Origin of the sequence: Propionibacterium sp. oral taxon 192 str. F0372 (assembly GCF_000413315.1) — a bacterium.
Lineage (GTDB): Bacteria > Actinomycetota > Actinomycetes > Propionibacteriales > Propionibacteriaceae > Brooklawnia.
Genome location: NZ_KE340297.1, coordinates 1,735,924 through 1,793,594, shown reverse-complemented (window position 1 = coordinate 1,793,594; position 57,671 = coordinate 1,735,924). Strand labels below are relative to the sequence as shown.

Here is a 57,671-nt window from a genome sequence, read left to right as displayed (position 1 = left end):
GGCATCGACGCCTGCGCCTGTGGCACCTGCACGGCCACGATCATCGCCAGTCCCGGCACCTCACCTCCCCGGATCGCTGCCGAGACGCTCACCGGAAGGGTGGATGTGATGCTCATCCGACTCACTCCCTGTGGAATGGCCACCGAAGCCACCGCCTTGGAGGAAACCTTCAGATTTGAGGGGGCCTGGCCCTCCCCCCAGTCGATGACGACCAACGCGTCGCCCTCATCAGGGTTGACCACTTGGACGTCTCCGGGACCGGGAATCGCAGCGAGCAGTTGCTGGGTGCTGTTCAGCGACTCCTTGGGCTGACCTGGGACGAAATCGGCATCCGAGTCGGTAACGACCAACGCCGTCACCGCGAACGGATCGCGCCCGGTGAGGGTAAACCCAGCCTGTTGACCGCCCAATGCATCACTCAAGTCCAGCACTGTCGTACGCTGGGCATCGAGAGTGACCTTGTCCTGCTGCAAGGGCAGCGGCCCGGCAGTTCCGTTGGCGGTGATGTTCACTACATTGCGGGTGGTTCCCGGATTGGTCAACAACAGTTCGGTCCGGGTGCCAGTGGGTGCCGCCGGGACCACAAATTCGGTTGTTTGGCTGGTTGCGCCGACGACACCGGCAGTCATGCCCCTACTTACCACAGACCAAGCCGCAATCCGTCCGATGGATGAGCGGATCCTGGCGCCCAGGGCGGTGTCGGTGTTCGCGTAAGCTCCAAGATTGATGGTGATCCTGGAAGAACCGGGGACGGTGATTCCGCGCAGGCCATCGCCAGTGATTTCACCGTCGGGTCCACTGAGGGTGACGTCCAGCAGGGCATCGGCCAGGTCGGGATTCGCCAGTTCGAGCACCGCACCCTGTCCCCCAGGCACCTGCACGTACTGGTCGGTGGCAGCCCGGCGGCAATCGGCCCACGCCGAACGATTGTCTCCGGTGATGAGCGTGCCACCAGCCAAGGAGACCTGCTGGTCCATGGGCGCCACGACGGTGGCAAACACCGACGATGCATCGGACAGTTCCGAGCTGTCGTGTTGTGAACCATCCGAGGAGACCACGTTCAGCGTGCCATCCACCGAGGGACATACCTTGGAAACCGAGGTGACCAGCGGAATGACCCGGTCAGTGGCCGCTTGTTCGGCGGGGAATGCTCCTGCCACAACACCCAGCACCACCCCGATGACCATCAGAACCGGGGCAACCGGGCGATGAACCAGGTCCTTGAACACCACCAGGACCTCAATCCCGGACGCCTTCGCCGAGCGGGGTGCTGTGGCCGGGGCCTCTTTCGGTTCCGGCTGGGGATCGGGAGTTTCCTCCTCAATGAGCCTGGCCCAGGTTCCCTCGTTTGTCGGCGCGAAATCCATCGCGGCAACCTGCTCGACCAAGGCCCGTCGCGGTTTCCTCGGATCGATGTCAAGATCCCAGTCGACCCCACGCCTGATGGCAGAGATCTCAAGGGTGTCGGTGCTCTCGCTCGGTTCCTCAGCCATCGCCCGTCTGGCGCTCATCGTGTACCTCCCAGGGCTCGGCGCGGCGCAGCAACCCGTTGAGCGCTCGGCGCCATCAACACGACCAACCCCATGCTCACCACAATTTCCCAGATGATCCATCCGACGTCCGGGGTGGCCCAGAAACGGATCTCACCACGCGCCGAGCCGGCATCCCAAGCAACCCGCCAGTCGCCCGAATCGACCCGTTCCAGTTTGTTCCCGTCGATCGATGCTTGCCAAGCTGGGTCCACCGGCTCGGCAAGCACCAAACGGTCCCTGTCCCAGTTCCAGCGCGAGGGCTGTGACGTGACGATGAACACCACGGTATTGTCATCGACGACTGCCTGCCCTAACCCAGGGCTGGTCGACAGCTCGGTCACGGCCTGCGGGGAAGCCCCCCGCAGCCAGACATGTCCCACTCCGAGATCGGCCAGCCGATCAGCCAGATCGTCAGCGGGCTGACCCTGTGCGAATTGCTGGGCCACTTGGTCGAGGGCCCCGGAAGCCGATGCGGCCATCATTGGCACCTCGGCAGAGCCCCAGGCAGGCTGGGTGTCCGATGCCACATTGACCGCGGCGATCCCCGAGCTGAGATCCACCATCAAGGTCCTGGTCCGGCGTTCGGAATCCTGTACCCCGGCCACATAGCTGGGCAAGACCTCATCTTGACGTTGCAAGGTGGCCATGGCCCCGGTCATCCACCAGCAGACACCGATGACGGCCACTACCAAGGCAAGTGCCCCAAGAACTATCCGGCTCCGGTTGAACTGGTCGTTGCGGTCGATGTCCTTGTCCGAGTCGTCTATCGTCCGGTCCTTGCGATGCCCCATGCCCGCAGCCACCAGGGAGATCATCGCAAATCCCCAGGTGAGCAGCCATGGGACCGGATCCAGCCGGACCAGGATGCCTGCGACCGGGACCACAAAACGGGTGACACCCACCGCTGCAGCGGGAGCCATCATCGCGAGCAGCACCAGCGTCCACTTCGCCAATCCATCAAGATCCCGACTGCGTACCGCCCCCAAGGCAGCTGCCAGCAGGAGCACGATGACCCCCACGGCGCCCATGATGACCGGGGTTCCTCCGGCCTGTGAAGCCCCGGTGAGTACCCATAGCCCGGAGTGAGCGGCGGACGCGGGCATGGAGACCGGATCAGTTCCGGTGAACAACCGACCAGGGTCCGCAATGAGCCTCGGTAGCCACGGCACCAGTACCACGGGGGGCACGATGATGACCAGCAGACCCTCTAGGAGGGCTGCCGCAGTGCGTCGCCTGATCATCACCACCACCGCAACGATGATGGCGATTGCCCAGGTCCAGGGCATGGCGACGGCCAGCAGCGCGAACCCCCCGGCGAGCTTCGCCGGACGTCGCCACCGCTCTGGGCCGCGGGCCCGCTGCGTCGCCCAGGAGATGATCCACCCGGCGATGACCGGCAGCATGATCCCGAGCATCGACAGATGCAGGGAACCCAGCGCGGTGGCCCCCATGAGTGGCAACCACACTCCGTAGGCGATGGCCAGGACCGGGGTCCACCAGCCCGGACCCGACAATGAGCGCAAAAAACGGAAAGCCGTCCATGACGCCAAGGCCGGGCCTCCGCAGACTAAAAAGGTGGCGAACCAGTCCGGATGTCCCAAGAATAGAGTCGAGAAGACGGCCATGACACCCAACCAAGGGGCGTTGGCGCCGGGCAGGCCATTAGCCGAGGTGGCCCACGCCCCCCAGGCATCCCCGAGGGTTGCAGGTGCGGGCAGCAGGCCTGGGCCGACAAGGAAACCGGTGTGCAGCAGGGAGCGCATGGCGATCAGGGTGCCGATCAGCATGATCACCAACCCGGCGAGGGCGGGCGAGACGATGCGAGACTGCTGCTGAGTGGTTGCGTATTCATCGCCGGTCAGTTCGTCGAGCATCCCGGAGGAATCCTCATCCTCAATGAGGTCGTAGTAGGAATCCGAAATCCGACCAGCCCATCGGTCGGCGAGATGTCTCAGTTCCCAACCGCGTCCCGGTAGCAGGGTGGCGGGGACCGCGGAGTGGGAGGTCTTCGCAGCAGCGGCAATGATCTTCTCCCGGTCGGCGACTAGCCGGGCCGTAGCTCGCAGCTGGCCACGCGCCATGGACGGGGATTTACCAAGCAGGAAACCGATTGCCTGACCGAAGGATTTGCGGCGCATTCGCCGGATGACATGCCCGGGGTTCTCGGAATGCTTTGCCACCACCATCATGCCCATGCGGGCATCCAGGGATCGCGAATCCTTGCACAAAGCCTGGGTCCGCAGACCGACCCGGCCCGCCTCAACGTGCCGCAGGGAAGCCTTCGGCCAGGTACGCACCAATATGCCGGCTTCGTTGGCGCGCCAGCCTAGGTCGACACCGTCGCGGAAGAGCACGATCTGGTCGTCGAATCCACCCAGGGTCCGCCAAGTCCCAGCGGTCACCAACAATCCGGCGGTGGAAGCACCCAGCACCGGGGCGGCCCCGACCTGATGCTGATCGATGTCACCGGGCTCAATGGTGAGAACCCGCGCCCCGGAAGGAGCAATCGATTCACCGACCGCGCTCATCTGGTCGGGGTGGTTACGTCGCCGCGGGTGCAGCAGTTTGGGGACGACGATCCCGGGTTTACGCCCAGCCTCATCGGGAGTCTCCGCGCCATTCAGCAGCTGGGTCAGGGTGGTGGGTTCCGGAGCCGAATCATCGTGCAGGAACCAGTAATGGGTGGGGGTGATCGTCGATGAGGCAGCCTGGATCGCGAGTTTAACGTTCGCACCGAACCCGGCTCTTGCGTCGCCGTCAACGACCAAGTCGATGAGCCCGTCGGCGACGCCCTTGTCCAAGAGGGTACGAGTGTCATCGGTGGAGCCGGCATCGACAACCACGAGCATCCCCGGCTGCGCATCCAGGCGCGCCAAGCCTACCAGCGTGCGCGGCAGCCACTGGGCACCGTTGTGCGCGACGAGGATGGCTAGGACCCCCGAAGAATCGACAACGACCGCAGGCTCGACATGCTGCTCGTGGGCCCATGCCCACATGTCTGCGTTCGGATCGGTCACCAAAACAGCCTACAAGCCTGCACATCGAAGAGCCGAAACATTCAAGACCAAGATGACGGAGTCGTGGGCGCCCCGTCGACGCCCACGACTCGGATGATTATCAGGCCTGCTTCCTCAAACGCCGACGTTCACGTTCGGACAATCCCCCCCAGATGCCGAAGCGCTCGTCATTAGCCAAGGCGTAGTCAAGACAATCCGACCGCACTGGACAGGATTGGCAGACTTTCTTGGCCTCCCTTGTCGAGCCGCCCTTCTCAGGGAAGAACGCCTCGGGATCCGTCTGCGCACACAAAGCCTGTTCCTGCCAACCGAGAGGACCATCCTCCACGGCGTCATCCACGAGCGACTGCACTACGTACATCCCCGTTCGCTCCTTTCGACGGCTGAAACCGGTCTCTTGAATTACAGCGCTGTAGTTCGGTTGAGTCAAATGGATACAGATATTCATCGGTAATTCTCAGAAACTCATTGGTAATTCTCAGAAACGACCGCAGCCTCATCCGGAGCTTCCCCAGTCCGGGCTCGACCGCTTCGGACGGGACCACACCTGCTGGCGTGACGGGTACTGCGCAGCAGTTTCAGGGCCCTCCAACTCGGGGGGTTGCCCGGTCGGCGCGCCGCCCTGGGCGGCCTGCGCGGCGGAGGTCCAATGGTATCCAGTTGTCTGGTCCACCTGCCATGCCGATCGCTGCGATTCGCCGGTCTCAGCAGCCGAATCCTTGGGGTTGGCATCGGTCTGAGCCCCGAGGGCGGCCAAGAGATCGGTGCGGCCCACCCCATGCAAGCGGTGCAGCACCACCGCGCATGCCCCCTTCGCGATGGTCTCCACCAGCCCGCCCAAGGAACCTAGGATGACCCCGGGACTGAATCCTTCCCACAACAGCAGCACCCAGTACACTGCGGCAAGAACTGCAGCGAACCCGATGACCACCGAGGCCACCCGCACCATACGCATCGTGCCCACCGGATGGGGGCGCAACAACACCAGGGCCATTACCAACACCAAAGCGGTCAGGACCCACACCAATGAGGGTGAAGTGCTGGCCCCGATCTGGGCTGCCTGACCCAATGATGTCGCTCCGACCAAGGCCATCACGAACTGGACAACAGAGCTGACTATGAGCACCGCAGTTAGTACGAGAACAAACCCCAGCAATGGCAGACGAAGATTCTTCACATAGTCGATCATCAGGCGAGTTCCTCCGATACCTCGGCGGCGACCTGCTCGACGAGTTGCTTGATCTTCTGAGATGCCGACAACGGCCCGACCAGCGTGGCCTGCGGAGTGCGCACCACCATGGCATCGTTCATCCCCACGACGGCCAACACCGACCCTTCCTGGGTGTTGATCAACAGATTGTCGCGGGAGTCGAGATCAACCACCGTGCCTATGGTGGCCTCGCCGTTGGTATCACAGGACAGCACCTCGAACAACGCCTCGTAGGAGCCGACATCAATCCATTCGACGGGCAGGGCAATCGCTGCAATGCGCGCACTGGCCTCCCCGCGGGAAACCGGCTCCATCACGGCGTAGTCGACCGAGATCTTCAGCAGCCCCGGGTAGATCTCAGCGAGCCGATCCGGACGGGCGGCCAATTCGAGCACCCTGGCATGGGTGACCGGATGCAGCACCTCCAGTTGCTCAAGGAGGGTCCTGGCGCGGAATACAAACATTCCAGCATTCCACCAGTACTCCCCCGAAGCCAGATAGGTCTCGGCGGTCGCCAGATCCGGCTTCTCCTTGAACTCCACTACCTCGGCGGCCATCCCGTAGCCAGAGATCTGCTCCCCGCGGTGCAGATAGCCGTAGCCGGTGTGCGGGCTGGTCGGCACCACACCGAAGGTCACCAGAACGCTGGGATCATCGGCTGCCAGCCTCATCCCGTTACTCAAAGCCTCGGCGAAGGCCTCCTCCGGGGAGATCAACTGATCCGCGGTCACCACCGCCATGACCGCATCTGGGTCGCGGGCTGCGAGCACCGCGGCCGGCCATGCGACTGCATTGAGGGAATCACGTCCCTCCGGCTCTCCCAGTATGTTCTCAGGAAGCAGTCCTTCCAACTGGTCGGCGACGACATCGGCATAAGAGGCACCAGTACACACCAGCACCCGGGAGGCCGGGACCACCTTCAAAACTCTCTGGTAAGCGAGTTGGAGCAGCGACCGGTCATTGAACAGCGGCAAAAGTTGCTTGGGCTCACCCTGCCTCGACAACGGCCACAGACGTTTCCCCGATCCACCCGCCATGATCACCACGTACTCCATGGCCTCAATCTAGCCCGAGCAAGCGGGCACGCCCGGCAGGGTTGCCCCGCTGTTGTGCCCGGCACACATACGATGGAGTAATGCTCGCCTCCCACTCGCCGACCTGCGACGTGGTGGATGCCCTGACCAACCGGGCACGCCGCCATGGCGCCGATCCGCTGGTCACCTGGTACGGCCCATCGAGCGGAGCACGAGCGGAGTTCTCGGCGCGGACCTTCGCGAACTGGGTGGATAAGACCGTCAACCTGCTCGACGAGATGGAGTTGACCTCATCACGGGTGGCGAACACGCTGCTGATCAGCAATCCAGCGCACTGGACCACGCTGGTGTGGACCATGGCGATCTGGCAGGCCGGAGGAATCGTCGAAGCGATCCCGGTCGATGCCGTCGGGGCGGGAACCGCAGCCGCGGTCGTCGGGCCCGGCACACAACCAACCGGCGCAGGTGTGACCATCGCCTGCTCCCTGCATCCCCTGGGAGCTCCGCTGATTAAACCGGCGACTGGCGTCATTGACTTCGCCGAGGTGCTATCCCAACCCGATGCCCACCAGCGCTTCGATGCGACCGACCTAGTCTGCTTCGACGACGGCACCGAGCACACCTGGCAGGATCTGGCTGCGATACCTCCCTTGTCTCACCGAGTGCTGTTGGAAGGGGCCACGCAGCCGTGGGAATTAGTGAGTCTTGGACTCGTCGGACCGCTGCTCGGCGGCGGGTCCGTGGTGCTGGTCGTCGGGGACCGACATACCAATATCGGGGAATTGCTGCGACAGGAGAAGGCACATCGTGCGTGACGAGTCAGAACGCCGGGCGGACATCGACTGGCTGTACCAAAAAGAGCCCGAGTCCACGCCCAAAACACCAAACCCGCCGCCTGCGGCGGCACTGGATCCCACCGCTCTACCCTCCGCGACGCTAGCCCAAGAGAGGTCCCACTCACCCGGGCACCCAGCCCCGGTCGAGGCCCCTGCCTCGCGACGGCCTCGCCCGGTTCCCGCGCCGCACCCTAATCAGGAAAACCAGACACGATCCGTCGAAGAACAGGTACGACGCACCGCACCGACCCCCGTTAGAACCGATCCGTCGCGACGGCCATCGCGTCGCCGACGGCGCGCATCCGGTGCACGACGAACAATCAGATTCATCGGGTTGGTTCTGGCCGCCTGGCTCTTGTTCCTCATTGGTACACCGATCTATTGGATCAATCAGATGAAGGTGGTGGATGACACCCCCGCGGGTGGGCACTTGGCCGACCAATCGGGCACCGCGATCCTGCTCGTCGGTTCGGATGCCCGCGAGGGGCTGGAGTCGGCTCGCACCGACACCATAATGTTGCTGTACCTGCCCCCAAAGGGTCGCTCAGTTCTGGTTTCCTTGCCCCGGGATTCCTACGTACCGATCGCAGGATACGGTCAGGGCAAACTGAACTCCGCCTATGCGATGGGGGGACCGGCGCTGCTGGAACAGACCGTGGAGGCGGTCACCGGGGTTCGCATCGATGGCTACTACGAAATCGGTTTCGACGGCTTCTCCGAACTGGTTGACGTGGTCGGCGGAGTGGAGATCTGCCCCGAGACCCCGATCAATGACGAGCTGAGCGGGCTGAATGTTCCCGCAGGTTGTCAACAGATCAACGGGACCACTGCACTCGCCTATGTCCGGATGCGCTACTCGGATCCAGAAGGCGATATCGGTCGCGCGAAGCGCCAGCGGGAGATCACTAGCAAGGTGATGGCGAAGATCGCCACCCCCACCAGCGTGCTCAACCCATTCCGGTACTGGAACCTGGGCCGCGCCGGATCAGGGATGCTGGCCCGAGGTAAAGATACCGGAGCCGGGGACCTGGCTGCGACCGTGCTGGGACTGGCAAATGTCTCGAACGGTGAGGGTCTGTCCCTAGTGGTTCCGATCAAGACCACCGAAGGATGGACCGATGACGGTCAGTCCGTCGTCATCTGGAACTCCGAGCAAGCAATCCAGTTGTTCGACGAGATCTCCCGTGGCGACACCTCAAATTTGGACAGATTTGCCGCATGACGACGTGGTTCGGAACCGAGGAGGATTACATACGGCCCCGCCCGGAACTCGGGGTGATCGACCTGTGGACGGTCGTCATCTTGTGGTGCTTTGCCGCAGTGCAGTTCGAGTTGAACAGACCCCTGTACTCCATAGAAATCACCAGACCCTGGTGGCAACACCACCTGCTCATCGCACTCGGCGCGATTGTCCTGGCCTGGCGCCGCAGGTTCCCCGTGCCGGTCGCCATTATCGAATTCGCCCTGTTGATCGGGTCTAGCCTTATTCCTGAAGTGGGCGTCCTTCTCGGATTTCAGGCAATGTGTTTCTTCGCCCTCTACTCCTGTGCCGCATGGTCCCGCGACCGGTCGGTGGCCTTGGTAGCACTGGGCGCAATATTGTTGCTCATGTTCGGCTGGCTGGCTTGGGATCTCGCGATAGGGTCGGGACTCGACAGGCTCGTTGACGCGGTGACCGCAAGCAAGCTGCCGAACCGAGGTATCTTGCCCACCATCGTCTCCTCCGTTCTGATGAACTACCTCATCAGCGCTGTCTACATCATCGGTGCGGTCATCCTCGGCCGTAACAACTGGTGGCAGGCTCGCAACAAGGCGCTGCTCGTCAAGCAAGCCACCACGATCACCGCTCAGGCAGATGCCTTGCGCAACCAAGCAGTGACCGATGAACGGCTGCGAATCGCCAGGGAACTGCACGACGTGGTGGCCCACCACGTCTCGGTGATGGGTGTCCAGGCCGGAGCCGCCCGCACTGTGCTGGCCAAGGATCCTGCCCTGGCTGCCGAAGCCTTGGCCAACGTCGAAACCTCCTCCCGGGCCGCGGTCACCGAAATGCGATCACTACTGGGAACACTGAGGGGAGCCAGCGGAGAGGAGGAGAACACCGATCGGGCTCCGGAACCGACACTGGGCGAATTGGATGGGCTGGCCGCTTCCTTCGCGGAGACCGGTCTGCAGGTGGGAATCACCGCCGTCGACACCTCGGATGTGCCGCTCCCGATCCAACTATCGCTGTTCCGGGTTGTCCAGGAATCCCTCAACAACGTTGAGAAACACTCCACCGCCCGATCAGCACGGGTCACCATCCGTCGCGGCTCGAACTGGGTGGAGGCCGAGATCCTGGATGATGGCCGGCCCAAACCCGGCACCTCCGGCTCCGGACTAGGTCAGCTTGGGATCAGGGAGCGAGTGGCCTCCCACTGCGGTACTGCCGAGATCGGCCCCCGCGTCACCGGTGGGTACCGTGTCCGGGTGCGCCTGCCGTTGCGAGGAGGAGCTCTATGAGCGAGATAACCAAGGTGCTTCTGGTCGACGACCAGCAGCTGGTGCGCACCGGTTTCCGGATGATCCTGTCGGTCCTCGACGATGTGGAAGTGGTCGGCGAGGCCTCGGATGGTGCCCAGGCAATCGACCAAGTGGCTTCCTTGTGCCCCGATGTGGTTCTGATGGACGTGCAGATGCCCGGGGTCGATGGCATCACGGCCACCCGGCAGATCGCGGACCGCACCAAGGTGGTGATCCTCACCACCTTTGACCGCGACGATTACCTGTTCGATGCCTTGAATGCGGGAGCCGTGGGTTTCCTACTGAAGAATGCCGGCCCGGAACTGCTCATCGACGCCGTGCGCCAGGTCGCTGCCGGGAACGGTCTGCTGTCTCCCGAGGTCACCACCAGAGTGATCGCCCAGATGCATGCCGGTGCCATATCCCAACCCACAGCAAGCACCGAAAGCCCCATCGGCCTCCCGGTTGATCTCACCGAGCGGGAAACCGATGTGTTGCAAGCCCTGGCTCGGGGTCTGAACAATGCGGAGATCGCGGCCGAGTTGGTCGTCGGCGAGTCGACGGTCAAGACCCACGTGTCAAATCTGCTCGCCAAGCTGGGGCTGCGCGACAGGGTCCAGGCCGTAGCCTGGGCCTACCAGCATCACCTGATGGACTGAGACCATCTCCTCGGCTCAATCCTGCGACGGAGTTTGTCTCCCCCGGATGACGGAGAATATCCAACGCCAGATTTCGATCACGTGGCCGATGTGCTAACCCCAGCATCACCGGCAAGCTGGAGCCATGCTCGAAGTTGACACGCTGAACCGCTCGTTCGGTTCCCATCACGCGGTGCAGGATGTGTCCTTCACCGTCGACGCAGGAAAATTGATCGGTTTCGTCGGCAGCAACGGTGCCGGAAAGACCACCACGATGCGCATGATCATGGGCCTCCTCGCCGCTGATTCCGGCGAGGTCCGTTGGAACGGCGCACCCATCACCGCTAAGGACCGCGCTCGGTTCGGTTACATGCCCGAGGAACGCGGCCTCTACGCCAAGCAGCCGGTCCTCGCCCAGCTGGTCTACCTGGCCGAACTTAAAGGGATGAACCGCTTTGACGCCACCGCCGAGGCCACCACACTGATGGAGCGCTTCGGCTTGGGGGAACGAATCAAGGACAAGCTGGAGAAACTGTCATTGGGTAACCAGCAGCGGGTACAGATCGCCGCTTCGGTGATGGCCTGCCCCACCTGCCTGATCCTCGACGAGCCCTTCTCCGGGCTCGACCCGAAAGCCATCGATGAAATGGCCGGGTTACTCGCCGAGTTTGCCGCAACCGGGGTGCCGGTACTGTTCTCCTCTCACCAGCTCGATCTGATCGACCGGCTGTGTGACGGATTGATCATCTTGTCCAACGGGCAGATCGTCGCCAGTGGCAGCAAGCAGGAACTGGAGAACCGCGGGGCTCACAAGCATCGCTTGGTCACCGACAATGATGTCGCCTGGGTCCGTGAAATCGCCGGTCTCCAAGTAGACGACGTCGACGGGAACACCGCCTTGGTCGAGGTCATCGACCCCGGTGTAGAGAAGATCATTCTGGCTGAAGCCATCAACCGCGGAAATGTCCTGGAATTCTCCCGGATCCGTCCCACCCTGTCCGAGATCTACCGTGAGGTGACAGCATGAACACGTCATGGGCGACGATTGCCCGCCGCGAAATCATGGTCAAGTTGACTGACAAATCCTTCATCATCTCCACGATCGTGTCCTTGGCTGTTACGGCTCTCGCTTTCGCGGGAGTGCAAATCTTCGCCAACCGCTCGACGACCACCGACATCGTGGTCACCGATCAGCAGGCCGCGGCCATCGTTCAGGGCACGGACTCCCTAGTTCGCAAGAAGAACGCGAAATCATCAGTGAACGTCGTGGAAGTTTCCTCCGATGAGGAAGCCGAGCACTTGGTCAGCGCCGGCGACGCCGATGCTTGGCTGCGTCAGGCCGACGGCTCCTGGCAGCTGGTGTGGAAAACCGAGTCAAAGACCAGTCTCGAACAATCCGTAGACACCGTGATCAAGGACTTGACCCTGTCCGACCTGGCTCGGCAGGCGGGTCTGTCCGACGCCGAACTCCAAGCCCGGATGTCGGTCGAATCGGTCACATTAGAAGGTGACTCCAACCCGATGATCGGCTCCCTCACTGGTCTGGCCTTCGCTGCGCTTTTCATGTTCAGTTCGCTGGTCTACGGCATGCAGATCGCCAACTCGGTGGTCGAGGAGAAACAGTCCCGCATCGTCGAGATCCTGGTCTCGGTCGTCCCAGTCCGAGCACTATTGGCCGGGAAGGTCATCGGACAAACGGCCATGGCCGTAGGCCAGATGGTTCTCCTGCTAGGACTCGGGCTGATCGGATTGTCTGCCACGAAGCTGTCCGTCATGCTGCCAAATCTGTCGGGTGCGGTGGCTTGGTTTCTGGTTTTCTTCTTGGCAGGTTTCCTCGCTCTGGCCTGTATCTGGGCCGCCGCTGGTTCCCTCGGTACTCGTACCGAGGACGTCCAGTACTCCGCCCAGCCACTCACTTTCGTCCTGATGGCAGTCTATGTGGCCGGGTTCACGGCCAGCGGCACCGCGAAGGTCGTGCTCAGCTATGTCCCGATCATGTCGGCAGTGCTCATGCCTGCCCGGATCATGGACAACACGGCCCAGTGGTGGGAGCCGGTCATCGCCCTGGTAATCAACCTGCTCTTCGCTGCGCTGATGGTGAGCCTAGGCAGCAGGATCTACCGACGAGCACTAATGCAGACCAGCGGTCGGCTGTCCTACCGAGCGGCACTCAGACTCAGCGACTGATCCACCTCGGTCAACAGTGTGCGTGGTCTCAATGGAGTTATCCATTGAGACCACGTCGTGTCATGAACCACGTGCCACCGATCTCCGGTCGTGTTTGCGTGGGATATCAGCACGCAGGGGCTGGTTCGCCGCGCAATTCCGCAACGAGTGAGGTGATCGTCACCATGATCCGCCGGGTGGCCTCCCGCACCTGTTCGCGATCATCTGGATCGTCGAGGCCACCGAGATCAACCGGATCACCCATTTTAATCTCGACGTGCTTTCGAGGCCACAGCCTAGGTAAAGAGAATCCCTTGGCCGGGAAGATCTCGTGGGTTCCCCAGTGGGCAACCGGCACCACCGGCACTCCGGTCGCCAAGGCCAGCCGGGCCGCTCCGGTGCGTCCCTTCGGGTCGGGCCATCTACCTGGGTCGGTGGTGCGATGTCCCTCCGGGAAGATCGCCACGCACTGACCTTCACGAAGCGCCTGTTTCGCGGGCTGGAGCGAATCTGCCGCCTTGTCGGTTCCGCGGTGCACTGGGATCTGCCCGCACCTGTCACCCAACCAGCCGATCCCCGGTACCTTCCACAACTCGGCCTTGCCCAAATAGCGGGGCCAGCGCCCAGACCAAATCAGATAACGCCCCAGCATGAGGGTGTCGAGATTGGTCACATGGTTGGCGACAACGAGGACCCCACCATTAACCGGGAGTTGGGTGGCGTCGTCCCAGGTCTCCTCGATCGTCGCCCGGAATACCGCACCACAGACCCGCGCCAAGGTACGGTAGACGTTCGTGTCCCCCGGATGGTTAGGGGTGCTCAGTGGTGAATTTGAGCGGGAACCGGCCCGGAAATCAGGAGCGGCGACCACGGAAGGCCTCACCCTTAGCCAAGGCCACATCACGCAGCGACGACTGGAAATCGACCATCCGCTCAATGAGGGAGGAATCACCCACCGATAAGATGCGCGCGGCGAGCAGGCCGGCATTGCGGGCTGCACCGATGGCCACCGTCGCGACGGGAACCCCCGATGGCATCTGGACAATCGACATCAGCGAATCCATGCCATCGAGATACGTCAGCGGAACCGGTACGCCGATGACCGGCAGCGGGGTGAGAGCTGCGAGCATCCCAGGCAGGTGGGCCGCTCCCCCCGCCCCTGCGACGAGCACCTTCAGCCCGCGGGTGTGGGCCGAGCGTCCGTAGCTAACCATCTCCTCGGGCATCCGGTGCGCTGAGACAACATCGATCTCGTGCGCGATCCCGAATTCGTTCAACACCTGGGCCGCGGGTTCCATCGTGGGCCAGTCGGAATCAGAGCCCATCACGATGCCCACCAGTGGATTCATCATTGTTCCTTGGTTCCCTCCATGAAATGACGGGCCGCGTTCTCGGCCCGTTCCCGGACCCGGGCGAGATCATCTCCCCAAGCGTTGACATGGCCCACCTTGCGGCCGGACCGCATCTGTTTACCGTACAACTCGACCCGCACCCCGGGGTCAGCCAGTACCTCGCGCAGTCCCGCAGTGAGGTCGGTCAATTCGCCGCCCAGAATGTTGACCATGACTGTCCACGGCGCCCTGGCGGAGGTGTCGCCCAATGGCAGCCCGGCCACAGCCCGCAGATGGTTCTCGAACTGCGAGGTGACGGCCCCATCAAGCGTCCAGTGACCGGTATTGTGCGGGCGCATCGCCAGTTCGTTGACGACCACGCTGCCATCGCCACGCTGCATCAGTTCGACGGCGAGAACCCCGACCACTCCGAGCTCCGAGGCAATGCGGCACCCCATCGCCACGATTGCATCCGTCTGTTGCGGGGACAGGCCCGGGGCCGGGGTGATCGTCTGACGGCACACCCCACCACGTTGGATGGTTTCCGTCACTGGGTAGGCGAGTACCCGGTCCCCGGCATCCCGGACCACCAACACCGACAACTCCCTGACGAAGTCGACGTATTCCTCGCCGATGATCTCGACCCGTTCTCCCGCAGAATCCGGCAAAGCCCCGGCAAAGGGGATCCCGGCATCCCGGGGCCCATCAAGCTTCCACACACCATGACCGTCGTAGCCACCGCGAGAGGTCTTGGCGACGACGGGCCACCCGATACGCTCGCCGAAATTGACCAGCTGCGCCTCGCTCGAGCAGACCTCCCAGGTGGGAGCAGGGATTCCCATCCCGGTGAGTCGCTGGCGCATCAGTGCCTTGTCTTGAGCGTATTGAAGAGCCTCTGGGCCGGGGCGTACCACCTTGCCGACCTCTTGAAGTCCACGCAGGAGAATGGTCGGGACGTGTTCGTGGTCGAAGGTCAGCACATCAATGCGTGCAACGAATCCCTCGACGACGGTCCGATCGTTATAATCACCCACCTCAACCTGGTGGTAGACCTTAGCCGCCCCGGTATCGGGGCCCTCGGCCAGCAGGTGCATGTCCAAACCCAAGGCAGTGGCCGGTGCATACATCATGCGGGCGAGCTGCCCGCCTCCGACGACTCCGATCGAGATGCTCACCCGGCTAAGTTTAGAGGTGCCCGGCGAGCGGATCGCCTGGGTCGCGGCTCTCGGCCGCGAGTTCATCGACGGCCTCGGCAATCCACTTGGCCCTGGGCAGGTTCCTGACGTTCAGATAGTGCCCTTCCGAGGTCCACATGACGAGGGTTCCTGCACCGATGATGCGTTCCCACCCAGACCTGCGCACGACAGTTTCCACGATCCTCCCCAACAGCATCACCCGGGAATCGCGGCGGATAGCACCGGTCGTCACCACCAGTCGCCGGTCAGTGAGGGTGACAACCGTCGTCGCCCAGCGAACCAGCGGTCGGGCCACCCCGAACAACAGCACCACCCCGAGCACGCCCCACATGATTACCCGCTGGGGACCAGGGCCAAGCAGAGCAAGGCCGACCCCCGCCAAGGCGGCATCCAGAAGCAACCAAGCCACCGCTGGGGCCAGCACCACGACATGGGGGCGGGTGCGGAAGATCAGCTCCTCGTCGCTGGCAAACCTCATCGCAGATGAACCACATCTCCGGCACTGAAGGGACGAATCTCACCGTCGATCTCCACCAAAAGTTCACCGTCATCACCGATCCCGACTGCGGTGCCGACGACCGTTCCCTCATCGGGGTGCTCGGCATCCAGATGTACCCGCACTTGACGTCCGATGGTGGAGCAGGCAGCGATGTAGTCCGGTGAGACATCCTGGCCGTCATCCCAGGCGTCGACGAGTTCGGCGAACCTGCGCAAGATTGCAGCCAAGACGAGGGTCTTGTCGGTGGGCAGTCCCTCCAGCAACAACGAGGTCGCATTGGGAAAGACTAATTCGTCGAGGCCTTGGGAAACATTAATGCCAAATCCGCAGACCACTGCAGCTCCAGCTCCCTCACAGAGGATTCCGCAGATCTTGCGTCCGCCCACCAAGACGTCGTTGGGCCATTTGAGACGGACACGATCACCGGCACCCGCCGCGGCCACCCCATCACGGACGGCGACCCCCACCAACAGGGACAACCATCCCCAGTCGGTCATCGGACGGCTGGGCCGCAACAGCACCGATGTGGACAGGGAGGAGCCCGGAGGGGACAGCCAGCACCGCTCAAAACGCCCTCGCCCCGCGGTCTGATTCTCCGCCACCAGCACCTGTCCGGCCTCAGCGCCCCGTCGTGCCCGGACCAGCAGGTCCGCATTGGTCGAACCCGTCGAGACGACCGTCGTAACCTGCCACCGTCCTTGCAGCATGGGGGTAATCCGGTCGATATCCAGTGGCGGGCAAGAAGGCATATATCCATTGTGCCCACCCGGGCGAACAGTGTCCTTGTCAGATATGCAACCTACGATGGAGGGGTGAACCATCCTGCCCCTGTTCCCCGCCTTGTTCTGGCCTCAAGCTCACCGGCGCGATTGAAGACCCTGCACGCGTCTGGGCTGGATCCCCTGGTCATCGCCCCTAAGGTCGATGAGGCCTCAGTGACCGCCGCCGACCCACGCGAACTGACCCGGGCACGGGCACGGCTCAAGGGCGAATCCGTCCTGGCCGATCTGCTCTCCCAGAGTCCGACAGCGCAAGCCCCGCTGGTGCTGCTCGCCTGCGATTCCATGCTAGAGATTGAGGGGCGGGTACACGGCAAGCCCGGAACCGCCGAGGCCGCGGTGGTCCGCTGGTACCGGATGCGTGGGCGACGGGGTTTATTCCACACAGGGCACTTCGCGGCTGTAGTCACCTCGCCCACCGAAGTCCATTCCCAAGTGCGGTGCGCCACTACCGAGGTCACCTTCGCCGACCTGACCGAGGCAGAGATCGCCGCCTATGCTGCCACCGGGGAACCACAGCGGGTGGCCGGTGCCTTTGCTATCGACGGTTACGGCGGGGCATTTATCACCTCCATCATCGGGGATCCGCACAATGTGGTTGGCATATCGCTACCACTGGTGCGTCAGATGCTTATCGACCTGGGAATCGGTTGGCACCAGCTGTGGCGTCGGTGAACTGGCCAGGTCACGGTGTCCTACAAATCGGCGTGGCCCCCTTGGAGGACTGGGTCCGGGAGCGGAACCGGTTTTATGATCCCGGTTTTGTCTCCAAGGACCCCGGCTTCCACCACGCACACATTACTGTGCTGGCACCATTGCATGAGTGGAACCTGGGCGCGATCTCGGCCATCGCACAGCGCACACCCCCCTTTGATATCGTGCTGAACGAGGTGGACGTCTTCCGCAATGGGATCATTCACTTGATCCCCACCCCCGGCGCCCCGCTGCGGGAACTGACCCGGCAAGTATGGGCGGCTCACCCGTCGGTGGTACCCAATGGAGCTCCTAGCCCGACCCCGCACCTAACCCTGGATGCCGTATCGACGACGGTTGACCTGGCATCAACCCGACGAGCGATCGCTGCACTATTACCGGCGCATCACCACGTCTTTGAGATGCAGCTGGTGTGGTATGAGTCCGGGAACTGTCACGAGATGCACCGCTGGCGCCTGGGCGGGCATGAAACAATGAGCCCATGACCGCGCACATCTTGACCATGGGTGGCGGTGGGTTCTCAATGACCGAGAATGGAGCCCCCACCAACCTCGACCGTTATCTGGTCGAACTCACCGGTAAGCGCACTCCACTGGTGTGTTTTGCTCCCACTGCATCGGCCGACGATGCCTCCTACATCCACCGGTTCCTGACCGCCTACGGTGCAATGGGAATGCGTACCTCCGTGCTCACCCTGTGGAATGATGCCGCGGCCTCAGTCGCCCAGCTCGCAAGGGCAGATTTGCTGGTGGTAGGCGGGGGCAACACAGTCAATCTGCTGGCCTTGTGGCGCGCCCACGGTGTCGACCGGCTGCTCACCGAGCGGATCACGAACGGCGACAATATCGTGTTGGGCGGGCTCTCCGCAGGCGCCGCCTGCTGGTATGACGCCTGTTTGTCGGATGCCTTCGGTGATCTGCGTCCGGTCAAGAATGGCTTGGGAGTGTTGTCGGGTTCTTTCTGCCCACACTGGGACGGCGAATCGGAGCGTCAGCCCGTGTTCACCGATGCGATCGCCAATGGGGCGCTACCTGGCGGCTACGCCGTCGACGACGGGGCCGCGCTGCACTGGATCAACGGAAAACTGGCCAAAGCAGTGACCGAACGCGAGGGTGCACGTGCGTTGCGCATGTCGCCATCAAGTGAGCCGACGACCTCCGGAGTAGCGATCGAAAGGCTGAATCCCGAATTACTGTGACTACCAGCTGGGTCCAGGGACAGATCAAGCGAAGCCGGATGACATCCGTCACAACCACCTCGGATAATCACCCCATCTGGTCCATACGCCAGTAGTTGGGCCCCGAAGTGACGAAACGGTGCCAACGGGAACTATCCTCGGATTCCATGGAGCCCAAGGCGAACACCACAGCTGCGAAGCTGTCCGATCTCAACGACCGGATCGACCAGGCAATCAATGCCGCCGGAGCCCAGAGCGTCGAACGTCAGCATGCCCGGGGCAAGATGACCGCCCGCGAGCGGATAGACATGCTGCTCGATGAGGGCACATTCACCGAAATGGATGAATTTGCCCGGCATCGCGCCACATCCTTCGGCCTGGAGACAAAGCGCCCCTACGGTGACGGGGTGATCATCGGACTGGGGGCCATCCATGGCCGCCCGGTCTGCGTGTTTTCCCAAGACGTCGGGGTCTTCGGCGGCTCTCTGGGGGAGCGCTACGGGGCAAAGATCGCCAAGATCATCGATTTCGCGACGACCACTGGGTGCCCACTCATCGGCATCAACGAGGGCGGTGGCGCCCGTATCCAAGAGGGCGTGGCCTCCTTGGGCGCCTACGGCGACATTTTCCTGCGCAATGTGCAAGCTTCCGGAGTGATCCCACAGATATCGCTCATCATGGGGGCAGCTGCCGGTGGCCACGTCTACTCCCCCGCGCTCACCGATTTCGTCGTCATGGTTGACCAGACTTCCCAGATGTTTATCACTGGCCCGGAGGTCATCAAGACCGTTACCGGCGAGGATGTCTCGATGGAAGAGCTGGGCGGTGGGCGGACTCACAACACCAAAGCGGGCAACGCCCATTACTTGGCCATTGACGAGGCCGATGCCATCGAATACGTCCGGGAGTTGATCACCTACCTACCGCAGAACAACCTGGAGGATGCTCCGGTTTACGACTTCGATACCGACGTCGATCTGGACTTCACTGACCGGGACCGCAGCCTGGATGTCCTCATCCCGGATTCTGCTTCGCAAGCCTATGACATGCGCGATGTGATCCGGACGGTCATCGACGACGACTTCTGCGAGGTGATGGAACTCTACGCACCAAATGTGATCTGCGGTTTCGGCCGAGTGGAGGGTCGCTCGATCGGAATCGTCGCCAACCAACCCCAGGTATTAGCCGGTTGTCTGGACATCAAGGCCTCGGAGAAGGCCGCACGTTTCGTGCGCACTTGTGATGCTTTCAACATCCCAGTGCTCACCTTCGTCGATGTGCCCGGCTTCCTGCCCGGCGTCGAACAGGAACACGACGGGATCATTCGCCGCGGGGCAAAACTGATCTATGCCTATGCCGAGGCCACCGTCCCACTCATGACAGTGATCACCCGCAAGGCCTATGGCGGCGCCTACATCGTGATGGGCTCGAAGCACTTGGGTGCCGACGTGAACCTCGCCTGGCCGACCGCACAGATCGCAGTGATGGGGGCGGAGGGCGCTGTGCAAATCCTGTACCGCAAGGAACTTGCCAATTCCACAGATCCCACTACACGAGCCTCCGAACTCGTGGAGGAGTACAACCGCACCTTGGCAAACCCTTATGTCGCAGCCGAGCGTGGATTCGTCGACCAAGTGATCCACCCTCACCAGACCCGCTCCCAGGTGATCAGGTTCCTGCGGCTGCTACGCACCAAACGCGAGGCCCTACCTCCCAAGAAGCACGGGAATGTTCCATTGTGAACGGCAAGAATGAACCCACCATTCGCTTCCTCGTGGGTCGTGGGAACCCGAGCGACGAGGAACTCGCGGCCCTGACGGTCGTGCTGGCCACGGCATTGGCTGCTCCCCCGCCGGGGCGCAGCAACCGGGACCGGACGATCTCCGGTGGCTGGAACGCCTACTGGCGCAACATCCGGCCCACCTTCCTATACGGTCCCAAGGCATGGCGCGGTTCGCTGCGTTGAGATGATCCGGAGGAAACAGATATGACGATCTACAAGCTGCTCGTCGCCAACCGCGGCGAGATTGCGGTGCGTATCATCCGCGCAGCACGCGACGCTGGCATTACCTCGGTAGCGGTGTATGCCGACACCGATGACCATTCGTTATTCGTCGCCCTCGCCGACGAGGCCTTTGCCCTGGGCGGATCTACCCCCGCGGAGTCCTACTTGGACCAGGACAAGCTCATCGACATCGCTCTGCGCTCAGGGGCTGATGCCGTGCATCCCGGCTACGGTTTTCTGTCCGAGAATGCCCAATTCGCCCAAAAGGTCATTGATGCCGGGCTGATCTGGGTTGGGCCTCCTCCCTCGGCCATTGAGCAGTTGGGAGACAAGGTACAAGCCCGGCACATCGCGCAGAAGGTCGGCGCACCGCTAGTTCCCGGCACCCCCGACCCGGTGACCGATGCCGAGGAGGTGCTGGCATTCGTCGATACACACGGGCTACCGATCGCCATCAAAGCAGCCTTCGGTGGTGGTGGGCGCGGACTCAAGGTGGCCTACACCCGCGAGGAAGTCCGTGAAAAGTACGAGTCTGCAACCCGTGAGGCAGTCACTGCCTTCGGTCGCGGTGAATGCTTCGTCGAACGCTACTTGGACAAGCCCCGCCATGTGGAGACCCAATGCTTGGCGGACCAGCATGGCCGGGTGGTCGTGGTGTCCACCCGTGACTGCTCCCTGCAGCGCCGTCATCAGAAACTCATCGAAGAGGCTCCCGCTCCTTTCCTCACCGACGCCCAGGAGAAGCGGCTCTACGAAGCCTCACGGGCGATTCTGCAGGAGGCCAACTATGTGGGGGCCGGAACCTGCGAATTCCTTATCGGGCTCGACGGCACGATCTCCTTCCTTGAGGTCAACACCCGTCTCCAGGTGGAGCACCCGGTCTCCGAGCAGGTAACCGGGTGGGACTTGGTGCGCTGGCAGTTGGACATCGCCGACGGTGCCCATCTGCCCGAATCCGACCCGGTGGTGCGCGGACATTCCATCGAGATGCGGATCAATGCCGAGGATGCGGCCCGAGGCTTCCTGCCTGCCCCGGGCACCCTCACTCGCTACCGCCCGCCGTGCGGCCCGGGTGTGCGGATGGACGAGGGCTATAAACGGGGCATGTCCGTTCCTGGTGCCTTCGACTCGCTGATCGGCAAGCTGATCATTTTCGGCACCGATCGCGACCACGCCTTGGCACGGGCCCGGCGTGCCCTGGACGAGTTCGAGGTTGAAGGCATGCCGACCGTACTTCCCTTCCATCGTGTGGTACTGAACGATGCAGCCTTCACTGCCCCCTGCGGTGATTTCCGGGTGCACACCAGCTGGATCGAATCGGAATTCAGCGGCAAAGTGGAGCCCTATGTCGGGGAACTCGGTGAGCCGACCGAATCCGAGCCCATGCGTACCGTCGTCGTCGAGGTTAACGGGCGTCGTGTCGAAGTGAAGATACCCAGCGGGCTGGGCGGGCACACCGACGAACGCAAACCGAAGAAGCCGAACCGACGGGCCAGGAGCACAAAGAAAGCGGAGATCTCCGGCAATGACCTCACCTCACCGATGCAGGGGACGATCGTCAAGGCGGCAGTCGCCAACGGTACCCGGGTCGACGAGGGTGACTTGGTCGTGGTATTGGAGGCCATGAAGATGGAGCAACCCATCTTGGCCCATCGTTCGGGCGTGGTCACCGATCTCATCGCAGCCGGTACCCCAGTGGGCTCTGGCGACGTGATCTGCCAGATCAAGGACTGAGGTCGGCCCTTTGAGCAACCGCAAGTAACAGGGAGGATTGATGGACATCCATGCGAGCGCCCATCGACGAGCCGTGACAACCACCACCCGGGCAAGTAGAACCGGATCGCTGGGCATGACAGGCATCGCCCTCGCGGTATCGGTGCTGGTGTTCAGCGGTTGTACCGGCACGGGCCCGGCGAATCCGCCAGGCCCGGAGGAAGCAACCCCTACCGGAGCGGTCAGCTCACCGGCCCTGCCCACAGCAGCAGCCTCACCCGTCGATGACCAAGAAGTGGCGATGCAATGGGCACGCCTGGTCGACAATGCGATGAACTCCGCCCAGGATGAGTTGGGAGTCAAGGAGTGGTCCGTTGACCACCAGCTGTTGACCGGGCGTACCCTCAACGGCAGTTGCGCAGTGACTTTGTGGTCCTTCGGTCATTCGGCCAATGGCAGGGCCTCCTGGCAAGACTGGCTGACGGCAAACCGGTCTCTGCTCGTGACGCAGGGGTTCCCGGAGCCACTTGACGGTACCACTGCCAACGGCCAGCCGGTTCTGGAATCACTGCTGCCCGAGGGCAATCTGCGTTACTGGTCGACCTACGACGGCAGGAATGTGAAGATCGTCCTGGACATAGGCACCACCGACAACCGATGTTGAATGGAAGGACACTTTCCGCAGAGCACTGACCCTTAACCGGTGTTCAGCGGGAGGTGATCACCTTCATGTATTGAGCCCGCTCGAACTGACCGGGATCCGGCACATTTGCCGCACTCATTGCTGCCCTGGCCTCGTTGGCCGAGGGGTAGCCGTGGGCGTCGAGCCACTCGTCGAGTTCGGCGATCATCCCACCGATTCGCTCAGGCCCCGCGTGCAGCACCTCAGAGGTCGTGCACACCACGTCAGCACCCACCAGGATCGCCTTCACGGCATCCAGGCCGGAGTGCACCCCGGAGGTGGCTGCCAAGCCCAACCCCTCACGCTGGGCCCGCAGGATTCCAATCCAGCGCAACGGGTACCGCAACTCATCTGAAGTGGACAGGGCAAGTTTAGAGGTGAGGGCCATCGCATCAAGGTCCACCTCAGCACCGTAGAACCTATTGAACAGCACCAGCCCGTCTGCTCCCGCCTGCTGAGCCCGTAGCGCGAAGGCAGACAGCCCGGTGATGTGCTGCGACAGTTTCACGGCCAAGGGGACATCTATCCCGGCGCGCACCGCAGAGATGATCTCCAGGTAACGCTCCTCGACATCAGCCGATGATTCCGTCTCATCGGTGTTGACCGAGAACAGGTTCAACTCAATCCCGTTGGCACCAGCAGCCACCAGCTCTTTGGCGTAGTCGACCCAGCCTCCCTTGCGGGACCCATTGACCGAGGCGATCACCGGGACCGATAAATTCGCCGTGGCTTCGGCAACCAGATCAAGGTGATGTTGGGTGCCCATCCCGGACATGTCGATGCCAGCCAATGGGGCCGAATCGAATTCCGCAAAGCCATCACCGACTTCCATCATGTCAACGGCCGCCATCTCCTCTGCCTCGACCTCCTCTTGGAACAACGAGGGCAGCACGACGGCACCGGCACCGGCCCTCTCCAGGGCAAGCAGGGAGTCAAGCTGGCCGGTGAGCGGCGAGGCCGAGGCGATGATCGGCGCCCGCAAATCGAGACCAAGGTAGCTGGTGGTGAGGTCTGCCATGTCAGTTGCCCTTCGGTTTGGCCCGTTGCACGGATGCGAGTTGCGAATAGTAACGCCAGCGTTCGTCGGCATCGGCCTGTGCGAGAGCAAACAATTCCTCTGCTCGTCCCGGGTTGGCGCGCTTCAGCATGGCATAGCGGTTCTCGGCCATCATGAATTCTGCGACGGACCCGGATGGAGCCTTGGAATCCATTCGCAGCGGTACCGCTCCCTCCTCCTCGGTGGGCCGGTAACGGTACAACGGCCAGTAACCGGTGGCCACCGCGTCGGCCTGGTGGGACATGGAAGTGGCCATGTCAATGCCGTGAGCGATGCAGGTCGAATAGGCGATGACGATCGATGGACCGGGCCAGGCCTGGGCCTCAGAAAGCGCTCTTACAGCCTGTTGCTGATTGGCCCCCATGGCAATCTGGGCGACGTAGACATTGCCATAGGCCTGAGCAAACAGCCCGAGGTCCTTTTTGGGAGAAGATTTCCCAGCCACCGCAAATTTGGCCGCTGCACCACGCGGGGTTGCCTTGGAGGCCTGGCCACCGGTATTGGAATAGGTTTCGGTATCCAGGACTAAGACGTTGACATTACGTCCGGATCCGAGCACGTGGTCCAAACCACCGAATCCGATGTCATAGGCCCATCCGTCGCCACCGACGATCCACACCGATTTGTCGACCAACTCATCGGCCAGTGACAGCAGGTGAACGGCCCGGGAGTCATCAAGGCTAGCCAAAGCCTGTTTGAGAGCCTCGACGCGTTCTCGCTGGGCTGTGATACCGGATTCAGCAGTTTGGTCAGCGGTCAACAAGCCACTGACCAGTCCGGGATCCAGATGACCGGCAAGTTCCCCAACCAAGCGGCGTGCCTGGGCATTCTGCTTCTCCCAGGCTAGGCGCAAGCCGAGACCGAACTCGGCGTTGTCCTCGAACAGCGAGTTCGACCAAGCGGGGCCGCGGCCCTGAGCATTGGTGGTGTACGGGGTTGTGGGCAGGTTGCCTGAGTAGATTGACGAGCAGCCGGTGGCATTGGCCATCAGCAGCCGATCCCCGAACAACTGGGTCAGGGTGCGCAAATAGGGAGTCTCGCCACAACCGGAGCAGGCTGAGGAGAACTCGAACAGCGGTTGCAGTGCCGCCACACCCTTGACCTGATCGTGGCGGACGTGGTCGCGAGGAATCTCGGGAATGCCCAAGAAGTAGTCGAAATTAGTCCGCTCGACCGCCACATGTTCCATGCGCGGTTCCATGTTGATCGACTTGTGCTTCACCTCGGTACGCGAGGTGGCCGGGCAGATATCGACGCACACCGCGCAACCGGTGCAGTCATCCGGGGAAACCTGCACAATGAGCCTGTGATCGGCCAGCTTGCGATCCTTGTAGATCTTCGACTGGAAGGTCTCGGGAGCATCGTCGAGGTTTTCCGCAGGGGTGATCTTCACCCTGATGGCCGAGTGCGGGCACACAATGGCACATTTCCCACAGTCGATGCAGATAGACGGATCCCAGATCGGGATCTCGGCAGCGATGCCGCGCTTCTCGTACTTTGTGGTGCCCGAGGGCCACACCCCATCCACCGGCATGGCGGAGACCGGCAACCGGTCCCCCTCCCCGGCCAGCATCACCGCGGTGACCTTCTTCACGAAGTCAGGGGCAGAATCGGGCATCGGTGCCATGCGGTGCAGTTCGGAATCCACCGCTGGTGTCTCCAATTCGTGGAGTGCGTCGATGGCTGCGTCGATGGCTGCGAAATTCTTTTCGACCACCGACCTGCCGCGACGACCGTAGGTGGCCTCGACGGATGCCTTAATCCGTGGGATGGCCTCTTCACGATCGACGACCCCGGACAGGTAGAAGAAGCAGGGCTGCATGACGGTGTTGATCCGCGCCCCGAGCCCAGCGGCCCTAGCGACGGATGCCGCGTCAATGACATGTACCCGCAGACCTCGGTCAACGATGATCTGCTGCACCTCGCGAGGCAGATGGGCCCAGGTATCGGTGCCGTAGGGTGAGTTGATGAGCACGGTAGCACCCACTTTGGCGATGTCCACCGTCTTCATCTGGTTCACCAGGTCGAATTGATGGACGGCGATAAAATCCGCCTCGGTGATGAGATGGGCGGAATCGATCGGGCGGTCACCGAAACGCAGGTGGGAGATCGTGGTGGCTCCGGACTTACGGGAGTCGTAGACGAAATAACCCTGGGCGTAGCGATTCTCGTCAGCGCCGATGATTTTCACCGTGTTCTTCGATGCGCCCACAGTGCCGTCAGAGCCCAGCCCATAGAAGACCGCGCCCAAGGCCTGATCACCGACGTCAAAGTGATCAGGAACGGTGACCGAGAGATGGGTGACGTCATCGGTGATACCGACGGTGAACCTGCTCCTGGGGCTGGCGGACGCCAGCTCAGCGAAGACCCCGGCCGCCATGGCGGGGGTGTACTCCTTCGACGACAGCCCGTAGCGCCCACCAATGACGCGTGGGGTTCCAGCAGCGAAATGCTCAGCGTGCTCGGCAACGGCGACCATGACATCGGCAAACAGCGGTTCCCCGTTGGCCCCCGGTTCCTTGGTGCGGTCCAGCACCGCGATTGAGCGTACGGTGCGGGGCAACGCATCAATGAGTTCACCGGCCGGGAATGGCCGGTACAACCGCAAAGTGAGCACCCCGGTCTTCTCCCCCCCAGCGTTCAGGGCATCGACCGCCTGCTTGGTGGTTCCCCAGGCTGATCCCAGCACGACGATGACCCGCTCCGCGTCGGGCGCCCCATGGTACTCAGCCAACTGGTAGCGGCGACCGGTTCGTCCAGCGAGTTCATCAAAAACCTCCGACACGACCTGCGGCACCGCATCGTAGAAGACATTGGCAGCCTCACGCGCCTGGAAATAGGTATCCGGGTTCTGCGCAGTACCCCGGATCGAGGGAGCGTCAGGGGTGAGACCCCGCCCACGATGGGCCAGCACATCAGATTCCCGGACCAACGCCCGGATATCGTCGTCGGACAGCAGCCGGATCTTGTTGATCTCATGAGAGGTACGGAATCCATCGAAGAAGTGCAGGAATGGGACCCGGGTGCGCAGGGTCGAGGCGTGGGCAACTAACGAGAAATCTTGGGCCTCCTGGACGGAGGTAGCGCACAACATTGCCCAGCCGGTCATCCGGACACCCATCACATCGGAGTGATCACCGAAGATGGACAACGCATGGGTGGCGACGGTACGGGCTGCGACGTGGATCACTGCGGGAGTCAGCTCACCAGCGATCTTGTACATGTTGGGGATCATCAGCAAAAGACCCTGGGACGCGGTAAAGGTCGTGCCCAGTGATCCCTTGGTAACCGCTCCGTGGAGAGCGCCGGCCGCACCGGCCTCGGACTGCATCTCGACGACCTCGGGGACCTCGCCCCAGATATTGGTGCGACCCACCGCGCTCCACGCATCAGAAGCCTCGGCCATGGCCGAGGACGGGGTGATCGGGTAGATAGCGATAACATCGGACAATCGGTGCGCAATGCGTGCCGCTGCCTCGTTGCCGTCTGTCATTGCCCACGTGTTGCTCACATCAACCACCCGTGGATTGTCCCACAGCCTTCACTTAATGGGGCAGGACCGTCTCGTGCGTTGCACCGTTCTTGCCACTCAGGTGCCCCTGACCCGGCATCAGGCATCAGGCATCAGGCATCAGGCATCAGGCATCAGGCTGACGATGATATCTGCGCTCCTACCCTTAGGCAGGACTGTGAATCCTGGGTTCAGCCCCCGAAGTCGTAGATCTCACACACTCGCCACGGCGAGTCTGTACTGTCTCGACGCAAGGTGGCATGCCAAGTCTCCTTGGAGCCATCAGCAGAACCCGATGTGTAGTCGAAGTCAATCCACGCAGCTAGTGTGCCGGCAGCTGGTTCATCCACCTCAGGGATCTTGTAGTCGCGGACCTTCGGACCAGCATCAACGAACCAACCGTGCACTGCCACCCAGCATTCACCGGCAAGCTGCTCACCGGTGCGCTGGTCACGGTGCTGCGCGGCCTCAATGAACCGGGTGAGCACCTCGGCAGGTTTCATGACCGCGATCTCCTCAGAACTCAGATGAGCACCCAGCGGATTACAACCCGCCAAAAACACCAGCAATACGACAACAGCCCTTCTCACAACAACCCCTGCAATGCAGCAGCAGCCCTACGGTTCTCATCCTCGGTGTAGTCGACACTCTGCGCCGTAGCCGACAAGTCATCGGCAGTCTCGACAGACTTGTTGACCAGATCACCGATGATCTTGCCCCAGGCCTCCACGCATTTGTCCAACGCAGCGCTGGTCTTGAAATCTTTGTTGGCGCCGCTGGCCCCGGTACAAGTAGACAAGGACGCATTCGCCCGCTCAACAGCACCATCAACAGCTGTCCGGGTCTCCTCAGAGGCCTTGGCCACCATGTCCGTGTTGATCTCGATACCCAATTTTCTCCTCCTACCACGTCTGCTTCACACGAACGAATCTGATGTCCTGATCACCCTCCTGCACGTTGTTGTAGGGCAGGCGAGCAGCCAGCGACTGGTCTTCTCTGTTCCCCGTGTGCTGTGTGTACAGAACATCACCATTCGGCAGGACTCCGGTGACGATGGCCGCATGGTGTTCCACTCCTGCTGAATTCTCCCCCGCGCCCTGCTGGGACCAGTAGGCGATGTCACCGGGACGAACGTCACCTTGTTGCACCTCCTGCGATCCACTGCGCGTGAACAGATCATGTTGCGCATCGGCACCACCCCAGGAGTCACTGTAGGAACCCGGGTTGAGACCCCACGGCCCCTGCGTCCACGAACCGTGCCCCCAGCTGTCATCTTGGAGAGTGAAGGTTCCCTTGGGATCAAGGCCAGCATTTTCTAAAGCCAACGACACAAAATTGGTGCAGTTGTTCTTCTTGTCCCAGTCAATGGAGGAATCGTTCCAATGATCCTGAGCGTACTGGAGCAGCCGCAACCGGTCGTAACCGAGCTCGTCCGAGCCCGACATCTGCGATTTGACGTCGTCAGGGACTCCCTTCATACCGGCCACCTCAAGCGGTGCAGCATTCATGTACATCTGTTGTTCCTCCTTGGACAAGGAGTTCCACCACTGCTGTTGCTCCTGCTCAGTTCCATCCAGCGGCATGGCTGCCAGGATCTCCTTCAGCGCAGCCTGGGAACTCATGTCCAAGGTCTGCCCATCGTCTCGATGTCCCTTGATGTCATCAGCGTCGACGTCACCGTCCTTGTCAAAGTCCAACTGGGTCATCCGCTCGTCACCAAGCATCTTGGCGGCTTCCTCATCGATTCGCGTCGCATCCGATAAGGCATCCTTGAGACCAGCCTCAATGCTATGTGCTTTCACTACTGCATTCGTCGGATTCGTGGAGGACATCTGCTCACTCGAGAGTTCAACACTCCCGTCCTCAGCCACGGAAAACCCGTACGCCTTGGCTTGTCCCAGAAGATCAACAACCGTGTTACGACAGGTGCCCAACGACAGGTCCAACCCAGTCAGTACCGAACATGCCGCCCGCAATAGCATCGCCAACACGCTATAACTACTAGCCAGCTCGGTAATTCGGGTATGCGCCTGCTTTCCGTTCGCGTCGGTCCAAAAATTTTCCAGCTTGCCCCCAGCCCGGTTGTACAGGCCATCAGCGGCCTCGTTCATGTCCTTGGACATGCGGGCGAGAGCTTCTTCTGCATCGCCCCACTGGCTGGGGTTGGAGTTCATTACCTGACTGACAGTGAGCATGAGGGTGCCTCCTTGTCTCTCCCACAAGAGTACGTCGCCAAAGGAGCACCCACACCAACACCGGAGTCCACACTGGGGCGAACTATCAGGTGATAACCGGTAACAACCGACAGGCGAATCAGATGATCATGACAGAGGAGAGAACAACGCGAATACCCAAACCAAGATCAAATATCCGGGCCGAGCACTGAACCACGTAGGAAACCTGCCCTTTGTTGCCATCAACTGTTCCAAGGTTCTACAAAGCACTCTCAGATACCGTTAAGGTAACGTTATGTTGGTGTCGGTCGGGCGACACGATCAGTTCCCTCGTCCGGCATGAATAGCAAGGATACCTCGGTATCACCCCCGGAAGATTGGGTAGATCATGCGCAAGGCCATCAGCCTGGCTCCTCTTCTCCTCGTCATCGCCTTGGCGGGTTGCAAATCAGACCTATCACAGGACGTTCACGGCGCGGCCCCAGTGGCTGCGCCGCCGAGCAGTCAATCGTCATCATCAAACGAGCAGTCCTCATCGTCCCCTGAGACTGATGAGCACTCGTTCCAGCAAGATCCTGCACAGGCCTCCGACGGCCCCGGCTCCGGCCAGGCATCCGGAGGTTCTGGCCAAGGATCATCTCCCCAGGGCTCGGACACCACCTCGCAAACGGCTGCGGGAGGGGTACAACTCGTACCCAGCGGCAACGGGCAGTTGTCCGTTCCCCAGGACTCGACCAATGACCAGCAGACGTCCGCAGGCCGACCACTGGCCCGGGCGCCCCAGCTCACGCAGTCCTGCATAACAACCCAGACCACTGGGCTATCCCTTCAGGTCAAGGATGCCGCCTTCGGCGCTGTGGGCGATGGCCGCACCGACGACACGGCGGCCATCCAACGAGCGATCAACCAAGCGTCAGACGCGGGCGGTGGCACCGTCAACATCCCAGGCGGCACCTACATGATCAATCCCATCGCCGTGGACTCGGTGCATGGCCTGATGATGCGTAACAATGTCACCCTGAAACTGGCCGACGATGCCGTTCTCAAGGCTCTGCCGACCAACACGACCCATTACTCCCTGATCTCCTTTGTCAAGGTGGAAAACGCCAACCTCGTGGGCGGCACACTGATCGGTGAGCGATACCAGCACACCGGGCAGGGCGGCGAGTGGGGCCATGGCGTCAACATCCAGTCCTCCCAGAAGGTGACTGTCCAGGATGTCACCTCCAAGGATTTCTGGGGCGATGGCTTCTACATCGGCCAGGCCTGGCAGGTCTGGGATGCCCGCAGTAATCAGGTTGCACTGTGCAATGTAACCTCCGTCAACAACCGTCGGCAGGGTCTGTCGATCGTGGACGGCACCAACATTCGCGTGCTGAACTCAACCTTCTCCCGCACCAACGGGATTGCCCCGCAGGCTGGACTAGACATTGAGCCAGAGAACGGCAACCTCGTCGAGAACGTCGAGGTTCGTGATTCCGTCTTTTCGGAGAACCTCGGCGACGGCATCGTCCTGACCTGGGGTGAGCAGAACGATGCTTCCATCAAGGGCGTGCGCCTGGAGAGTAACCAGGTGCTGGACAACGAATCCGGGATCATGCTGCATCGCGCAATTGGCTGCCAGGTGATCAATAACACGATCCGCAATGCTGGCAACCAGCTGAACATGGCCTTCCCGATGACCCTGCACCTGTTCTCCGGTGCCACAGACAATCAGGTCACCGGCAATGTCCACATCGGAGGAAAGACCGTTGACGCGGGCGTCCACAACCACGTCGATGATGCTGCGACCAAGGCCGGCACATATGTGCGTGGCACGACGAAAGTCGGGCAGACCGTCCACGCCGAGGTATTGGACCCCAATGGCGTGCCCGAGAATGTCAACTACCAGTGGCTTGCCGACGGGGTAGCGATTCCCGGAGCCACCTCGCGCAGCTACCAGCTGACCGATGCCGATGCCAACAAGACCATCACCGTGACCACCACCTTCACCGACCTGGGTGGCAACGGCGAGAATACTTCCAGCGTGGGCATCATCGCACAGCACCCCTGAGCCCCGTGAATATCAAGAACGCGGTGGGCCCCACCCCTCCTCTAGAGGGGTGGGGCCCACCGCGTTTAGCCCACGAGCAGAACCTATGCGACGCGCAACAGTTCGGCGACCAAACATGTTCTCAAGGATCTCGCCGATTGTCTGTAGCTCGGCGAACCACCCAACAGAGTCTGGAGTGGCGATCATCGCCCGGGGGGTGTTCACCGCGCGAACCAGTGGATGCCCCGGTTCGTGAACCAGTTAGTGACTAGGTCTGCTGCCCCGGGCTCAAGTTCGACGGTCGACACGTGCACCGGGAAGATCTCCATCGTGGTGGTGCGCTCAGCGACGATACGGGTGTGCAGACCAAGCTCGGCGCGAAGCTGGTCGAGCGCGGAAGCGGCGGAATTTGACTGGACGAAGAAAAGATCGACGGTCATGAGTGGCTCTCCTGGATGGTGTGCGGGTGTTGGGTTTCCTGCCCAGCCCCGCCGAACACATCGTCAGGAGTGGGCGCCGCGCATGCGGCAACACCGACAACAAGAGCCGGAGGAGATGACGAAACGCTGCACCGGTGCAGAAGCCTTCGTCAACATGGCCGGTAGCTTAGCCGGAAGTATCCGGGGCGGGAAATCGCATCCCATGATGCGGAACCCGATCGGATCAGTGACAAGCCATCTGCAATCCCCCGAGACTGCACCACGACCGCACAGGAGATGGTGCCGATCCCCGTGCCGGTTCACACCATGAGCCGATAGAACGGGGATGCTGGATCAAGTTTTTCCACTTGCAACCCGCAGACCTCGATCCGTTGCATCAGGACATCAAGAGTTGCCGGATCGCCCAATTCGATCCCCACCAGGGCCGGGCCCTGCTCGCGGTTCGAGCGTTTGGTGTATTCGAACAAGGTGATGTCGTCCTCAGGCCCCAGCACATTGTCGAGGAAACCGCGCAATGCCCCGGGTTCCTGGGGGAAGGAGACCAAGAAATAGTGCTTTCGGCCCTCGAAGACCAACGAACGTTCGACGATCTCGGCGTAGCGGGAGACATCATTGTTGCCCCCCGAGACAATCGCCACAACTGTCTGTCCCGCAGAGACCTCGACTTGGTCACGCAGCGCAGCAACGGCCAGCGCCCCGGCAGGCTCGGCGATTACTCCGTCGATCTGGTAGAGGTCGAGCATCTCGGAGCATATCTGGCCTTCCGGGACCGTCGCCCATTCGCACCCGTAGCGCTGGATGATCGGCAGGGTGTTCTCCCCCGCCTTGCTCACCGCGACACCGTCAGCAAAAGTATCGATAGATTCGAGCTGAGTAGGCCGTCCGGCCCATAGCGCGGCCTGCATCGACGCGGCACCTACCGGTTCCACACCGATTACCCGGGTTCCGGGCCAGCGTTCCCGCAGATAGGTGAGGCATCCACTCAGCAGTCCTCCACCGCCAACGGGGACCAACAATACGTCGGGGGCCCGACCAAGTTGTTCGACAATCTCCACCGCAACGGTCGCCTGCCCGGCGATCGTGCGTTCGTCGTCGAAGGCATGTACCTTGACTGCCCCGGTGACCGCTGCCTCAGCGACAGCGGCAGCAGCGGCTTCGTCGTAGGTATTGCCAACGAAGACCAGTTCCACCCATTCGCCTCCTAGGCTACGCATCCGATCCCGCTTCTGGCGTGGGGTCGTTGTAGGGCAGAAGATCCGTCCCCTGATGCCGAGTTGAGCGCAGGCATGAGCAACGCCCTGCCCGTGGTTGCCGGCCGATGCACAAACCACTCCGAGAGCACGCTCCTCCTCACTGAGCTGTGACATCAGATTGTGGGCGCCACGCAGCTTATAAGAGCGGACCGGTTGAAGGTCCTCCCGTTTGAGCAGCACCCTCGCGCCGCTCGCTTCGCTGAGACGCCGCAACTCGGTGAGCTCGGTGCGTCGGACGACGCCTTCCAGCCGCCTGGCCGCGGTTTCTATGTCTGAAGCGGTGATAGTCACTGGTCGCGCTCGTCAGGGTCGGGGCCGATACGTTCCCCGTTGTGCAGGGATGTGATTGCGGTCATCTGGTCGTCGGTCAGCTCGAAGTCGAAGATCTGGGAGTTCTCGATTATCCGTTCGCGGTTCGCGGACTTGGGGATGACCACCAACCCACGTTGCAGCTGCCAGCGCAGTACCACTTGAGCCGGGGTCCGTCCCAGTTGTTCGGCGATTGTGACGATGACCGGTTCCGCGAAGGCTCGCCCACGCCCGAGCGGCGACCATGCCTCCACGAGGATCCGCTTCGAGTGACAGAAATCGATCAGTTCCTTCTGCACCAGATAAGGGTGCACCTCGATCTGGTTCGCAAAAGGAGTGACGCCGGTTGCCTCGATGATTGCTTCCAGATGATGAGCATGAAAATTAGAGACACCGATGTGGGTGGCCCGACCATCAGACGAGAATTCCTGCATGGTCTCCCAGGTGCGCACGAAACCTGCCTCGTCCCGCAGCGGCCAGTGCATGAGGAACAGATCGACATGGTCGACTCCCAGGGCGTCCAAGGAACGAGCAAAGGAATCACGAGCAGACACCGGGGCGTGGTTCGGGTTGTCCAGCTTGGTGGTGATCCAGATCTCCTCGCGCGGAATTCCACTGAGAGAAATCGCTTTCCCAACCATTTCCTCATTGCCATACATCTGGGCGGTGTCGATGTGGCGATAGCCGACATCAAGCGCCTCGACGACCACATCACATCCTTCGTCGCCGAACAACCGCCAAGTACCGAAACCGAGTTGGGGGATCCTCATGGGCAACAGGCTAGTCGACACCTCGGCCGCTCTGCTCATGACACCGAAAGAGGATCGGCAACCTGGGGTAGATACCTGGTATGGCCGTGCCCAGAGAACCCCACCCCGGTCATCCCCGACTACCCGTCGAGCCACTGTGATACGACCCATGATGGATGAGATACGACCCATGATGGATGAACAGATTGTCCTAACCCGCACATGGCACCGTCCTTTCCACGGGTCCTGGTTCGAATGACAGCGAATCTAGGTCTGCTGCACAGTGAGCTAATCGGCGGGATCTTACTACTGATCGCGGTCTCGGGCGCCAGCATCTTGGCGAACGGTGGTTACCGCCGAGTTCTACTTCAAGCTCCAAGACACCCACCTGCCATGACATCAGCCTGTTGCATCTCGACCTGGCGATAGGCCATCGGGCGGCCGATGGATTGTTGACGGTTTTCTTTTTCATGGCTGGGCTATAAACCAGGCAGGAAATCATAGCCGGTGATCTGCGCAATCCGTGATACGCCTTGACTCTGGTAATCACGACAGTCGACGGAGTGACCGCTCCTGCAATAATCTTCGCCATGGCTAATTCCGCTAATCCAGAAGCTCTTTCCGGCTGGGCAGTTCCCCCACCACAACCGACATTTCCTTCGCTCTAGCAGTCATCGGCTCACCACTCTCGGCAGCGTACGCAGCTTTCTGCTGCCCCTAGCCATCGTCGATAACCTCATCGCCGCTATCCTGCCGCTTCCCCGCAACAGGTACTACCGACACACCACAGCGACCGGACTGATCGACGCCGGCGGATACTCGGTCTCAGATGCCCTCTATGAGGCTAGCCCAGGATATGCAACACTGACCGCGGCAGATCCGAGGCCTAATTCTGGACAAAAGGCTCAGCCGAGCGGAGCCCATTGTGGGCCAGTGTCACCCAAGGTTTCGTCGAGCTTGCGGAACAGCGGGACCGGCTTGGCCAGTGGAGTACCGACAATGATCGGCGTCGATGCCCATGCCGCCTTCTCGTTCGCGTAGTCACCGGTGAGAATCGGGTAGGGATCACCCTCATCCTCCTCGACCATCCTCACCTCGGGCTGAGCAGCCCAGACGCCTATACCGCCGAGCATTTCATGGACCTTCTGGGCCGAGTGCGGCAGGAACGGGGTAAGCAAGGTGTTGGCATCGGAGACCACCTGTAGGGCGACGTGTAATACTGTGTCACGCCGATTGGTGTCTTCCTTGAGCTTCCACGGCTCGGTCTGCGACAGGTACTGGTTCGCCGAAGAGACCACGCGCATCGCCTCAGTAATTGCCTGCTTGAATTTGTGCTGCTCCAACAGCTCGCCGACCACCGTGAAGGCATCCTTCGAGGAGGCCAGCAATCTGGTGTCCACCTCAGTCAATTCGTGGGCGGGTGGAATCGCACCATTGTTCTTGTGAGCCATGGAAATCGAGCGATTCACCAAATTGCCCCACTCGTTGGCCAATTCTGTGTTGTTGCGGCGAACGAATTCGTCCCAAGTGAAATCGGTGTCCCGAGCCTCGGGGCCGGCCACCGAGATGTAATAGCGTAGGGAATCAGCGCCGAAATCACGCAGGAAGTCGCGGACCAGAATAACGTGGCCGTGAGACGTATCGACCTTGGAGCCCCGCATGGTGAGGAACTCGGAGGAGACGATCTCGGTGGGCAGCTCGAGGCGACCGAACCATCCGGACTTTTCCCCACCGCGGGATGATTCACCATTGACTCCTAGCAGCATGGAGGGCCAGATCACCGAGTGGAAAACGATATTGTCCTTGCCCATGAACATGTAACACCGGGCTTCAGGGTCATTCCACCAGGCCCGCCAAGCCTCGGGATCACCGCTGCGACGGGCCCACTCGATGGAGGCCGACAAGTAGCCAGTGACAGCGTCGAACCACACGTAGATGCGCTTGAGGTCCTCATCTCGCCAACCGTCGACAGGAATCCGCACTCCCCAGTCGAGGTCACGGGTAATCGCCCGGGGCTTCAACTCCTTGATGTAGTTGTAGGAGAAGTTGAGCACGTTCGGACGCCAGTCGGTGCGTGAATCCAGCCACGATTTGAGTTGATCGGCCACGGCAGGCAAGTCGAGGAAGAAATGCGAGGTCTCACGAAACTCCGGGGTCTCACCATTGATCTTAGACTTCGGGTTGACCAAGTCGATCGGGTCGAGCTGGTTTCCGCAGTTGTCGCATTGGTCACCACGAGCGAATTCGAAAGAACAGATCGGACAGGTGCCCTCAATGTAGCGGTCGGGCAAAGTGCGTCCGGTTGACGGTGAGATGGCACCCATCAGGGTCTTCTCGACGATGCAACCGTTGCGCAGCAGGGTGGAGAACATCTCCTGCACCACCGCGGCATGGTTGCGGGTGGTGGTTCTGGTGTATAGGTCGTATGAGAGCCCCAGCCCCTGCAAGTCTTCGACGATGATGCCGTGATATTTGTCAGCCGCCTGCTGCGGGGTGAGCCCCTCAGCTTCGGCCTTCACCTGGATTGCGGTGCCATGCTCGTCAGATCCGGATACCAGCAACACCTTGTGGCCCGACATTCGCATGTACCGCGCGAAGACGTCGGAGGGCACGCCGAATCCGGAGACGTGACCGATGTGACGGGGGCCGTTCGCATACGGCCAGGCAGCGGTGGCGAGAATGTGTGCACACATACGCTCAATCTTATCGGTGGTATCCCTGGGCCTCGAATCGTCCGTGATTGTTCCCTTTTGTCCCGCCAGCGTGACCGAGTCGTTCTTGGAGATAGGCAGCCAGCGATCGTGCCCGCAGAAAGAAAGGGATCAAGAAGCTTGGGTGCCCTGACAGAACAGTAGCTGCCAGCGCCCGTCCCCCCGCCGCCACAGCGATGATCGCAGCCAGGAATGCGTTGGGGTGGTGGCCCGCCACAGCAACAGGATCAGGTCATCAGAGAGTCTCTGGGCACGGATCGGTTCGAAACCGATCCGCAGTGGCAATGGCTTGATCTCGGCCAGCAACCGGGACCTAGTCCAGATCTGTCCCGATGAACTGAACTCGGTGAAGTCAGCGTGCAGCAAAGTCCGCACCCGGGAGACATCACAACGTACTTTGTCAGAGAGAAGTTCCTTCTCCTGGGAGATGGTCGTCATGATGTCCGGGTCCGCACCGGCGGGCTTGCGAGGCAGCGACGGCTCGTCGGCCCCCGCCGAGAACAGGTCGTCTCCTCCCCGGTCCGCCACTGGCGCAGGGTCCACCTTGCCCGGGCGATATCCGGGGCCACGGGGAGGAACTGTGCCCCGCTGATAGGCGCTGGCGGCATTGCGGGCGCGCTCGTCGGCCGCCTCGTTCATCTGGTGTCCAGCGTGGCCTTTCACCCATTCGAAAGTGACCTTGCGCCCTTGCAGAGCCTCATCAATCGTCTTGAGCTGGTCCTGGTTGAGCACCGGCTGTCCGTCAGCCTTCTTCCACCCCTTGCGTTTCCAACCTGGCATCCACTTGGTGACTGAGTTGATGACATATGTGGAATCACACAGGATGTGCAATTCCTCGTCTGGCGGGGTCGCTGCGAGCACTTCGATGATGGCTTGGAGTTCTCCCATGTTGTTGGTGCCGTGTTCCCAGCCGTCAGCATCCCAACGGTCCTCGTCAATGTACCAGGCCCACCCTGCGGGCCCGGGATTCGACAGCGCCGATCCATCAACCGATGCGGTAATCATGACCGTTCCGCCACTCAGTTGACTGCGGAATCGGAGGTCACGCGGATCCGTCCATCGGCGATCTGCGCGGAAAGATCCTCGATTTCGGCCGTCAGCGCGTCATCGGAGAGCCCCACCAGCCGAGTGCCACCATTTCGAACATTGCCGACGAAGACCCCGGATGCGGAACGGTTCTGTGAGGCCGCCGAGACAAATTCGAAGACTGCCGCAGCACGATCCTTGATGACCGACCCGAGGATCTGCTCGCAGGCATCCGCGTTGGTCTGGCATCCGTCGACATCGGACCAAATCACTTTCGTGCCATCAGACTTGGCATTCTCCAGCGCGCCGGTTCCAGAGTCCCTGGCGACGGCCATGACCACATCGGCATCCAGGGAAGCTGCAGCCTTGGCACCGGCAGGGGGATCATTCCACGGATCGGTGGTCGATGCGACGAAGGTTCCGGCCAGCCGTTCACGGTCCCAGCCGTTGACCTTTACCGACTTGCCCTTCGCCTGGTTGTAATGCTCTACACCTTGGACAAAACCATCCAAGTAGATGGTGACGGCGGGTACCCGGATTGCACCGAACACTCCAACGGTTCCCTTCGCAGAACTGGCTGCCGCAGCATAACCGGCGAGGAAGGAAGATTCGTTGGTGTTGAACAGCACCGGGCGCAGATTGGAGGGCAGCGGATTACTCGCGTCAACGTTGGGCAGGGTGTCGACCAGCGCGAAACCGACAGATGGATTCGTCTTGGCCGCGGCCATCACCGGATCGGCAGAGGATGACCCAGTGGCCAGCACCACGGTGCATCCTTGGTCGACCGCACCTTGAAGGGCTGCCACGTAGTCGTCGACGGCGGCAATCTGGTTGACATGCATCGTTGCGCCGAGTTCCTTGGCGGCCTTCTCCAGACCGGTAGTTATCTCAGCGTTGACCGAGGCGTTCGCCGGGTCAGCGACCAAGCAGGCCGTTACCGAAGTCTTTTCGGCAGGAGCCGCAGAAGTCTCCCGGGTGGTGGTCGTGGGCGGAGTTGCGCAGGCCGCCAGCACCAGTACCAGCAGAGGTCCAAGGGTCAATGGCTTATTCATCGTGCTCCTATCCAGCTGCCGAGGGACGCTGGGGGTTGGCTTGCACACCGGCGCGCAGTTTCTCGATCTCTTCTTTGGTTTCCTGGGAAACCTTGGAATCGAAGTCGTGGTAGGGGGCCAGGACAACCCCTCCACTCTCCATGGTGGCGGTAGTGGTCGCCGATTCGAAGGTTCCGGTGGTGGCCTTGGTTACCAAATCCGCCACCACATCGGTGATGTTGTCGACCACGGAGGTCAAGATCACCGGGCAAGCATTGGTGGTCTCACAGCCATCGAAGCCGTCCCAGATGACCGCGAGCTTCCCTCCGGATTTCTGAGCCACTTCCAGGGCACCGGTACTTGCCTGCCCAGCCACTGGGTAGACGATATCAGCACCCTGGGAAACAAATTCCTCGGTGACGGTGCGGGCTGCTGCGGCGTCGTTGCCCGGCAGGATGGAGCCCTGCTGGGTGGTGGAATCCCAGCCAAGAGCCTTCACACTGGTCCCCTTGACCTGGTTGTGGTGCGCCACTCCCCCAACGAAACCGTCCATCGCCGTGACGGTATCGGGATCCTGGCTGCCCCCGAAAGTGGCCACTGTGCCGGAGGCGGACTGGGCTGCAGCCAGATAACCAGCAAGGAATGCGGCACCACTGGCGTCGAAGATCAGGCCCTTGAGATTGGGCAGGGCAGTAGTGGGCTGGGCCCCCACGACCAGGAAATTGACATCGGAATGCGCGGTGGCGGCCGCGATGGCGGCATCACCGTGTCCGATGACCGTGACCAGCTGGCAGCCCTTGCCCGCCTGTTCCTCCACGGTTGATGCGTAGGAACCTTCATCGCTGGCGACGGCAGTCTCGACGCTGATGCCGGTGTTCTTGCTTGCCTTGTCAAGCCCGGCTTTAACCGCCTGATTGACCCCAGTATCTTCCAGCCCGGCGGATTCAGCGATCAAGCAAGCCTTGTAGTCAGCACCAGATACAGTCGGGGTGGCCTTCGCCGAGGAAGATTGGCTTGCCCCAACGGTGGTGCCGGTCGATGATGTTTGTCCCCCGCCGGGTGCGCTGGCGCATCCAGCAAGCAGGGCAACCGCCGACAGGGCGATGATGGGTCGACGCATGGTTCCTCCTTGGGTCAATCAGAGGTGACCTTACCCGTGGGGTCCGCATCCAAGGAGTGCCGCGCCGGGCGCGATGCAGAGTTTCATTCAACAGTGGCCGCCAGCACCGGGACCCGCGCTAGGTCAACCCAGGAGATGCGTCGCCCGTCCATCTCGGAAACCCGCATGGACATCGTCACCGGCAGCTGCTCCCCGTTCTCATCGACCTCCACCGGCAACAAGTCCACAACGATCCGATCGTCAGGTACCGGCACCCGGCCGAGGACGGCCATGAAATACCCGGCCAGAGTGTCATAAGGCCCTTCGGGGATGAGGAAGCCGGTGCGTTCCGCGAAATCCTCCAAGGAGGTGAGGCCTTCGATGTCGGAGGCCCCCTCGTGCACCAAGTCGGAAGGTTCCACGATGTCGAATTCGTCGGTGATCTCTCCGATCAATTCTTCGATGAGATCCTCGAGAGTGACGATGCCTGCGGTACCGCCGTACTCGTCGCGGACCATGGCCAGATGGGCACCGGCTCGCCTCATCTGAGACATCGCGTTGATCACCTTCACGGTCTCGGGCAGGGAGAACACCGGCCGAGCGAGGTCCCGTACCGGGGTCTGTCGCTCGGATGCATCCAAGCCCATCAGATCGCGCACGTGGAGGAAGCCCGCGATCTGGTCGGCGGTTCCGTCGGTGACCGGGTACCGGGAACGCTGGTTGTCCCGCACCAGCTGGATCGCCTGGTGGACTGGAAGATCACCGGCCAGGAAGTCGACCTCGGTACGTGGCACCATCACCTCCCGCAGGCTGCGATCACCGGCCTCGAAGACATCGTCGACGATGCGCCGCTCCTCCTCACCAAGCGAATCGGCATTGGCAACCATTGAGCGCAATTCTTCTTCGGTGACCTCATCCTTGCCCGCTTGCGGGTCACCTCCGAAGATACGGACCACGATGTTGGTCGATTTGTCAAGCATCCAGATCAGCGGGGTAGCAGCCTTCGCGATGGTGTTGATGACCGGCGCCAAGGCCATGGCAAATTCCTCAGGTCGCTGCATGGCCAATCGCTTGGCCGTCAGCTCAGACAGCACAATGGAGAAGAAGGAGATGGCCGCGGTGACGAGGATCACCGCAAAGGTAGAAGCCAGTCCGGAGGACAAGCCGTGCGCGGCCAACCACGGGGCAAGGTATTTTCCTGCGAGGGAATCCGAGCCGAAGGCCGAAGATAGAAAACCTGCGAGGGTGACGCCGATCTGCACCGAGGACAGGAAACGGTTCGGATTGGAGGTAAGCGCGGTGATCGCACGCCCGCGCTTGCCCCGGGCGGCGAGCTTGGATATCTGCGCATCACGCAGGGTCACTAAGGACATCTCCGCGGCGGAGAAGATCGCCCCGACGAAGAACAGCAAGAAGATGACACCGACGGAGACGAGTAAGTCACTCACCATGCCATCCTATCGGGCGTCGAATCCCACCCCCGCAAACGACAACCGGCAGAGCAGCTCACCCCAGCTCAGGAGTGACCCCCAGGTCGAAGTCCCAATCCCCTTCGGCTCGACCCGCCTCAAGTTCGTCCAGCACGTGCCGTGCATCGATACCGGGACCGACGTCCAGTGTCACGATGCCGTACCGGGTGAGCTTAGTGCGTGCCCCCATGGAGTCGAAGACCTCGACAATCCGCTCCGGGTCGAACCCGCCGAGCGGAACCACCCGGGAGCACCAGTGGTTGCCTTGCTCGGCCACTGCCACCGCCCACACGCTCGCGTCCGGTTGGGTTTCGGTGGCAAGCACGTCCCCCACGGCGACACCCGGTACGAAGACAGGAGTTGATGTGATCCGGTGGAGGTTCTCCCCGATCTCCTCGGTGCGGACCTCCTCCTCGGTCACCGGAGGCCAACCCTCCGCATCCTGTTCTAACGCAATCCATACATGAGGCATGGTTCGATCCAACCCTTTCAAAGGTATCCCTACTATAACTTTTGACGATTACAAGCCAGACACAAACACTGTCTTTTACTGGGATTCCCACTTCCTCCTTCTGATCTCGGCATAACCTGATCGACAGCCACTTCGTCATCCGGCAGCAGCTCACCTCAGCGATTCTGTTTCGTTCTAACGACAGGCGTATCACAGTCGGTGCGCCTAGCGCACCCATCTGGCTGCGCATGCGCACCCCTCCACATCACCTCACCTTTTCCAGTTAGGAGTGAAAGGCCTATCTTTTCGAGTATTCGGAATTCCCTCTCGACACGGAGTAGAGGTGAATCCAGGACAGACAGGAACCGCAGTCCCGGATGCGGAAATCCTACTGCACGTTCCCGATTTTCCTCCAATCTTGAGTTGGACCTTGAACACCAAGATTCCCGCAAGCTTTTTCGGTGCTTTGCCGGCTCTTCACAATTTATCGCATCCAGTCGTTCCTCAAAAGCCTACTACAACCGAAAACAGACAAACCCAACAGCCATGGAAGTTTCTTCCATGGCAGGAGTCGCTTTTCAGAGACCTTCCAAAACTGTTTCAGTGTATTAATCAAGTCCTCTGTTGATGATTTTCATCAAATCATCTTCAAGCCGCTCACAGAGACATATTTAAGATACATCCTGCTAAATTGCAAACCCTAGAAATGCGCATCTCTAACTACGCGAGAAATGTTTCCATCATCAGAAATGACATCCGCTTCAACATTTTCCAGCGTGTCTTTCGAAATGGTCTCAACAAGCTGTTGTGAACAATGAGCGACGGCAGCCATGTTGTCAAACACAGACTTGAATGAAGGTTCAGAGAAGTTCAATCTTGTATGTTTCTCATATTCGGGGGGGGCTCAGCCATGCTTTCTACTGCAGACAGCCGAAGGATCATCTCGAGGCCTAATCCCTTGGCTCCGGTGCACGACCGCCCGCGAGCGGCGACCGACGTGACCGGCTCACCCCAGTGTGCGGACCAGTTCCTCGTCCAGGGCTGACAGGAACTCCTCGGTGGTCAACCAGGGTTGGTCGTCGCCGACAAGCAGCGCCAGGTCCTTGGTCATCCGACCAGATTCGACGGTCGAGATGCAGACCCGTTCCAGCGCCTCGGCGAAGCCGGTCACCTCGGGGGTCGCATCCAGCTTGCCGCGATGGCGCAGTCCCCCGGTCCAAGCGAAAATCGAGGCGATCGGGTTCGTGGAGGTCGCCCGGCCCTGCTGGTGCTGGCGGTAGTGGCGGGTCACCGTGCCGTGGGCAGCCTCGGCCTCCACGGTGCGCCCGTCGGGGGTCATCAGGACCGAGGTCATCAACCCGAGTGATCCGAAGCCCTGGGCAACGGTGTCGGACTGGACATCGCCGTCGTAGTTCTTGCAGGCCCACACGTAGCCGCCCTCCCATTTCAGGGCAGAGGCGACCATGTCGTCGATGAGGCGGTGCTCGTAGGTGATGCCCGCCTGCTCGAAACGCTGTTTGAACTCGGTCTCGTAGACCTCGGCGAAAGTGTCCTTGAAGACACCGTCATAGGACTTGAGGATCGTGTTCTTAGTCGACAGGTAGACCGGATAGCCGCGCTGCAGGCCGTAGGCCATTGATGCCCGGGCGAAGTCACGGATCGACTCGTTGAAGTTGTACATGCCCATGGCCACGCCCCCGCTCTCGGGCATCCGCACCACTTCGAGTTCCATCGGTTCAGAACCATCGTCGGGGGTATAGGTGAGGGTCACGGTCCCGGCACCAGGTACCTTCATGTCGGTGGCCCGGTACTGGTCACCAAACGCATGGCGACCCACAACGATGGGCTTGGTCCAACCCGGCACCAACCGCGGGATGTTGGAGATGACGATGGGCTCACGGAAGATCACCCCACCGAGAATGTTGCGGATGGTCCCATTGGGCGAGCGCCACATCCGTTTCAACCCGAACTCGGCGACACGAGCCTCGTCAGGGGTGATGGTCGCGCATTTGACACCCACTCCGTGGACTCTGATCGCATTGGCCGCATCGACGGTGACCTGGTCATCGGTCGCGTCGCGGTTGACGATGCCCAAATCGTAGTACTCCAGGTCGACATCCAAGTAGGGCAGGATGAGCCGCTGCCTGATGAACTCCCAGATGACCCTGGTCATCTCGTCGCCGTCTAACTCGACGACTTTGCCGACCACCTTGATCTTGCCCACAGGTCCGACCTCCTCCGCTGAGTCGCTGCCGATATCAGTTCAACGATGCCACATCTCCTGCCTGTCTCCACCATGTCTGGGAAGCACACACTAATTGTCCACGCATGCGAGAAGACCCAGCCCGACGAATGGTGCGGCTAGTGTGACGGCGTGCATCGCCTGATCCTAACCTTCTCCTGCACCGACGTTCCGGGCATCGTCAACGCCGTGACTGGTGTGATCGTCGCCGCCGGGGGAAACATCACCGAGCTCCAGCAGTTCACTTCTTTGGACACCGGACGGTTCTTCATGCGCATCGAACTCGACGTTTCGGCGGACAGAAAAACGTTTAGTTCCCTGCTGTCCCAGGTGGTTTCCCGCTTCGATGCCATCTGGGATCTGGTCGAATCGGATCGTCGCACACGGGCCCTGGTGTTGGTCTCCAAGGCCGGGGGACCGCTCAACGATCTGTTGTTCCACAAGCGGTCCGGAGACCTCCCCATCGACATTCCGCTGGTCATGTCGAACCACGAAACGCTGCGTCCGATGGCCCGGTTCTATGAGGTGGGCTTCGTCTCCCACCCGGTGACTCCCGAGACCAAGGCGAGGTTCGAGGCCGAGGTGCGGCGCATGGTCGAACTGCACGACATCGACGTAGTGGTGCTCGCTCGCTACATGCAGATTCTCACCCCACAGTTTTGCGCCGACTTCCCGGGGCGGATCATCAACATCCACCATTCCTTCCTCCCAGGGTTCAAGGGAGCCAACCCTTACCGTCAGGCCCACGAGCGCGGAGTAAAATTGATCGGGGCCACGGCCCATTTCGTCACCAAGGATCTCGACGAGGGCCCGATCATCGAACAAAACGTGCAACGAGTCGACCACTCACGCTCGGTCACCGAACTCACCTCCATCGGTCAGGGACTTGAGTCCGACACCCTCACTTCTGCGGTGCGTTTGTTCGCCGAACGCCGCATTTTCCTCGATGGGGTACGCACCGTGATCTTCAACTGACCCGGTCACTTGATACCCCGGGGGCGCACGGAGGATGGAACTGGACTAGCCTTGGACCCATAGGACTCATCAACCAATGTCGAGAAGAGGATTCCTGTGTCTGAAACTCCGGTCAAGATCGCTGTCACTGGTGCAGCCGGTCAGATTTGCTACTCCCTGCTCTTCCGCATTGCCAGCGGTGCACTGCTCGGCGAGCGTCCCATCGAGCTGCGGCTCCTCGAAATCACCCCGGCCCTGAAGGCCTTGGAGGGCGTGGTCATGGAACTCGATGACTGCGCATTCCCGAACCTGACAAGCATCGTCATTGGCGATGATCCGAAGAAGGTCTTCGAGGGAGTCAACGCCGCCATGCTGGTCGGAGCCATGCCTCGCAAGGCCGGGATGGAGCGCGGTGATCTGTTGAGCGCCAACGGCGCCATCTTCACTGCTCAGGGCAAAGCCCTCAACGAGGTGGCCGCCGACGATGTTCGCGTACTGGTGACTGGCAACCCGGCCAACACCAATGCGCTGATCGCCATGTCGAATGCTCCGGACATCCCCAACGAGCGCTTCAACGCGCTAACCCGGCTCGACCACAACCGCGCCAAGGCGATGCTCGCCACCAAGGTCGGCGCCAGTGTCGGCGATGTCAAGCACATGACCATCTGGGGCAACCACTCTTCCACGCAGTACCCAGATCTCTTCCACGCTGAGGTAGCCGGTAAGCCCGCCGGTGAGCTGGTCGATCAAGCATGGGTCGAGGACGAGTTCATCCCCAAGGTCGCCAAGCGCGGTGCTGCGATCATCGAGGCCCGTGGTGCATCGTCGGCTGCATCCGCCGCGAATGCCACGGTCGAGCACATGCGCGACTGGATCCTGGGCACTCCCCAGGGCGACTGGGTCTCGATGGCTGTTCCGTCGGACGGCTCCTACGGGGTCGCCGAGGGCGTCATCTCCTCCTTCCCCTGTGTGGTGAAGAACGGCAAGTACGAGATCGTCCAGGGCTTGGAACTCGACGCGTTCTCCCGCGCCAAGCTTGATGCCTCCGTCGCCGAACTGCTCGACGAGAAGAAAGCAGTCACCGAGCTGGGTCTCATCTGATCTGTCATTCGACGATGCTGGGCCGGGCTCTTGCGAGCCCGGCCCAGCATCCATTCTCGGCCCCGCATAATCGCCTAGTCCCGGCTGGGGTAGCGAACAGTCACGACCGCCGATCTGCAGACTATCTCAACCCCAGAACCCGCCGGGAACCACGAGCCCGAGCACTATCATCGCCACCCCGGCGGTCAGTGATACGAGAACGTCGAAGAGTCTAGAGCGAACCACCAGCAGTCCAACAACTCGCTCGGGCAGCAACATGCGCAGCCCCGCAGCCAGTACCATCGCACCACCCATCATCATCGAACCACGACGCCAGTGGTGCAACCAGACCAGCACCAACCCCACGGCAAAGGCCACCAACACCACCGCCAGTGCACTCACCCGCAGATCTTCGTCATGCCCGAAGACCGGCACTGGTTGCTCGGGGGCTGGAGAAAGCTTTTTAGCCACGTTCGGCAAGATCGACGACATTGGCTAGTAGCATCGCGCGGGTCATCGGCCCGACTCCACCCGGGTTGGGAGTTACCTTCGATGCGATCTCCCATACACCAGGGGCCAGATCGCCCGTCGGTTTGCCATCGACGCGGGTGACACCGACATCCACCAGTACCGCCCCGGGCGCCACCATATCTGCGGTGATCATGTGGGCCCGTCCGGCAGCTGCGATAACAACATCGGCGGTCCGGGTGTGGGCAGCCAAATCCTTGGTCCCGGTGTGGCACAGCGTCACGGTCGCATTCACGTCCTTGCGGGTGGCCAGCACCCCTAGGGGACGTCCGACGGTGGTGCCGCGACCCACGACGCAGATCTCGGCACCATCGGTGGGCACGTCGTGACATCGCAGCAACTCAATGATCCCTCGCGGGGTGCACGGCAGCGGTGCCTGCTGCCCCAGCAGCAGTCGTCCCAGGTTGGCCGGGGCCAGCCCGTCGGCGTCTTTGGCCGGGTCTATCTGCTCCAGGGCCCAATTGTCGTCGAGATGTCCGGGAAGCGGCAGCTGGACGATGTAACCGGTGCAGGCCGGGTTCTCGTTGAGAGCGGCAATGGCCTCGGAGACCTGCTGGGCCGAGGCATCGGCGGGAAGATCGACACGAATCGATGCGATGCCCACCTCAGCGCAGTCCCGGTGTTTGCCGGCGACGTAGAGCTGGGAGCCCGGATCCTCGCCCACCAGGATCGTGCCCAGCCCCGGCACGATGTCGTGTTCTCGCAGGGCAGCAACCCTGAGAGCCAGTTCCTTTTTCACCGCAGCAGCGATGACCTTCCCATCAATCCGTTCGGCGCTCATCGGTGCTCCTCAGTGAAAGAAGTGGCGGGTTCCGGTGAAGTACATGGTGATCCCGGCAGCCCGTGCCGTATCAATGATCTCCTCATCACGCACCGATCCACCCGGTTGGACAATGGCCTTCACCCCGGCTTCGATGAGGATCGAGAGCCCGTCAGAGAAGGGAAAAAAAGCATCCGATGCGGCCACCGAACCTACTGCACGCTCCCCCGCACGCTCGACGGCCAGCCTGCAGGAGTCGACGCGGTTCACCTGTCCCATGCCGATCCCCACCGAGGCGCGGTTGCTGGCCAACAAGATGGCATTCGACTTCACTGCCCGGCAGGCCCGCCAAGCGAATACCAGATCAGCGATCGTCGCTTCGTCGGCTGGTTGCCCCGCAACCAGTTGCCAATTGGCCGGGTCATCACCGGGGGCATCAATCCGATCCGGAGCCTGCAGCAAGGCACCCCCCGAGATGGGATGCAGCTGACGGGCGCGATGCTGATGGGGGGCCGCGACCAGGATGCGGATGTTCTTTTTGACCTCCAGCACCTCAATGGCGCCCTCGGCATAGGACGGAGCGATGATCACCTCGGTGAAGATCTCGGCCACTTGGCGGGCCATTTCGACGCTCACCTCACGATTCGTGGCGATCACTCCACCGAAAGCAGACACTGGGTCGCAGGCGTGGGCCTTGCGATGAGCCTCGGCAATGTCAGTACCGGTCGCAATGCCGCAGGGGTTGGTGTGCTTGATGACAGCCACGCACGGCCCGTCGAAGTCGTGGGCCGCGCGATAGGCTGCGTCGCCATCGGTGTAGTTGTTGTAACTCATCTCCTTGCCGTGCAACTGGGTCGCCTGGGTGAGTCCGGCCGGGCCGGCCTCGTAGGCGTACAAGGCTGCTGGCTGATGGGAGTTCTCGCCATAACGCAGGGTGCCCTGTTTGGTCCAGGATCCGCCGATCCAAGCCGGAAAACCGTCTCCTTTGGAGGTATCGGCCAATGTCGAACCCACCCAGGAGGCCACGGCGATGTCATAGGAAGCAGTGAGCGCGAAGGCCTGAGCCGCCAGATGCTGCCGGGCCTCCAGACTGGTACCACCCGCAACCAGGGCATCAGCCAGCAAGGCGTACTGGTCCGGAGATGTGATAACCGCAACCGAGGGATGATTCTTCGCCGCGGCGCGCACCATGGAGGGTCCACCAATATCGATCTGTTCGACGCATTCGGCGGGAGTGGCCCCGGATGCGACCGTCTGGGTAAACGGGTAGAGATTCACCACCACGAGATCAAAGGCTTCGATGCCGAGTTCTGCCAGCTGGGCGCGATGGGATTCCAGACGCCGATCGGCGAGGATGCCGGCATGGACGCGCGGATGCAAGGTCTTGACCCGTCCATCGAGGCATTCGGGAAAACCAGTGAGTTGCTCGACCGGGGTGACCGTCACACCAGCCCGGGCCAGGCACATCGCCGTCGAACCGGTGGACACGATCTCCACCCCGGCATCGGCCAGCATCCGGCCGAGATCCTCAAGGCCCGACTTGTCGTACACCGAAACCAGGGCTCGACGGATCGGATGCAACTCAGCCATGATTCTCCTCGCTCAGCAGTTGGGTAACGACTTGCACAAGCAAATCCCGTTCGACCACCTTGATCCGCTCGTGCAGTGTCTGCTCGGTGTCCTCATCAAGAACGCGCACCGGCTCCTGGGCGATGATACGGCCTGTGTCGACGCCAGAATCGACCATGAAAATGGTGGTGCCCGTGACCTTCACCCCGGCAGCCAAGGCATCACGCACCCCATGGGCTCCCGGGAAAGAGGGCAGCAGCGCCGGATGGGAATTGATGAACCGGCCGCCGAAGAGATCGAGGAAGTCTGTACCGACGATCCTCATGAAACCCGCAGAGACGACCAGATCAGGCTGGTACCGTGCGACGGCCTCAGCCAACTCGATGTTCCATGCCTTACGGTCCGGGAGCATCTCGACGACGAAATGCTCGATCCCGGCATCGGCCGCACGCATCAGCCCAAGGGCATCCGGGAGGTCGGAGCCGACAGCGACCACTTGGAAGACAGAATCGGGAAGACGGCCCGCAGTGATCAAGGACTGCGCCAGGGTTCCGCTTCCAGATAGGAGCACGACGACGCGTTTCACAGACCCAGCCTACTCGTCAGCGGTCTCGCTGGGCTGGATGCGCCGGTCGACGACCACGGATGTGGGGGTGAGCAACTCGCTGGCTCCCCTGCCTCGACCCAGCATCCCCATGGTGACACCCACCAGGAGTCCACCGATACCCATCGCGGTGGGGGCCATAATGAGCAGTGGCCCCATCCGCGCCCCTATGTCGATCAGCCGCACCATGCCGAGATCGCCATTGGCCAGCAGCTGGGTTGCCGCAAAGAAGATGCCAGATACGACCCCGGACGATGCCCCGACCAGAGCCGAGAGGTCCACCCGGGTGTGCACGTCAACGCCGCGCAGCACCAAGGTCGCGGCGATTCCGCCCGCGATGAGCCCCGACGCGAGCCAGATGACATGGCCGACGGGCATGGCGATGGTGTCAGGAATAATTCCCAGCACCGGGATAGCCGGCAACAACCCGACTTGGCTGGTGACCGGAGAGACGACAGTGTCGACGCCGATCTGGACGCCCGCCCCGATGGCCCATGCCCCCGCCCACAGAATCATATTCGGCAGCCACATGAGCTGGGCGATGAGCAGCATGATCCCACCGAGAACCCCCGGTTGCAATGATTCATGAATGGTCACGACTCGATCCATGCCACTTAACAGAGCCGTCACCATCACCACAGCACCCACAGCGATCATCCACAGCCAAGCAGCAATCACCCCACGCAGCACCGGCTCCACCCAGCGGTTCGGGCGTGCGGGGCGAAGGCCTAGAGGGCGCACGAAGCCACCCAATCCAAGCAGTATGAGCATGCAGATGGTGGCGAACATCGGGCGCGATTCGACCCCATCGGGTCTAGTAGCGGCGCGCACGACGACCAGAATCACCACATAGGTCAGGGAAAAGGTAAGCCCGCTGCGCAACCACCGCACTGGACGTTGGTCTCGCTCAGGGGGATGTGAATGCCTGGCCGCGAGCTGACAGGCGCCCAGACCCATGGCGACCACCACTCCCGTAGCGCCCAGCGGGGTGGTCGATAGAATCGCCGGACCCACGTTGATTGAGGCTCCATGAGCCAGCAACCATCCCCTAGTGGCCACCTCAAGAACAGCAGGGAAATCCACCGGGGTGACCGCGAACCAGCCGAGGACGCAGAACCCGGCGACCAGCAGCCACGTTGCCGCGGCCGTCCCCACCGCTGCGAGGACAGTCATGGGCATCCATGGAAGTCGCCACGTACGGTCGGGGCCAGCATGGACAGACGCTAGTTGGTGGCGTCGCTTGCGTGTGCGCCGGGAGTCATCGGCCATGATCAAAGCCTCTCCAACGGTGCGTATTTCAGGGCGAGCCTTTTGGTGCCGGCCGATCCGAAGTCGACGTCGGCCTTGGCCTTGTTGCCTTCCCCGCTGACCGCCACCACCTTGCCCAGGCCGAAGGTGGCGTGTAGCACCCGGTCACCAGCCGACAGTGCGGGAACTGTTTTGGCTCCCCTACTTGTTCCGGAACCGAACACCGGGCCCTCATCGCTGGGGGGTTGGTAGGAACGGGGCGTCGAGGTGGCTGCCCAGTTGGCGGCTTCCGCACCGGTACGCCGCCAGTCGATGAGTCCGGCCGGGATCTCGTCCAGGAAACGGCTCGGCGGGTTATGGGATATCTGACCAAAGACGGTGCGGACCCCGGCCCGCGACAGGTGTAGCCGTTTGCGCGCCCTGGTGATGCCCACATAGGCCAGGCGGCGTTCCTCGGCAAGTTCCCTGGGGTCGGTCATAGATCGCATGTGGGGGAAGATGCCGTCCTCCATACCCGTGAGGAAGACGTTGTCGAATTCGAGGCCTTTGGCGGTATGCAGGGTCATCATGGTGACCACTCCGGCCCCGTCGGTGGGAATCTGATCCGAATCGGCAACCAGGGCGATGCGTTCCAGGAAAGCGGGCAGCGACGGGTCGGGTTCGGCCACACCCATCAACTCGGCGTCGGACTCACCCGGGTCATCGGGAATGTCCTGGGCTGTGGCCTGGGCCACGAACTCCTGGGCGACCTTCACCAATTCGAGGAGGTTCTCCACCCTCGTCTGGTCCTGGGGATCGCTGGAACCAGCAAGTTCTGCCATCATCCCGCTGCGTTGCAAGACGGCCTCCAGCACCTCGTGGGCTGGTGCCCCTTCGGCAGCCATCACGCGCAGCCCGGCCATCATGTCGGAGAAGGCCCGCACTGCGTTGACCGAACGCGAAGCCATGTCCGGAGCCTCGTCTGCCCTGTCGATGGCCTCGGAGAAGGTGATCTGCTCATTGCCGGCGAGCATCGTCAGTGCGTTCTCGGCGCGTTCCCCGATACCTCGCTTCGGGGTGTTGAGCACTCGTCGCACCGACACATCGTCGTCTGGATTGGCGATCGCCCGCAGATAGGCGATGGCATCCCTGATCTCCTTGCGCTCGTAGAACCGCACTCCACCGACCACCCGGTAGGGCACCCCGACCCGGATGAAGACCTCCTCCAAGGCCCGGGACTGGGCATTGGTGCGGTAGAAGACCGCCATATCAGAATACTTGTCGCCGGAATCAGCCAAGGAGTCGATCTGGTCAGCGACGAATCTCGCCTCCTCATGTTCGGTATCAGCGACATATCCGATGATCCGCTCACCATCCCCGGCTTGAGACCACAACTGCTTGTCGAGCCGGTTTTCATTGTGCCGGATGATGGCATTCGCCGCCGATAGGATGGTCTGGGTGGAGCGATAGTTCTGCTCCAGCAGGATGGTGCGGGCCCCGGGGAAATCGGCCTCGAAATCAAGAATGTTGCGGATAGTCGCACCCCGGAAGGCGTAGATCGACTGGTCAGAGTCGCCGACCACCATCAACTCCCCCGGCCCGATACGCGGAGCGTCAGCGGGCAATCCGTCATCGCCAAGCTCGCCGCACAGCTGCTTGACCAGCAGGTACTGGGCATGGTTGGTGTCTTGGTACTCATCGACGAGCACCTGCCGGAACCGGCGGCGGTAACTCTCTCGAACACTGGGGTTGTGCTCGAACAACTGCACCGTCTTCATAATGAGGTCGTCGAAATCTAGGGCATTGGCTGCCTTCAACCGCTTGTCGTACTCGGCATATGCCTCAGCGAGGGGTTCATCTGCGCCCTGGGCCTGAGCAACAGCCTGATCGGGGGTGACCAATTCGTTCTTGCAACCCGACACCCAGTTGAGCAGGGCACGAGGAGGGAATTTCTTCGTATCAAGACCTTGATCGCGACCCACCAGGGCCATCAGCCGCCGGGCATCGGTATCGTCGTAGATTGAGAAGGCCTTGCGATAGCCCAGCTTGTCGATCTCTGAACGTAGGATACGCACACAGGCTGAGTGGAAGGTCGACACCCACATGGCGCGAGCCCGATTGCCGACCAGATCGGCAACCCGGGAGCGCATCTCGGCAGCGGCCTTGTTAGTAAAGGTGATGGCCAGGATCGATCCGGGATGCACATCACGGACAGCAACGAGATGGGCAATGCGCCTGGTGAGTACCCGAGTCTTGCCGGAACCCGCACCCGCGATCACTAGCACCGGTGAACCGGCATGCACGACGGCTTCTCGTTGCGGCGGGTTCAATCTCTCCAGCAGATCCGTCTCCGCGGTGAAGGGTGCGGGTCGATCGGGAACCACCTCGGTGAGCAACGATGGCGCCGGGGTGGTGAAGGCGGGGAACAGGTCCGAAGAAGTCATGGCGGGTCTACGATATCCAAGGCCCGGGACAGTTCGCGGGTGTACACCCCCAGCAGAGCACAACTGGGTATCAGGAGATCACCCGAACCAACCCGAGCCGACCCCGGAGAAACGGATCCGGGCGTTGAGGAACGGGATATCGTGGCGGCATGTCATTCATCTCATGGATACTTCTGGGCCTTATCTCCGGTTCCATCGCCAAGGCAGTGGTTGGCGGGGGAAGCAATGGATGGATCATGACCATCGTGCTCGGCATCCTCGGTGCCATGGTGGGCGGCTGGTTTGGCTCAACCCTGTTTGGCGCATCTCTTCGGCACTTTTTCTCCCTGCAGACCTGGATTCTCGCCGTCCTCGGCGGTTTCTTAGTCACCTTCATCTACAACAAGATGACCAACAAATCCTGATCGCGCGAGCCGTGTCTCGCCTCCGTAGCAACAGGCGAGACACGAGGGAAGTGTCTGCTGCATGAAAAACCCGGACCTCCATCAGCGGTTGTTCAGTTACGGGGTTGGCGGTCGGCCCAGACCCGCGGATCAACGCGTCGTCCGGTCCAGAAGGGGGTGTCAACCCGCACGTGGAGCCTCGCTTCGGTGTGACGCTGGTGGTGGATGACCCCCTCCAACCTATCCAAGGTGTCTGCCTCGAAGCCAAGAATCCACTCGTAATCGCTCATGCCAAAGGTTGCCAGGGTGGAACCCTTGACATCCGGGTACTGGGAGAAGCCCTGACGCCCATGAGCTGCCATGATCCGGGACCTCTCCTCGTCCGCCAGCAGATACCAGTCGTAGGAGCGGACGAAGGGGTAAACCATCAGCCAGTCCCGAGGGGCCACTCCGCCGAAACATGCCGGGATATGCCGCCGGTTGAACTCCGCCGGGGTGTGTAATCCCATGCACGACCACACCGGCTCCAAGTGCCTGCCCAGAGCGCTTGCCCGTAGTCGGTGATAAGCGTCCTGCAGCGCATCCGGATCGTCGTCCAACCACCACACCAGCAGGTCGGCATCGGAACGGAATCCCGCGACGTCATACCAGCCGCGGGTGGTGATATTGCTGCTGGCAACGAAATATTCCGACTCCCCCACCAGACGGTGGCGTTCCACCTCACCGGTTGGTAGGGCGATAGCCAACCGGAAGACTGCCCACAGCGCATAGTGGTGGGCGTTGTTCACCGCGTCGAAATCAACCTCGGTCGCATCCCTGGGGTCGCGATGAGGACGACGAATCTCGTCCTCGAAGCGGTGGACCATGCCTTCTGCGGAACGCTGGGGATGGGTGGACACTGCCTCTCCTTCGTCGACGATTCTCCCCCAAGCCGCAACTTTGACGCGGCCTGGTGCCCGTGGGCCTTCCCGGCCCTGTCCCGAGGATAGTCAGCAACGAGATCGTCGGCCATCCCACCGAGGTCAGACGAGTTTCCGGTCGGTCGCCCACTTGGTGAGCTGGTACCTGTTCGACAACTGCAACTTGCGCAGTACCGAGGAGACGTGAGTCTCGACCGTCTTGATGGAGATGAACAGCTCCCGGGCAACCTCCTTGTAGGAATAGCCGCGGGCGATCAATTTCATCACCTCGCGTTCCCGGTTGCTCAACCGGTCCAGGTCCTCGTCGATGGATGCAACGTCGATGGACCCGGAGAAAGCGTCGAGCACGAAACCTGCGAGCCTCGGGGAGAAAACGGCGTCATTGGTGGCGATCCTCCCAACCGCGGACACTAGGTCGTCGGTAGAGATCGACTTGGTGACATACCCCCTGGCCCCGGCCCGGATGACCCCGATGACATCCTCGGCTGCGTCCGAGACCGACAACGCCAGAAATTTCACCTCGGGATGGGTGGCATGCACCTGTTTGGCAACCTCGGCACCACCTCCGCCCGGGAGGTGCACATCCAGCAGGACAACATCGGGCAGGGTTTCGTTGATCACCGCGACCGAGGATGCGACGTCCTCGCCCTCCCCGACCACCAGGATCTCGTCGGGGCGCTTGTCCAACTCGTGGCGAACCCCAGCCCGGAAGATGGCGTGGTCGTCAACCAGGACGACCCGCCACGGGCCAATATGTATGGCTTCGGAGGTCTCGGTGGTCACAGTTTCATCTCCAATCGAATCTCGGTGCCCTCACCGGGCGCCGTACGAATCGTCGCCACGCCTCCGTGGCGTTCCATGCGGTCAATTATCGAACCACGCACACCCATCCGGTCGGCAGCAATCCGGGCCATGTCAAAACCTACGCCACGATCGCGTACGAAGACCTGCGCCGTCGCAGGGTCCGCATCCCGGTCGACCTCAGCGTACACGTCGATCATTGCCGCCTTAGAGTGCTTGGCTGCATTCATCATCGCCTCCCTGGCCGACTGGACCAGCACATGAAGGCGTTCGTCAAGCTCAACATCGCCAACACAGATCACCTCGATGGGCACCCCGCGTTCATCCTCAATCTCCCCACCGGCTTCCACCAGCGCCGCCTTGAGAGTGCCCGGGGCCTTCACATCCCCGTACAGCCAAGTTCGCAGTTCCCTTTCTTGACGACGGGCGAGAGAGGCCACCTGACGCGGATCATCGGCTTGACGCTGGATGAGGGCCAAGGTTTGCAGGACCGAGTCATGCAGGTGTGCAGCCATGTCTGCCCGGGTGTCGGCGATCAGCTTCTCCTCCCGGGCGATATCAAGCTTGCGTAGATAGGAGAAGAACCATGGAGCCGCGACGACCAGCAGACCCGAGATTGACAGGGCAACGACCGACATCACCACGGGAATCTGGTCGAGACCAATCTGGGCAGCTGTGAGCAGGGAAATGCCGACTCCCAGCATGCTCATGCCGACGATCACCCGCAATACCAGCAGCCAACGATTGCGCCCGGTGGCCGGTGTGTCGGCTTGCAGCCACACCAGGACGATACCGATGGCAGCCATCAACGCGGGCCAGAACAAGGGACTAGAGATCCCCCAGCCCACTCGTGAGGCCAAGGCCAGCACTCCTACGGCCAGCATCGAGAATGCCGTGATCCGACCAATTCCAGATCCCTTGACCGAATGGTCATTCCCGGCAGGCCTCATCCCCTGGTGGGATGCGGCCATGATGCCAGGTGCCTGCACCGCGCTCGGCTCGTCGGCCATCAGCATCCACAAAGCAGCGTAGATGCCGACAGTGAACAAATTGCAGAAGGTCAGTGCGATGAACCCGCCACGCACCACCCAGGCTGACCATCCCAGGTGACGGGCGATGCCGCCGGCGACCCCTCCGAGCCAAGCACGACCGAGCGATCTGTGCAGGCCAGGTCGGATCACTGGCTGGGAGTGTCCCAGCGTCGGCCGAGCAGTGTTCACCGAACCAGACTCACATGGTCCGGGATCGTTTTCCACTCTGCCGGGGAAGAATCGGGGTGGTGATGCATGGGTTGTCGGACAGAAATGAGACAAACTTGCTTCATGTACTCCGTCCACACACCGGCTCCCCAGGATTGGACGACCACGCTGTTGCGGTTGCACCGCACCCCCGGGCACCATTCGTGGACGGGAGTATCCCGGATGCTGGCAGCTTGGACGGGTATCGACCCATTGCTCATCAGATGCCTGTTCGTCGTGCTCACAGCATCCGGCGGCCTGGGCGTGATCGCTTACCTATTCCTGGTTGCCCTGACCATCGACACCGATACCGGACGGGCTCCCCTGGACCGGCTGGGAAGTGGATGGCGCAACCAGTCCTCCCAGTCCGTGGTCGGTGGAGCGATTACCCTGGCCATTCTACTCTCCCTCGGTGCCGGAACATTTTTCCAGGCCATCGCCGGGTTCAACACGTTGATGGTCATCGGGCTCATGGTGTGGCTGGGGCGCCGGGTGCGCTACGGACAGAACCTGCAGGAGCCCACTTCCGCCCCGTCCCAAGCACGCTCGGCCACAGCCCTGGGAGCTTTTACCACAGC

At 61.6% G+C, this 57,671-nt stretch carries 52 protein-coding genes (2 of these 52 only partly in view); 18 read left to right on the top strand and 34 right to left on the bottom strand.

Translation table 11 applies throughout. From position 1 onward, the window contains the following. The 5 genes from HMPREF1531_RS08405 to HMPREF1531_RS08385 all read right to left on the bottom strand — a co-directional run. A protein-coding gene (locus HMPREF1531_RS08405) for a DUF5719 family protein (RefSeq protein ID WP_016669519.1) crosses the window boundary here: on the bottom strand, nucleotides 1–1,511 show its 5' portion. 31 nt of this gene lie to the left of the window's left edge; 1,511 of the gene's 1,542 nt are visible here — the first part of the coding sequence; its start codon is at nucleotides 1,509–1,511; the stop codon falls past the left edge of the window. Next, on the bottom strand, nucleotides 1,508–4,549 hold the full coding sequence (locus HMPREF1531_RS08400; protein ID WP_016669518.1) for a glycosyltransferase: 3,042 nt from the start codon (nucleotides 4,547–4,549) through the stop codon (nucleotides 1,508–1,510). The genes HMPREF1531_RS08405 and HMPREF1531_RS08400 overlap by 4 nt, the downstream gene beginning before the upstream one ends. 100 nt (nucleotides 4,550–4,649) lie before the next feature. Further along, a complete protein-coding gene (locus HMPREF1531_RS08395) occupies nucleotides 4,650–4,910 on the bottom strand; it encodes a WhiB family transcriptional regulator (RefSeq protein WP_016669517.1) in 261 nt (86 codons plus the stop codon). A gap of 135 nt (nucleotides 4,911–5,045) precedes the next feature. After that, nucleotides 5,046–5,738 (bottom strand): hypothetical protein, encoded by a 693-nt coding sequence (locus HMPREF1531_RS08390; protein ID WP_016669516.1) that lies wholly within the window; start codon nucleotides 5,736–5,738, stop codon nucleotides 5,046–5,048. Further along, entirely contained in the window at nucleotides 5,738–6,814 is a 1,077-nt protein-coding gene (locus HMPREF1531_RS08385; RefSeq protein ID WP_036897583.1) for a mannose-1-phosphate guanylyltransferase, read from the bottom strand. The genes HMPREF1531_RS08390 and HMPREF1531_RS08385 overlap by 1 nt, the downstream gene beginning before the upstream one ends. 80 nt (nucleotides 6,815–6,894) lie before the next feature. Between HMPREF1531_RS08385 and HMPREF1531_RS12960 the strand changes: the two genes are divergently transcribed. From HMPREF1531_RS12960 to HMPREF1531_RS08355, 6 genes are all read left to right on the top strand, one after another. After that, the gene (locus HMPREF1531_RS12960; protein ID WP_016669514.1) at nucleotides 6,895–7,608 is read left to right on the top strand and encodes a TIGR03089 family protein; all 714 of its coding nucleotides are present in this window, start codon (nucleotides 6,895–6,897) and stop codon (nucleotides 7,606–7,608) included. 415 nt (nucleotides 7,609–8,023) lie between these two features. Then, nucleotides 8,024–8,851, top strand: coding sequence for an LCP family protein (locus HMPREF1531_RS08375; protein WP_198011025.1), 828 nt, complete (start codon nucleotides 8,024–8,026; stop codon nucleotides 8,849–8,851). Beyond that, the gene (locus tag HMPREF1531_RS08370) at nucleotides 8,848–10,131 is read left to right on the top strand and encodes a sensor histidine kinase (protein ID WP_016669512.1); all 1,284 of its coding nucleotides are present in this window, start codon (nucleotides 8,848–8,850) and stop codon (nucleotides 10,129–10,131) included. Before HMPREF1531_RS08375 ends, HMPREF1531_RS08370 begins: the two co-directional genes overlap by 4 nt. Continuing rightward, entirely contained in the window at nucleotides 10,128–10,790 is a 663-nt protein-coding gene (locus tag HMPREF1531_RS08365) for a response regulator (RefSeq protein WP_016669511.1), read from the top strand. The genes HMPREF1531_RS08370 and HMPREF1531_RS08365 overlap by 4 nt, the downstream gene beginning before the upstream one ends. 124 nt (nucleotides 10,791–10,914) lie before the next feature. Then, entirely contained in the window at nucleotides 10,915–11,796 is an 882-nt protein-coding gene (locus HMPREF1531_RS08360) for an ABC transporter ATP-binding protein (protein ID WP_016669510.1), read from the top strand. Further along, nucleotides 11,793–12,956: an ABC transporter permease gene (locus tag HMPREF1531_RS08355; RefSeq protein ID WP_016669509.1), complete on the top strand. Its 1,164-nt coding sequence runs from the start codon at nucleotides 11,793–11,795 to the stop codon at nucleotides 12,954–12,956. The genes HMPREF1531_RS08360 and HMPREF1531_RS08355 overlap by 4 nt, the downstream gene beginning before the upstream one ends. Before the next feature lie 106 nt (nucleotides 12,957–13,062). Here HMPREF1531_RS08355 and HMPREF1531_RS08350 read toward each other — a convergent pair whose 3' ends face one another. Genes HMPREF1531_RS08350 through HMPREF1531_RS08330 form a run of 5 tightly spaced genes read right to left on the bottom strand, consistent with a single transcriptional unit; the run spans nucleotide 13,063 to nucleotide 16,710 of the window. Then, nucleotides 13,063–13,806 carry a lysophospholipid acyltransferase family protein gene (locus HMPREF1531_RS08350; RefSeq protein WP_016669508.1) on the bottom strand — a complete coding sequence of 248 codons (744 nt, stop codon included), beginning with the start codon at nucleotides 13,804–13,806 and terminating at the stop codon, nucleotides 13,063–13,065. Then, nucleotides 13,790–14,284 (bottom strand): 5-(carboxyamino)imidazole ribonucleotide mutase, encoded by a 495-nt coding sequence (purE, locus tag HMPREF1531_RS08345; protein ID WP_016669507.1) that lies wholly within the window; start codon nucleotides 14,282–14,284, stop codon nucleotides 13,790–13,792. The genes HMPREF1531_RS08350 and purE overlap by 17 nt, the downstream gene beginning before the upstream one ends. Beyond that, nucleotides 14,284–15,507, bottom strand: coding sequence for a 5-(carboxyamino)imidazole ribonucleotide synthase (locus HMPREF1531_RS08340; RefSeq protein WP_016669506.1), 1,224 nt, complete (start codon nucleotides 15,505–15,507; stop codon nucleotides 14,284–14,286). The genes purE and HMPREF1531_RS08340 overlap by 1 nt, the downstream gene beginning before the upstream one ends. Then, nucleotides 15,452–15,940 carry a PH domain-containing protein gene (locus HMPREF1531_RS08335; RefSeq protein ID WP_016669505.1) on the bottom strand — a complete coding sequence of 163 codons (489 nt, stop codon included), beginning with the start codon at nucleotides 15,938–15,940 and terminating at the stop codon, nucleotides 15,452–15,454. The genes HMPREF1531_RS08340 and HMPREF1531_RS08335 overlap by 56 nt, the downstream gene beginning before the upstream one ends. Continuing rightward, the gene (locus HMPREF1531_RS08330; protein WP_198011024.1) at nucleotides 15,937–16,710 is read right to left on the bottom strand and encodes a biotin--[acetyl-CoA-carboxylase] ligase; all 774 of its coding nucleotides are present in this window, start codon (nucleotides 16,708–16,710) and stop codon (nucleotides 15,937–15,939) included. The genes HMPREF1531_RS08335 and HMPREF1531_RS08330 overlap by 4 nt, the downstream gene beginning before the upstream one ends. 63 nt (nucleotides 16,711–16,773) lie before the next feature. Here HMPREF1531_RS08330 and HMPREF1531_RS08325 point away from each other — a divergent pair, with 63 nt between their 5' ends. The 7 genes from HMPREF1531_RS08325 to HMPREF1531_RS08295 all read left to right on the top strand — a co-directional run bounded on the left by HMPREF1531_RS08325 (nucleotide 16,774) and on the right by HMPREF1531_RS08295 (nucleotide 23,013). Next, entirely contained in the window at nucleotides 16,774–17,415 is a 642-nt protein-coding gene (locus tag HMPREF1531_RS08325; RefSeq protein WP_036897576.1) for a Maf family protein, read from the top strand. Between the two features lie 32 nt (nucleotides 17,416–17,447). Next, nucleotides 17,448–17,939: a 2'-5' RNA ligase family protein gene (locus HMPREF1531_RS13935; protein ID WP_198011023.1), complete on the top strand. Its 492-nt coding sequence runs from the start codon at nucleotides 17,448–17,450 to the stop codon at nucleotides 17,937–17,939. Then, nucleotides 17,936–18,652, top strand: coding sequence for a peptidase E (locus tag HMPREF1531_RS08315; protein ID WP_016669501.1), 717 nt, complete (start codon nucleotides 17,936–17,938; stop codon nucleotides 18,650–18,652). Before HMPREF1531_RS13935 ends, HMPREF1531_RS08315 begins: the two co-directional genes overlap by 4 nt. A 146-nt stretch (nucleotides 18,653–18,798) precedes the next feature. Then, nucleotides 18,799–20,373: an acyl-CoA carboxylase subunit beta gene (locus tag HMPREF1531_RS08310; RefSeq protein WP_016669500.1), complete on the top strand. Its 1,575-nt coding sequence runs from the start codon at nucleotides 18,799–18,801 to the stop codon at nucleotides 20,371–20,373. Next, entirely contained in the window at nucleotides 20,370–20,597 is a 228-nt protein-coding gene (locus tag HMPREF1531_RS08305) for an acyl-CoA carboxylase subunit epsilon (RefSeq protein ID WP_016669499.1), read from the top strand. The genes HMPREF1531_RS08310 and HMPREF1531_RS08305 overlap by 4 nt, the downstream gene beginning before the upstream one ends. Before the next feature lie 21 nt (nucleotides 20,598–20,618). Then, nucleotides 20,619–22,370 (top strand): ATP-binding protein, encoded by a 1,752-nt coding sequence (locus HMPREF1531_RS08300; protein ID WP_016669498.1) that lies wholly within the window; start codon nucleotides 20,619–20,621, stop codon nucleotides 22,368–22,370. Between the two features lie 40 nt (nucleotides 22,371–22,410). Beyond that, nucleotides 22,411–23,013 (top strand): hypothetical protein, encoded by a 603-nt coding sequence (locus tag HMPREF1531_RS08295; RefSeq protein ID WP_016669497.1) that lies wholly within the window; start codon nucleotides 22,411–22,413, stop codon nucleotides 23,011–23,013. A 43-nt stretch (nucleotides 23,014–23,056) separates the two neighbouring features. Here HMPREF1531_RS08295 and HMPREF1531_RS08290 read toward each other — a convergent pair whose 3' ends face one another. The 5 genes from HMPREF1531_RS08290 to HMPREF1531_RS08270 form a co-directional block, all read right to left on the bottom strand. Then, on the bottom strand, nucleotides 23,057–24,049 hold the full coding sequence (locus tag HMPREF1531_RS08290) for a dihydroorotate dehydrogenase-like protein (protein WP_016669496.1): 993 nt from the start codon (nucleotides 24,047–24,049) through the stop codon (nucleotides 23,057–23,059). A gap of 1 nt (nucleotide 24,050) precedes the next feature. Continuing rightward, nucleotides 24,051–27,608: a pyruvate:ferredoxin (flavodoxin) oxidoreductase gene (nifJ, locus tag HMPREF1531_RS08285; RefSeq protein WP_016669495.1), complete on the bottom strand. Its 3,558-nt coding sequence runs from the start codon at nucleotides 27,606–27,608 to the stop codon at nucleotides 24,051–24,053. Between the two features lie 182 nt (nucleotides 27,609–27,790). Continuing rightward, entirely contained in the window at nucleotides 27,791–28,189 is a 399-nt protein-coding gene (locus tag HMPREF1531_RS08280) for a hypothetical protein (protein WP_156860225.1), read from the bottom strand. After that, the gene (locus HMPREF1531_RS08275; RefSeq protein ID WP_016669493.1) at nucleotides 28,186–28,491 is read right to left on the bottom strand and encodes a hypothetical protein; all 306 of its coding nucleotides are present in this window, start codon (nucleotides 28,489–28,491) and stop codon (nucleotides 28,186–28,188) included. The genes HMPREF1531_RS08280 and HMPREF1531_RS08275 overlap by 4 nt, the downstream gene beginning before the upstream one ends. A 10-nt stretch (nucleotides 28,492–28,501) precedes the next feature. Further along, entirely contained in the window at nucleotides 28,502–29,794 is a 1,293-nt protein-coding gene (locus HMPREF1531_RS08270; RefSeq protein WP_016669492.1) for an amidase domain-containing protein, read from the bottom strand. A gap of 367 nt (nucleotides 29,795–30,161) precedes the next feature. On the opposite strand from HMPREF1531_RS08270, the gene HMPREF1531_RS08265 reads away from it, so the two are divergent. Beyond that, nucleotides 30,162–31,826 carry a glycosyl hydrolase family 28-related protein gene (locus HMPREF1531_RS08265; RefSeq protein WP_016669491.1) on the top strand — a complete coding sequence of 555 codons (1,665 nt, stop codon included), beginning with the start codon at nucleotides 30,162–30,164 and terminating at the stop codon, nucleotides 31,824–31,826. 200 nt (nucleotides 31,827–32,026) lie between these two features. On the opposite strand, the gene HMPREF1531_RS08260 is transcribed toward HMPREF1531_RS08265, so the two are convergent. The 10 genes from HMPREF1531_RS08260 to HMPREF1531_RS08215 form a co-directional block, all read right to left on the bottom strand. After that, a complete protein-coding gene (locus tag HMPREF1531_RS08260; RefSeq protein ID WP_016669490.1) occupies nucleotides 32,027–32,245 on the bottom strand; it encodes a hypothetical protein in 219 nt (72 codons plus the stop codon). 299 nt (nucleotides 32,246–32,544) lie between these two features. After that, on the bottom strand, nucleotides 32,545–33,789 hold the full coding sequence (gene ilvA / locus HMPREF1531_RS08255) for a threonine ammonia-lyase IlvA (RefSeq protein ID WP_016669489.1): 1,245 nt from the start codon (nucleotides 33,787–33,789) through the stop codon (nucleotides 32,545–32,547). Further along, nucleotides 33,786–34,577 (bottom strand): aldo/keto reductase, encoded by a 792-nt coding sequence (locus tag HMPREF1531_RS08250; protein WP_036897570.1) that lies wholly within the window; start codon nucleotides 34,575–34,577, stop codon nucleotides 33,786–33,788. The genes ilvA and HMPREF1531_RS08250 overlap by 4 nt, the downstream gene beginning before the upstream one ends. Nucleotides 34,578–35,461: 884 nt before the next feature. Further along, nucleotides 35,462–37,249, bottom strand: coding sequence for a methionine--tRNA ligase (gene metG / locus HMPREF1531_RS08245; RefSeq protein ID WP_016669487.1), 1,788 nt, complete (start codon nucleotides 37,247–37,249; stop codon nucleotides 35,462–35,464). 129 nt (nucleotides 37,250–37,378) lie between these two features. Then, on the bottom strand, nucleotides 37,379–38,272 hold the full coding sequence (locus HMPREF1531_RS08240) for a ribonuclease HI family protein (protein ID WP_016669486.1): 894 nt from the start codon (nucleotides 38,270–38,272) through the stop codon (nucleotides 37,379–37,381). 14 nt (nucleotides 38,273–38,286) lie between these two features. Further along, nucleotides 38,287–39,345 carry a BMP family ABC transporter substrate-binding protein gene (locus HMPREF1531_RS08235; RefSeq protein ID WP_016669485.1) on the bottom strand — a complete coding sequence of 353 codons (1,059 nt, stop codon included), beginning with the start codon at nucleotides 39,343–39,345 and terminating at the stop codon, nucleotides 38,287–38,289. Between the two features lie 7 nt (nucleotides 39,346–39,352). Continuing rightward, nucleotides 39,353–40,444: a BMP family ABC transporter substrate-binding protein gene (locus HMPREF1531_RS08230; protein ID WP_016669484.1), complete on the bottom strand. Its 1,092-nt coding sequence runs from the start codon at nucleotides 40,442–40,444 to the stop codon at nucleotides 39,353–39,355. Nucleotides 40,445–40,527: 83 nt separating this feature from the next. Further along, the gene (locus tag HMPREF1531_RS08225; protein ID WP_016669483.1) at nucleotides 40,528–41,874 is read right to left on the bottom strand and encodes a hemolysin family protein; all 1,347 of its coding nucleotides are present in this window, start codon (nucleotides 41,872–41,874) and stop codon (nucleotides 40,528–40,530) included. Nucleotides 41,875–41,929: 55 nt separating this feature from the next. Further along, nucleotides 41,930–42,364: a DUF4265 domain-containing protein gene (locus HMPREF1531_RS08220; protein ID WP_016669482.1), complete on the bottom strand. Its 435-nt coding sequence runs from the start codon at nucleotides 42,362–42,364 to the stop codon at nucleotides 41,930–41,932. Nucleotides 42,365–43,349: 985 nt separating this feature from the next. Beyond that, nucleotides 43,350–44,567, bottom strand: coding sequence for an NADP-dependent isocitrate dehydrogenase (locus HMPREF1531_RS08215; RefSeq protein ID WP_016669481.1), 1,218 nt, complete (start codon nucleotides 44,565–44,567; stop codon nucleotides 43,350–43,352). A gap of 150 nt (nucleotides 44,568–44,717) precedes the next feature. Between HMPREF1531_RS08215 and purU the strand changes: the two genes are divergently transcribed. Beyond that, nucleotides 44,718–45,560: a formyltetrahydrofolate deformylase gene (purU, locus tag HMPREF1531_RS08210; protein WP_016669480.1), complete on the top strand. Its 843-nt coding sequence runs from the start codon at nucleotides 44,718–44,720 to the stop codon at nucleotides 45,558–45,560. A gap of 96 nt (nucleotides 45,561–45,656) precedes the next feature. Continuing rightward, the gene (locus tag HMPREF1531_RS08205; RefSeq protein WP_016669479.1) at nucleotides 45,657–46,640 is read left to right on the top strand and encodes a malate dehydrogenase; all 984 of its coding nucleotides are present in this window, start codon (nucleotides 45,657–45,659) and stop codon (nucleotides 46,638–46,640) included. A 126-nt stretch (nucleotides 46,641–46,766) separates the two neighbouring features. Here HMPREF1531_RS08205 and HMPREF1531_RS08200 read toward each other — a convergent pair whose 3' ends face one another. The 6 genes from HMPREF1531_RS08200 to pcrA all read right to left on the bottom strand — a co-directional run bounded on the left by HMPREF1531_RS08200 (nucleotide 46,767) and on the right by pcrA (nucleotide 53,751). Continuing rightward, nucleotides 46,767–47,090: a DUF3017 domain-containing protein gene (locus HMPREF1531_RS08200; protein ID WP_198011022.1), complete on the bottom strand. Its 324-nt coding sequence runs from the start codon at nucleotides 47,088–47,090 to the stop codon at nucleotides 46,767–46,769. After that, on the bottom strand, nucleotides 47,083–47,928 hold the full coding sequence (locus HMPREF1531_RS08195; protein WP_016669477.1) for a bifunctional methylenetetrahydrofolate dehydrogenase/methenyltetrahydrofolate cyclohydrolase: 846 nt from the start codon (nucleotides 47,926–47,928) through the stop codon (nucleotides 47,083–47,085). The genes HMPREF1531_RS08200 and HMPREF1531_RS08195 overlap by 8 nt, the downstream gene beginning before the upstream one ends. 9 nt (nucleotides 47,929–47,937) lie before the next feature. Then, a complete protein-coding gene (gene purH, locus HMPREF1531_RS08190) occupies nucleotides 47,938–49,497 on the bottom strand; it encodes a bifunctional phosphoribosylaminoimidazolecarboxamide formyltransferase/IMP cyclohydrolase (RefSeq protein ID WP_016669476.1) in 1,560 nt (519 codons plus the stop codon). Continuing rightward, nucleotides 49,490–50,062, bottom strand: coding sequence for a phosphoribosylglycinamide formyltransferase (purN, locus tag HMPREF1531_RS08185; protein ID WP_016669475.1), 573 nt, complete (start codon nucleotides 50,060–50,062; stop codon nucleotides 49,490–49,492). Before purN ends, purH begins: the two co-directional genes overlap by 8 nt. 9 nt (nucleotides 50,063–50,071) lie before the next feature. Then, nucleotides 50,072–51,253: a cell division protein PerM gene (locus HMPREF1531_RS08180; RefSeq protein WP_036897567.1), complete on the bottom strand. Its 1,182-nt coding sequence runs from the start codon at nucleotides 51,251–51,253 to the stop codon at nucleotides 50,072–50,074. Between the two features lie 98 nt (nucleotides 51,254–51,351). After that, entirely contained in the window at nucleotides 51,352–53,751 is a 2,400-nt protein-coding gene (pcrA, locus tag HMPREF1531_RS08175; RefSeq protein WP_016669473.1) for a DNA helicase PcrA, read from the bottom strand. Nucleotides 53,752–53,900: 149 nt separating this feature from the next. Between pcrA and HMPREF1531_RS08170 the strand changes: the two genes are divergently transcribed. Beyond that, complete coding sequence (locus HMPREF1531_RS08170) at nucleotides 53,901–54,155, top strand: GlsB/YeaQ/YmgE family stress response membrane protein (protein WP_016669472.1); 255 nt, start codon at nucleotides 53,901–53,903, stop codon at nucleotides 54,153–54,155. Nucleotides 54,156–54,247: 92 nt separating this feature from the next. Here HMPREF1531_RS08170 and hemQ read toward each other — a convergent pair whose 3' ends face one another. From hemQ to HMPREF1531_RS08155, 3 genes are all read right to left on the bottom strand, one after another. Then, nucleotides 54,248–55,033 carry a hydrogen peroxide-dependent heme synthase gene (gene hemQ, locus HMPREF1531_RS08165; RefSeq protein ID WP_016669471.1) on the bottom strand — a complete coding sequence of 262 codons (786 nt, stop codon included), beginning with the start codon at nucleotides 55,031–55,033 and terminating at the stop codon, nucleotides 54,248–54,250. A 123-nt stretch (nucleotides 55,034–55,156) separates the two neighbouring features. After that, nucleotides 55,157–55,837 (bottom strand): response regulator, encoded by a 681-nt coding sequence (locus tag HMPREF1531_RS08160; protein WP_016669470.1) that lies wholly within the window; start codon nucleotides 55,835–55,837, stop codon nucleotides 55,157–55,159. Beyond that, a complete protein-coding gene (locus HMPREF1531_RS08155; RefSeq protein WP_016669469.1) occupies nucleotides 55,834–57,075 on the bottom strand; it encodes an ATP-binding protein in 1,242 nt (413 codons plus the stop codon). The genes HMPREF1531_RS08160 and HMPREF1531_RS08155 overlap by 4 nt, the downstream gene beginning before the upstream one ends. 102 nt (nucleotides 57,076–57,177) lie before the next feature. Here HMPREF1531_RS08155 and HMPREF1531_RS08150 point away from each other — a divergent pair, with 102 nt between their 5' ends. Further along, a protein-coding gene (locus tag HMPREF1531_RS08150) for a PspC domain-containing protein (protein ID WP_036897564.1) crosses the window boundary here: on the top strand, nucleotides 57,178–57,671 show its beginning. The gene runs 547 nt beyond the window's last position; 494 of the gene's 1,041 nt are visible here — the first part of the coding sequence; the start codon lies at nucleotides 57,178–57,180; the stop codon falls past the right edge of the window.

Excerpts from the sequence above, each read along its gene's own strand:
- HMPREF1531_RS08225 (WP_016669483.1), bottom strand. The coding sequence starts at position 41,874 with ATGGTGAGTGACTTACTCGTCTCCGTCGGTGTCATCTTCTTGCTGTTC.
- HMPREF1531_RS08195 (WP_016669477.1), bottom strand. The coding sequence starts at position 47,928 with ATGAGCGCCGAACGGATTGATGGGAAGGTCATCGCTGCTGCGGTGAAA.
- HMPREF1531_RS08220 (WP_016669482.1), bottom strand. The coding sequence starts at position 42,364 with ATGCCTCATGTATGGATTGCGTTAGAACAGGATGCGGAGGGTTGGCCT.
- HMPREF1531_RS08340 (WP_016669506.1), bottom strand. The coding sequence starts at position 15,507 with ATGAACTCGCGGCCGAGAGCCGCGACCCAGGCGATCCGCTCGCCGGGC.
- HMPREF1531_RS08355 (WP_016669509.1), top strand. The coding sequence starts at position 11,793 with ATGAACACGTCATGGGCGACGATTGCCCGCCGCGAAATCATGGTCAAG.
- HMPREF1531_RS08230 (WP_016669484.1), bottom strand. The coding sequence starts at position 40,444 with ATGCGTCGACCCATCATCGCCCTGTCGGCGGTTGCCCTGCTTGCTGGA.
- pcrA (WP_016669473.1), bottom strand. The coding sequence starts at position 53,751 with ATGACTTCTTCGGACCTGTTCCCCGCCTTCACCACCCCGGCGCCATCG.
- purE (WP_016669507.1), bottom strand. The coding sequence starts at position 14,284 with ATGAATCCACTGGTGGGCATCGTGATGGGCTCTGATTCCGACTGGCCC.
- HMPREF1531_RS08265 (WP_016669491.1), top strand. The coding sequence starts at position 30,162 with ATGCGCAAGGCCATCAGCCTGGCTCCTCTTCTCCTCGTCATCGCCTTG.
- HMPREF1531_RS08235 (WP_016669485.1), bottom strand. The coding sequence starts at position 39,345 with ATGAATAAGCCATTGACCCTTGGACCTCTGCTGGTACTGGTGCTGGCG.
- HMPREF1531_RS08290 (WP_016669496.1), bottom strand. The coding sequence starts at position 24,049 with ATGGCAGACCTCACCACCAGCTACCTTGGTCTCGATTTGCGGGCGCCG.
- HMPREF1531_RS08170 (WP_016669472.1), top strand. The coding sequence starts at position 53,901 with ATGTCATTCATCTCATGGATACTTCTGGGCCTTATCTCCGGTTCCATC.
- HMPREF1531_RS08270 (WP_016669492.1), bottom strand. The coding sequence starts at position 29,794 with ATGCTCACTGTCAGTCAGGTAATGAACTCCAACCCCAGCCAGTGGGGC.
- HMPREF1531_RS08315 (WP_016669501.1), top strand. The coding sequence starts at position 17,936 with ATGACCGCGCACATCTTGACCATGGGTGGCGGTGGGTTCTCAATGACC.
- purH (WP_016669476.1), bottom strand. The coding sequence starts at position 49,497 with ATGGCTGAGTTGCATCCGATCCGTCGAGCCCTGGTTTCGGTGTACGAC.
- HMPREF1531_RS12960 (WP_016669514.1), top strand. The coding sequence starts at position 6,895 with ATGCTCGCCTCCCACTCGCCGACCTGCGACGTGGTGGATGCCCTGACC.
- HMPREF1531_RS08370 (WP_016669512.1), top strand. The coding sequence starts at position 8,848 with ATGACGACGTGGTTCGGAACCGAGGAGGATTACATACGGCCCCGCCCG.
- HMPREF1531_RS08330 (WP_198011024.1), bottom strand. The coding sequence starts at position 16,710 with ATGCCTTCTTGCCCGCCACTGGATATCGACCGGATTACCCCCATGCTG.
- HMPREF1531_RS08240 (WP_016669486.1), bottom strand. The coding sequence starts at position 38,272 with ATGATTACCGCATCGGTTGATGGATCGGCGCTGTCGAATCCCGGGCCC.
- HMPREF1531_RS08390 (WP_016669516.1), bottom strand. The coding sequence starts at position 5,738 with ATGATCGACTATGTGAAGAATCTTCGTCTGCCATTGCTGGGGTTTGTT.
- HMPREF1531_RS08180 (WP_036897567.1), bottom strand. The coding sequence starts at position 51,253 with ATGACTGTCCTCGCAGCGGTGGGGACGGCCGCGGCAACGTGGCTGCTG.
- HMPREF1531_RS08260 (WP_016669490.1), bottom strand. The coding sequence starts at position 32,245 with ATGACCGTCGATCTTTTCTTCGTCCAGTCAAATTCCGCCGCTTCCGCG.
- HMPREF1531_RS08300 (WP_016669498.1), top strand. The coding sequence starts at position 20,619 with ATGACGATCTACAAGCTGCTCGTCGCCAACCGCGGCGAGATTGCGGTG.
- metG (WP_016669487.1), bottom strand. The coding sequence starts at position 37,249 with ATGTGTGCACACATTCTCGCCACCGCTGCCTGGCCGTATGCGAACGGC.
- HMPREF1531_RS08310 (WP_016669500.1), top strand. The coding sequence starts at position 18,799 with ATGGAGCCCAAGGCGAACACCACAGCTGCGAAGCTGTCCGATCTCAAC.
- HMPREF1531_RS08375 (WP_198011025.1), top strand. The coding sequence starts at position 8,024 with ATGAAGGTGGTGGATGACACCCCCGCGGGTGGGCACTTGGCCGACCAA.
- HMPREF1531_RS08360 (WP_016669510.1), top strand. The coding sequence starts at position 10,915 with ATGCTCGAAGTTGACACGCTGAACCGCTCGTTCGGTTCCCATCACGCG.
- HMPREF1531_RS08250 (WP_036897570.1), bottom strand. The coding sequence starts at position 34,577 with ATGAGGATCCCCCAACTCGGTTTCGGTACTTGGCGGTTGTTCGGCGAC.
- HMPREF1531_RS08295 (WP_016669497.1), top strand. The coding sequence starts at position 22,411 with ATGGACATCCATGCGAGCGCCCATCGACGAGCCGTGACAACCACCACC.
- HMPREF1531_RS08365 (WP_016669511.1), top strand. The coding sequence starts at position 10,128 with ATGAGCGAGATAACCAAGGTGCTTCTGGTCGACGACCAGCAGCTGGTG.
- HMPREF1531_RS08335 (WP_016669505.1), bottom strand. The coding sequence starts at position 15,940 with ATGAGGTTTGCCAGCGACGAGGAGCTGATCTTCCGCACCCGCCCCCAT.
- HMPREF1531_RS08385 (WP_036897583.1), bottom strand. The coding sequence starts at position 6,814 with ATGGAGTACGTGGTGATCATGGCGGGTGGATCGGGGAAACGTCTGTGG.
- HMPREF1531_RS08395 (WP_016669517.1), bottom strand. The coding sequence starts at position 4,910 with ATGTACGTAGTGCAGTCGCTCGTGGATGACGCCGTGGAGGATGGTCCT.